Source organism: Halomonas sp. CnH100-B, from assembly GCF_024124605.1.
Taxonomy (GTDB): domain Bacteria; phylum Pseudomonadota; class Gammaproteobacteria; order Pseudomonadales; family Halomonadaceae; genus Vreelandella.
On sequence record NZ_JAMXRX010000006.1, the window covers coordinates 1 to 57671 of the forward strand.

Sequence of the window (57671 nt, forward strand, 5' to 3'; positions counted from 1 at the left end):
TTCAAAAACCCCGCCTACGCCCAACTGCATGAACACCTGGGCCGCGAGGTAGAAAGCCACGGCCAGCGCGACGATTACGAACACTACGACTACCCCGGCCGCTACAAGCAGGACGCCTCCGGCAAGCCCTTTACCCGCATCCGCCTGGAACAGCTCCGCCGGGAAGCCATCACGGCCAGCGCTGAAAGCGACCTGCCTGAACTCGCCCCCGGCGTCCGCTTCACCCTCACCGACCACGACACCGACAGCCTTAACCGCGACTGGCAGGCCATTGAAGTGAGCCACGTCGGCGAGCAACCTCAGGCCCTGGAAGAGGATGGGATGCTGATCGGTAAAGAGGCTCAGGGTGACGCAAGTGGAATGACCCGCTATCACAACCACGTCACGCTGATCCCTGGCGATACCCCCTGGCGCGCCACGCCCAATCCCAAGCCCCGCGTCGATGGGCCGCAAGTCGCCTTTGTGGTGGGCCCGGAAGGCGAAGAGATCCACTGCGACGAGCACGGCCGGGTCAAAGTCCAGTTCCCCTGGGACCGCTACGCTGAACCCAACGATACGGCCAGTTGCTGGGTGAGGGTCGCCCAAGGGTGGGCAGGCGGCGGCTACGGCAGTATCGCCATTCCCCGCATTGGCCACGAGGTGATCGTCTCGTTTTTAGAAGGCGACCCGGACCAACCGCTGGTCACCGGTCGCACCTACCACGCGGTGAACACCGCCCCGTACCCGCTGCCAGAGCACAAGACCCGCACGGTGCTGCGTACCCAAAGCCACAAAGCCGAAGGCTTCAACGAACTGCGCTTTGAAGACGAAGCGGGTGAAGAGCAAATCTGGCTCCACGCCCAGAAAGACCTCGAACTATTAACGCTGAACGACCGCACCGAAGAGATTCGCAACGACAGCCACCTCAAGGTGCATAACGACCGTATCAGCGAGATCGACAACGACGATCACCACACGGTGCACAATAACCGCCACATCCAAATTGATGGCGACGATCATTTACTCATTGATGGCACCCGCCACGAGAAGGTGGGCCAGTCGCAGCTGATGGAAGCTGGACGGGAAATTCACCAAGTGTCGGGTGGAAAAACGGTCATTGATGCGGGAGCCGAGATCACGCTCAAAGCGGGTGGCAGTTTCGTTAAGCTTGACCCAAGTGGCATTACCATTGTTGGCGCACAGGTGAAAATCAATTCCGGTGGCAGCCCTGGAGTAGGCAGTGGTCAGGCCGCCACCACAGCGCTACTACCGGGTGAAAAGAGCGGTCTAGGCGATACGTTGCTGGACATGGCCACTTCTTCGCTCTTTGCGTCACTCGGCGAACAGCTGCTGGATATGGCTGACACCTCCCTGCTTGATGGTCTGGCAGATTTTTGCAGTGCTTGCCAGCCTACCGTCGGTAACCCGGTCAACCCTGTACTAGGTGCCAAGCTATTACCGGCAGAAACGGATTTTGCCCTGCCTGCGCCTAAACCCTTCGTGTTCACACGTGGTTATCTCTCCCGTAACGCCCAGGTTGGTGTATTGGGCCAGGGGTGGTCCGTACCGGGCGCTTCACTAACGCTCAGCGTCAACGACCAGTACTGTGCTTTGAAGGATGCCCAAGGGCGTACCATTAGGTTTGGAGCTCTGGCCCCAGGCCAGGAACGCTTCTCACCCACCGAACAGCTATGGCTTCGACGTGGCGGCATAGCGGACGAAGACACATCCCACGTGTGGCAGACGCTGGACGACGCCATACGTTTCGATGACAACATCATCACGCTCTACGACGGTACCAACTATCTACTGTTTACCCCAGACGACAAAGGCACTTGGCAGTTTACGCAAGAGCAGGACCGCAACGGCTATGCGACCATCTACCACTGGGAAGGTGACCTGCTGGTTCGCGTCGAGGACAGTGCAGGCCGCCATTACCAGTGGGAGTACGAGCAGGTCACGGCGGCAACGGTGGAAGACAGCGGTTTACGCTTGGTAGGCATACGGCTGGCTCGGGATGCCGAAGGCCAACGCAGCGACCAACCGTTGGTGCAGTATGCCTATACCTCGGAAGGCGACCTGCAAGCCGTTCACCAGCAGGATGGGCATGTTGCCCGTGAGTTCGAGTGGCAGGCACACATCCTGATTGCCCACCGCGTGCCTGGTAGCCAGGAGACACGCTACACCTGGGATCATCACGCGCCCACGGGGCGCGTCATTGAGCAGCAGGAAACGGGCAGCTTGACGCGTATCTACCACTATCAAGAAGACCACACGAAGGTCACCGACAGCCTGGGCAGGGAGGAGCGCTACTACTTTACGGGCACCGGGCCTGGCTTGCGTTGGGTTGGCCACGTACGGGCCGACGGCTCGCGTATCGAGTTCCGCTATGACCGTGCTGGCCGTAAGATCGCCACCATCGACCCGTTGGGCCGCGAGACGCTGATTGAGCGTGACGACCACGGCCAAGTGATCGGCCAAACCTTGCCAGACGGCACCCACTGGGCCATCGAACGGGATGCCCTGGGCCTTCCGGTGCGCATTGCAGGGCCTGACGACCAACACTGGCAGATCAAACGCGATGCCCGCGGTAACCCCCTGACCATCACAGGGCCAGAAGGCACTACCGCCTTCGCCTATGAGAATACCGACCTGCCCGACCGCCCCACCACTCTCACCGATGCCGTGGGTGCCACCCATCATCAGGAGTGGAATGCTCTCGGGCAGGTCACCGCTCAAGTGGATTGTGCTCAACAACGCACCGAGTACACCTACGACCACCACGGACACCTGGCCAGCGTCACCAATGCCCTGGGCGAGACCACTCACACCCAGCACGACGACATGGGCCGCCGCCTTGCTACGCAGCTGCCGGACGGCACCCATTGGCACCACCATCACGACCCGCTGGGGCGGCTGGTAGAGGTCGAGGGCCCGCTGGGCTACCGTCAGCAGTTCTACTTCGATGACCACGGCCGCCCGGTGCAGCGCATCGAGACCGATGGCAGCCAACAGTTCACCGCTTACGATGACGTGGGCCGCTTGAGCGAACTCACCCTGGGCAATGGCGCGGTCTACCGTTTTGCCTATGACGCGATGGACCGCCTAGCCAGCGAGACCGGCCCCGATGGCCGTGAACAGCACTACCGTTACGATGAAGCGGGCCAGCTCATCGAGCGGGTGGAAGCCCATCGTAACGGCCCGGACGGCCAGCCGCTGGTGACCCGTTACGACTACGATGCCTTAGGCCGCCTCACCGCCCGGCACCTGCCCGCCACCGAACACGCCCCGGCCAGCACGGAACAGTATCAGTGGGGCCAGAACGGTCAGCTCCTCAGCGTCACCAGCGAGCATGGCGAGGTGAGCTTCCACTACGACCACGCGCAGCGCCTTATCGGGGAGCAGCAACAGCACCGCGCCCATGCCGACGGTGAGGGTTGGGCATGGCAACACCAGCACCAACTGACCGCCAACGGCGCGCCTCAGGTTAGCCAGTTTGGCGACCTTCCCGCGTTTAACTGGCACACCTACGGCAGTGGCCACCTGCACGGCCTCAGCGCCCCCGGGCTAGGGCTGGAGATCGCCTTGGAGCCCGATGCCCTGCACCGTGAGACACAGCGTCGTCTGCACCTGGGAAGCGCTACCTCCAGCGCGCCGCTGGTGTTGGAACGGGGCTACTCGGCCCTGGGGCAACTAGACCACCTCTCCCTGAGCGGGGCTGGCAGTGCGAGCGTTTCGCAGCAGTACCAGTACGATGCCTTAGGGCGCATGAACTTCCGCACGCAACAGCAAGGCCGTGCCACCGACATCGTCGCCTACACCTACGACGCGGCTGGCCGCCTGATCGGCAGCCAGCACGGCGAACAAGCCCACCGCTACTCGGTGGATGCCGCCGGTAACCGGTTGGCGTCTCAAGCGCAGCAGGCGCTGCCTGACAACCGCCTCACCCAGCTTGACGATGCTCGCTACCGCTACGACGGCGCTGGCAACCTGATCGAATGCCAGCAGCCCGACGGCGAGCGCTTGACGATGGGCTATGACGGCGCCAACCGACTGGTGCATCTCACCCACGCCAGCGCGTCGGGTGATACCCGCGACGCCACCTACCGCTACGACGGTCTGGGCCGACGCATCAGCAAGACCGTGCGCCACCCCGACGGCACCACCGCCACCACCCACTACGGCTGGGACGGCGACCGCATCGTCCGGGAAGAGACCGAAAACCAGCGCATGACCGTGGTGTATGAGCCGGGCAGTTTTGTGCCTATGTTGCGTATTGATGATACCCAGCAAGGCCAAATCCTCAGCGCCTATGTCACCGATGCCTTGGGCACCCCCATGCAGTTGGTCAACGCCGACGGCAACACCGCCTGGCAAGCCCAGCCCGACGACTGGGCCGCCACCCAACACGAGCGCGGCAACACCACCCAACCCATCCGGTTCCAGGGCCAGTGGCACGACGAAGAGAGCGGCCTCTACTACAACCGCCACCGCTACTACGACCCGCAGCAAGGTAGGTATATTAGTCAGGATCCAATTGGATTGAGAGGCGGTATGAATCATTATAATTACGCAGGGAATGACCCTATTAATTTCATTGATCCCAAAGGATTAAAAACAGAGGTTATAATATTTGAAGGAGTGGGTTGGGGTAGTTCATCATTTGGCCATGTTGCTACCAATATTGACGATACCATCTATTCATGGGGGCCAAACGGCATGTCTATTATGCCTTACCAAGACTATATGGAACGTAACACATTCAGAAACGCTAAAGGATATACACTCAACCTATCCCCTGGAGAGCAAGCTCAGCTTGAACAAAAACTAATGTGGCAGAAAGGAAGAGGAAGCTATGGCGCCCTAGGATTCAACTGCACTGATCCTCTTGAGAGAGGGTTGGAAGACCTAGGCTATGATTTAGGAATAAACATAACGCCCGGTTCGTTGCATGACTCTATCTCAGCAAGTGGCTTAATAACCAATGAGATATCTTATGGCAGAGATCCTAATCTGCCAGCCCCAGGTACTTACCAAAGCGCACCATGGGCGGGATGGTAATATGAAATGGATTATCTGTGGATTATGTTTTTTCTTTGGCTTGTATATTTTAGTAAATTTAGGATTGGGAGTTATGAAAGGATATTCATGGAATGATATGGACTGGAATGAGAATGGAACAGTAGGGCTACATGAGATTATGCGAGCGAAGGATATAGGATTGAGGAAATCAGAACGTGGTTGTAAAGAATACTTCTCTTACAAAGATGGACAACCAATTAGAACTGTTTGTCTTTCAGAAAAATAACGCCATTACTGACAAATAATCTACCCAGCAATTTGCCCTCTATATCCATCAACACCGTGCTACAGAGATCATCGCCGATGCCAGGCTTATTATTCGCAGTGCTCATCGCTACTCGATGCATGTGGTGATACCTGCGAAGAAAGAGCGCTCCGCTGCTTGCTCCAAAGCAATAAATCTCCCTAAGCTGACTATGCTAAAGGGGTGGCTGCCATCAGCAGCCCTAAAACAATCACAATAATCCCTCAAAAAAGGAAAGCGCATGCGACGCAAGCAACCATTCGCGCTAGTGACGGTCGCCTCGTTCACCAGCCTTGGCCTGCTGTTGGCCACGCCCTTATGGGCTTGGGATGGCGTGGTCGAGAAGCAGACGTTCGAGATGGAGAGCTTCACCACTCAGGGCGGCGAGACGATTCCCAACGTGACGGTGGGCTGGGAAGCCTACGGCGAGCTTAACGAAGCCCGCGACAACGCGATTCTGATTACCCACTTCTTCTCCGGCACCAGCCATGCGGCAGGCCGCTACAGCGCCGATGGCGAGCGCACCGGCTACTGGAATGCCATCATCGGCCCCGGCAAACCGCTGGATACCGATGAGTACTACATCATTTCCTCCGATACGCTGGTCAACCTGGGGGCGAATGACCCTAACGTCACTACTACCGGCCCCGCTACCATCAACCCTGATACCAGTGAGCCCTGGGGCATGGATTTCCCCGTCGTGACCATTCGTGACTTTGTCGAGGTGCAGCGCGCCCTGCTGGAAAGCCAGGGCATTGAATCGCTGCATGCGGTGATGGGTGCTTCCATGGGTGCCCTGCAGGCCATTGAGTGGGCCAGTGCCTACCCTGAGCGCGTTGAGCGGTTGATCCCTGTGATTGGTGGCGGCGTGGCCGACCCATGGCTGCTGGCCACGCTAAGCGCCTGGGCCGCGCCGATTCGCCTGGATGCCAACTGGAACGAAGGCGACTACTACGACGGCGAGCCGCCCACCGAGGGGCTAAAAGAGGCGCTGAAGCTGGTCACGCTCAATGCCAATCACTGGCAGTGGGCCAACGAAGCGTTCAACCGTGATTGGGCGGATGACGCTCGCGACCCCGCTCAGGATCTCAACGCCCGCTACGCCATCGAGCAAACCCTAGATGATATCGCCGGCGCACGGGCGAAGCTCTCCGATGCCAACCACCTGCTCTACCTAGTGCGCGCCAACCAAACCTTTATGGCAGGCCACGGCGACTCCTTAGAAGCAGGCCTAGCCGCCATCGAAGCGCCCACGCTGATGCTGTATAGCGAGAACGATCTGGTCTTCGCCCCCGAAGGCGTGCGCCGCACCGCCGAGCTGATTGAAGCAGACGGCACCGAGGTAACCTTGGAAACGCTGGAAGGCAACCGGGGCCACCTGGATGGCGTCGTTTCCATTGAGCAAGCCAGCGAAACGTTGCGGGAGTTTTTGCAGTAAGGGAGAAAGCGCTGGCTGCTTTGGGAGCCAGCGCTGAGAAATTGCATTACAGACTAATCTGATTAACCTCGCTCCAAAGCCCGCTGAACCGTCTGCTCCGCGTGGATCTCAGTGGTATCGAACAGCGGCACGCTCGTATCGGCTTGCTGAATCAGCAGGCCGATCTCGGTACAGCCTAAAATCACGCCCTGCGCGCCGCGCACAGCCAGCGAAGCGACGATCTCTAAATAGTCAGCTTTGGCATCTGCTTTTACCACGCCCAGGCACAGTTCCTGGTAAACACCGAGTGCACGCGCTCGCGCTGTGGCTCGGTGGGTACCACCACCTCGATGCCTTGACGCTGCAGGCGCTCGATATAAAACGCCTGCTCCATGGTGAACCGCGTGCCGAGCAGCCCCACGCAGGTAATGCCCTGCTGTTGTAGCACCTGGGCCGTGGCGTCGGCGATATGCAGCAGCGGAATGGAGACCGCCGCTTCCAGCGGCTCGGCCACCTTGTGCATGGTGTTGGTACACAGCACCAGAAAATCGGCCCCTGCCGCCTCGACCGCTTTGCCCGCTGCTGCCAGTATCTCAGCGGTGGCCTGCCAGTTGCCTTGATGCTGTAGCGCCTCTATCTCGGCAAAATCGACGCTGTACAGCACCACCTTAGCCGAATGCAGCCCGCCCAGCGCCGTGCGCACATGCTGGTTGATGAGGCGATAGTAGGTCTGCGTGGATTCCCAGCTCATACCGCCGATTAAGCCGATGGTTTTCATAGAGTCGCGTTCACAAGTTGGTGCTTGGAAAAGGATATGCTGAGAGTGCTACCCCGCCTTCAGGCAGGGCTTCTCACACATTAGCTGTTAGCGTTCTCTTCGGCCACCTGACGCAGCGCATCAACCAACACGTCGGCGGGCTGGGCACCCGAGATCAGGTAGCGGCCATCGAGGATAAAGCCCGGCACCGCGCTCACCCCTGCGTCCATAAAGCGCTGTTCTGCCTCACGTACTTCATCCGTGTATTGGTCAGAACGGGCAATGGCTTCGGCGGTGTCGCCGTCAAGCCCAACCTCAATGGCCTTTTCACGCAGCACCGCTGGGTCGGCGGGGTTTTTCGCTTCACCGAAATAGGCCTCGAACAGCGCTAACTGAAGTGCCGTTTCTTGGTGCTGTGTTCCTGCCCACGCCAGCACGCGGTGGGCGGCGAAGGTATTGTTCGCCCGGCGCTCCAGGGCACCCCGGAAATTCAGGCCAAGCTCTTCGGCGGCGGCCATGATCTCGCGCTGAGACTGCTCCATGGTAGCCACGTCTTTGCCGTACTTGCGGCACAAGTGCTCCAGAATCGGCTCGCCTTCTGGCGGCATATCGCGGTTCAGCTCAAAAGGCTGCCAGACCAGCTCAACGTCGATCTCGCCCTTGAGTGTCTCTAGAGCTTGCTCCAAGCGCCGGTAGCCAATGGCGCACCACGGGCAGGCCACGTCGGATACCAGGTCGATTCTTACCTTTTGCATTTATATATCCCTTCGACATATCTCAAAATTCGATCAAACTAAAGAAAGCATAGTACGTGTATATTGTGAGTAACGGCAGTACAGATATGGGGACCTCCATGGAAAAGGCAACGGTATTTAAAAGCAACCGCAGTCAAACGGTGCGCATGCCGAAATCCCTTGCGCTGCCTGAAAACGTTAAACGCGTTGAAGTTATTGCCTTGGGTCGCGCGCGCTTGATCGCCCCCGTAGGTGAAGCGTGGGACAGCTGGTTTCATGGCGAAAGTGTCAGTGCAGGCTTTATGAGTGAACGCGAGCAGCCAAACGAACAGGAACGTGAGGCATTTTGATGCTTAAGTACATGCTTATAATAAATATTTGCATGTTTACCATTAAAGGTGATCAGAGCTTAGAGTAGGAATTGGATTTAGACGGCCATTCACCCCCAGCAGGTATCACTACTCATGATCAAAACCGCGTTAGCTCTAAGCACCCTATTACTTATCAGCGGGTGTGCTCAAAACAGCAATACCGCCACATCAGGCGCACCGGACTCAGGTACATCAACCGAGCAAAACCAGCCCCACCACCAGATGACCGACCAATGGGTCGGCCGATGGATTGGAGTAGAAGGGTTATTCCTGGAAATCAGCAAGGACGAGCCTGAAGGCCCGGGCCACTATCTCCTTCACATGCGCTACGGCCTGGATGACGACCAAATCGGCACCTTCGAAGGGCAGGCCACCGCCGAGGGCATTCGCTTTAATCGCGAGGGCGGGCCGCAGTTGCTTCGTGCGGGCGACGGCGAAGCCACCGGCATGAAGTGGCTATTGGAAAAGGAAGACTGCCTAGTAGTCGCAACAGGTGAAGGCTATTGCCGCGACTGACCTGCGCGGCAAGCACTCAATGGGCGGCGGGATGAAAGCAGTTATTCGCCCGCCAGTTCAGAAAAGTGGCCCGCTTTATCCAGGGTGTATTCGCCAAAAACCCGCGCCAAATAAAGCGACCCCGAATAGACGCTCCGGGCTTCTTGTCGGATGTCCTCAATAGACGGCGACGCATGGGGGTTGAGCTGGTAACGGGGGCTAAAGTGCGTCAGCACCAAGTTGGGCAGCTGTACCGATTCGGCAAACGCGGCGACAAGCTTAGCGTAGCTATGCCCCACCTCACCGGCCTTTATGGCTTACCTTGCTATATAAAAAAGACATTAATTGCAATTAATAATGTATTCCAGTTGTTCTTCTGTTTGGCGTTTAATGCGTCTATTTTGAACGTACCGCGTGCCATGGCCCTCAAGCTCAATTGTCACCATGTAGTAACGATTACAGCCAGAGCGGTGCTCCACTACGGGGCCAATATCCAGCACCTTGTAATGTAAGTCTTTCTCATATGCAGACGTGCAACCTCCATCCTCTAAAGCAATATTGAAGGCGTCCAACTCTTCCTGAGTTGCATCCATGAGTCTCTTTATTTGAGTCTCATAAAGCCCAACGGTGTTACACATGCGCCCAGCGTTGGACACCACTCCTTCATCGCCTATTTCCAGCGACATATCAGGCTGAGGCGGCCCTGGATCAATACATCCAGACAGTAGCAAAGCCGTGGCTATGCCCATCATTTGCCTCATTGCCACCCCCTAAGAATATTTTACCTAACGTATCATAAGGGTCAGGAATGGAACACGCAATGTGAATAGTTCTGAGCAGGCTGGAAGCAGCTATGTTCATCTATCTGGGTTTGGATCATCACATACGTTCTCGAGCTTCGATAGCTCAACTTTTCGACCGTTGGGCAGGTACAAATTAGTTATACTGGATCAAAATGAAACGTGCTGGCTGGCGTCGTCTCTCGCTAGCCTTTTATCCGGCAGGGTCTGGTGGCGCTTGCCGTATTTGTCTTTCTGGCCGGTGCGACGTCACCCCTTTTTCAGTAGCCTTATTTTCGCAAGGATGGTCGAAAAACAGCCCACCTATTCGCACGCCACCTCAGAAAAGTGACCCGATTTATCCAGGGTGTATTCGTCAAAATCCCGCGCCAGGTAAAGCGAGCCCGAATAGACGCGCTGGGCCTCCTTTCGGATGTCTTCAATGGAAGGCGACGCATGAGGGTTAAGCTGGTAACGGGGGCTGAAGTGCGTCAGCACCAAATTTGGCAGCTGTATCGATTCGGCAAACGCGGCGACAAGCTTGGCGTAGCTATGCCCTACATCACCGGCCTTTTGGGCCATTTCTTCGTTGTAGGTGGCTTCATGCACCAGTACCTGTGCGCCCGCGCAGGCATCCATCAACAAGTCAGGCTGGTCATTGTCCCCAGCGATCACGACTTTCCTCGGCTTGTGCTTGAAGATCAGGTAGTCATGGCTTTTTAACCGCTCGCCCTCAAACTCAACATCAAACCCTTGCTTCAACTGCCCCCACAACGGCCCTCTCGGAATGCCCTTCTGCGCCAGCTTATCAACGTCCAAGGCAGCGTCGATTTTTGTCTCCGTAAACCCATAAGCGTAGGACGGCGCCCGGTGTGAAAGCCTGTGAATAGTAATCGTCATGCTTTCAAACTCAACGCTTGCCAACTCATCCGAGTCGATAAACTCTAGGGCGAAGGGTAAACATAGCTGCGTGGTCTCACAGGTGGCCTCCAACCAAGCTTTGATACCGGTGGGCGCCACAATGGTCAGCGGCGCTGACCGGCCACCCATTCCCGCACTCGCCAGTATGCCCGGCAGCCCATAGCAGTGGTCGCCGTGCACGTGGGTAACCAAGATGGCTTTCAATGAATGGAACGACAGCTTCGTGTGCAACACCTGATGCTGGGTGCCCTCACCACAATCGATTAGGTACCAGCCCTTACCTTTGCTCTCTCGCAAAGCGATGCCGGAGACGTTTCTGCTTTTGGTGGGTACACCGGCGGAGGTGCCAAGGAAGAGTAGGTTCATATCGCGTCCGTGCTCTCACTTAATTAAGACAAAGGCAATGGATTTACAGCTAGCTAAGCTTAACCAACAGTGCTTCTACGATCATGGTTCGGCGCTCCTTAATACAGGTAAGGCCTACCTAAGTTCGTCGAGCATGGCTGACGGAACTTTCGAAAGCACCAAGCAACTAACCCTTGACGCGAGGGGTGAGCCGCGGCTGCGAAGCAGCCGTCGCGCTCCACACCTTTGTTAGGCTTGCCTTTATCCGCACCGTCACCTCTTCTCATCCAGCTTGTCGACCATGCAGTACAACTTGAATGAAATATTCTAGCTGGTTCGGCATCTCATACTCGAACCACATGAAGAATTGACCGCTGACCAAGTAATTCGCTGCTACCATGAACCCGAGCAAGAATAGGCTGTTCCGCCACGGCCTCCCATAGGCCGAGGCTATCTGACCTCCGAGTTCCGTATGCGCTGCCCCTTTGCTCAGCCGGGTTCCTAGCACTGCATAGTTCAGCATTGACAGGCACGCGCGCCAGCTAGCTGCGAAAAATAAGATAATTCCCAGCAGGTGGAATCCAAGCCACCGGAAGTCGAGCACCGTAAAATATCGTGGGAGAGACAAGATCCCCCATTGGTTAACAATGTCCTGGACGTAAATGAAGTTACTAGGGGCGAACATCGGGGTCTTCGCAAGACCTACGACGCGAACCGCGGCCAGAGCGAAGAGGAGCATAACTAGCAAGTAGACAACCCATCTCCAACCGTCGTAGAACCCACTGTAGAGGGAGTTTGCGACAGAGCCAGCCCAAGCGCCAAAGATAAAGAGGACTAAGAGCAGGCCAACGACAAGAACTTCTTGGCGGAAAAAGAGGTAGGCAACCCCGACTATAAGAAGGAATACGCCAACAAAGAAAAGCATAAGCTGATCATCAGCGCTGCTTTTTGAGCCAACGGAAACCCGCACTACCTGCTGCATAGAGACGCTAACTGCATGAGTCCCGCCGCCTTCCGGCGCTGCTCTTCCCTTGCCCTTGGTAGATCTGTCCAGAACGATCCCAAAGACCGCACCGATCAAACTTATTACAAGCGAAATGTAGATATCCACCTGCTTGCTAGCCAAAATTTCTAACAATGTCCCTCCTGGATTCTTTCTTCGCCTAACACTGGCTTAACCCGACAGCTTTGGAGCGCCCGAAGGGCGCGGAAAAGTTGGTCTGGTTGAAGCCCTCGTTAGGCTAATATGAATTTTGAGCTTCTTTGAGCATTTCATACAGCCTGGCAATATTGCTAACACCCTTAAACTTTTCAGCATTCAAGATTTCAGATATGGCCGCACGCATTAGGAAATTTACCAGTAGATTCTCATCAGTTAACTCTTTGTCGCCCCCGTGAACAATGGCTGATCTCATGCCGTAAACTTTTTTCACTACCTTGCCTGTTTTTAGCCTTGTTTCCTTATCCCTTGCCACAATAAACGTAAATAGATCCGATAGTTTTTCCCCGATGCTTCTCTGGAATAACCCACCTTGATCATAAGAAAACAATATTTCTAGAGACATACAAGTATAAATAATGGAGTTTTTCTTGTCAGCTGTAAGGGCCGACTCCCCCAACGCTAAAGCTGAATTTATCACCCTAGAATCAATGTCATTCAATTTCGGGCCATTAATTCTTTTGTCATTCAATTCCCATAGCTTATTGAGGGTCTCATTGCTACTGAAAAAATTATTATTGATAGGTATTTTTTCTAGGTTATTGTTTGAGATAGAGGCTGATTCCAAATTTCCTTGATCATCTGTTATTTGGTATGAACTGGTTCTTACATACATGAATTCATGAGTATAACTAGGCATTAACGGCAACCCAGTTGAAATCAAGATGCTGCGATCAAGTTTTCCTGATATAAACACTACTAAGCGTGCAAAATCCAAGAATGCGCCCTCGGCTTTCGAAATGGCGATGTTTTTGTCATAGACATTCCTTATGACAACACTTATGAACATCCCATTTTCATTTGCGATTGGGAACTTCAGATCACTTAAATATCCAAACTTATAAGGCGGCAGAGAAAAGTCTCTGATGCCACCATCTAAACGAACCCCCGATATAGGGGCCGTAATAATGAAATCTTTAGGGTTTGTTGAAAAGAACGTTTCAAAAAATTTGTGCGGCTCAACCTCGAAATCCCCGGACAACTTAAGCCTTGGAATCTTCTTGTTTACATATTCAAAAATTGTTTTTCTGCTAAATCTAGACGAGATTTTCTTGTCGTATTCATATATTTTCTCTAGGCATTCGTTATACATTTCAGCATCTGATACATACAGCACTTGCGCCTGACTGTGCCAAGCTCTAACTGAGTTATATGCATCTTCTCTAGAACCATACTGAGTACTAGAAATTAGATTAGAAATATGCTCTGAAAACGTCACATGTACACTCCACTCGATTTCTGACTGCGCCTAACGCCCGCATTTGCGTCTGGTTTGGAGCGCAGCGTAAAACCAGACCGCCAACATGCGCTTGTTAAGCCCTGTACTTGACAGAACCACTGACTTTGAACGCATGCATACACCGCCTTCCGGTGGTTTCGCTCCCCTGGCAAGTAATGCTTTTTTCTATTTCTTCTTCTTTGCTGTTTACCGCTTCACGTAAAACATTACCCATTGAAAAACCACCACCGTCACACGATGGATTGGTGCAATCAATGTATTCAGCGCCAGGGTACTCTGCGGTGAGGTAATGTGTTGTCTGCTCTTTCATCCAGATTAGGCTTTCCAACTCTGTAACATGAATGGACATTTCCTGAATTTCAGGAAAAGCGTCTTTGAAATCACCTTTTGAGCCGAAAACGTAGTTTGTTTCGTTAAAGATATCTGAAGCCTTCTTCGGCATGCACCTTCTCCTTTACGGCTTAACGCCGCATTCAGCGGCTCGTCCGCTGCAATGCTTGGTTAGGTCTTCTGATGATAAGATTTAACCATCTCATCCCATTCTTCCGCTGAGAGGCTTTTAAAAAAATTGTCCGCCTCTGCCATGATCTTTTCGGTTTCTCCAGCTGACTGCTCAAGAACCTCAAGAAAGTCTTCTCTAATTGAGGGGCCGTCAAACGCTTCATCAGTATCAGGAAGTAATGCTGCGAGCTCTCTTACCTTCGCCACAACCTGCTCAATTTCCTCTCTTTTATAGATATTCCCCGCAATTGACTCATCTAGTTTCATGTCCGCATGGTAGAGAAAATCATCAACATGGCGTGAAAGAGACTTAAGCCTTCTTTTGTACTTATTGTGTACTGAGAGCCGCGGATTCTTTGGTTCGTCATTAAAACTCATACTTGCTCCCCTGCTGACCTAACAATGATTATACGGTCGGCTGCATAACCTCAATAAACGTGTCTGCTCATTCATTGAGGTTATGTAGCAATCTTATTTGACTCTATCCCACTGATTCGCCTGAAGGCAAAGAAAAAATAGGCGGCATATCCCAAGGTCGCGTGCTGGCTGGTTTTGCTCTGCCTAGTCATACAGCCTAGAAAAGCACTACTACGCTTTGGGAATCAAGTCTACGACGCTGATGTATCCTACCAAGATAAAGTGTGAAAAGCGGGCTTGAGGGGCAGCCTTTCGATCCGGTTCTTAGCCAAGTCCCACACAAACCACATCCCCACCAAACCACTGCTGCCTGAGCCCCCGCTGCTTTTCCAACATTAACGTCAGATACTCACGCAATGGATGAGCAGATGGCAGCGCAGCAAGATGCTTACGAAGCCTACGCTGGTAAGGAAACTGTTCAGCAGGTACATGCAACGGTGTGGCGTTTTGGGTGAGCCATTCGATATTGGGCAGGAGTAAGTGGGTGGCGTTGCTATCTAGCGCTAGCGTGACGCCTTTTACATCGAAGTCACCGGCGTAGATGTGTGTTCGGCGGGTTTTGTGCCAAGCATCCGCCAGTAAGACAAAGCCGCCGCCGTAGTGGCTGTCGCCGCGGTAGACGACTAGCGGGTTTGCGTAGCCGCTTAGCGCTGGGAGTTCCGGCGAAAACTCATAGAAGCTGTCCAGGTTTTCAACCTGAATCAAGGCGCTAAACGCGCTCAGCTTTAATCCCAGTACATCCACATCGCGAATAGTGCGTGGCTCGTTGACAAGCCCGGTTGTTGGCTGCGGCGGAAAGCTGACGAGTACCCGCCGCGCACGAGGGCTTTCGCGGGTGGATTTGTCTTCCTCTACACCCTCCTGTGCCTGGGCGCTGCTGCTCAGGCCGCTGAGCGAGCGGCCTAGCGGTGCCAGGCGGGCGCTTTCTAGTACGTCATTGATCTGGGCCAGCAAGGCGGCGTCAAAGCGCAGCGTTTTGCTGTTGATTCGCGTGGCCAGGTCAATGTCGTGCTGGTGGCACCAGGCCACTACGTCGTCTACCCACTGGCGGCGGGGCTTTTCCACCGTGGGCTGGCGAAGAAGTTCACGGGCCACACCGTTAAGGCCATTGCGTGCGCGGCTGGGTAGGTTCATACGGCCAGCTGCAGTTCTACATCGTGGATCAGGCGCAGGTGATTGAATTGGCTGGCTTGGCTCTCCTGCTGTTTGAGCCGAAACGCCTTCTGATCGCTACGCGGCAGGCCCTGGTATTCGGAAATCACCTGGAAAAGCCAGATCTCATCCGGCCATTCCAGCGGGCTCTCGTGCAGGTACTCAAGGGCGCTGACCGGCTCCGCCTGGGGCTGGTCGATCACGCTTAAATAGAAGTGCTCCACATCCTGCTTGAGCGCTTGCTGACGGGCGGCGGCTAGGCTGCTCTCTTGCGCTTGGGCCGGGGCTGCGGCTTCAACCGTTTGCGTGGTGTGGCGCGGCTGGGGTAGCTGGTGCAACAGCTCGGCAAGCAACCGGCACTCCAGGTTGCGATCAAGCGCCGGGGCGGCCGCCGCGCTGAGCGGTGCGGCCTGATTGACTAGCCCAGGCACCTCGCTGCGCCTTGCGTAGTTGCCTGGCACAAAGCCGGGGTGTTCGCGCATAAAGGCGGCCATGCCGCTAATCAGGCGGCTGCGCGCCTGCTGCTTGCGAAAGCGCGCCATCAGTTCGATCAAGCGCCGCTGCACTTCGCGCAGGCTGGTGTAGTGGTGGCTTAGCTGCTGCTGTAGCTGGCTGATCAATAGTTTGCGCAGGCCGCCGTCGCTGCCCACCAGTTCGATCAGCTCGTCGAAGTCGATCAGCGCCAGGCCATCCAGCAGCCTGGCGATCTGCTTCTGGGCGCGGTCGTTTTCGCGGATCTTGTCGTTGAGCTGGCTGACAAAACCAAAATCGCTATTCAGCCGCTGCCATAAGCTATCGATGGCATCGGCGAAGCGCCCGTTCAGGTCGTCGACTTCCTGGCGCAAGCGCATCAACTGCTGCTCCAGCCGCCAGTGTTCGCCACGGCTACGCGCCTCCCGATAGCTATGTACCAGCGCACGAATCAGCTCCAGGGTTTCCGCTACGTCGGCATTCACATGGCGGCGGGTCTCGTCGGCGAGCATCTCGGCGATCAGTTCGCGCACCTTGGGCGCCAGCTTCACGCCGCTCTGCTCGTCCGGCCGCCATAGAATGCGCGCCGCCAGCAGCTTGCGTAACGCGCTATCGCTGAGCGATTCCAGCGGCACTTCATCGCGGGTGTAGGCCTGCATCAGTACATCGGCGTGTTTGCCGAGCAGCGCCAGCCGTTCGCTGCCGGTTTTGAGCAGGCGGCTTTCCAGGGCATGTTCTCCGCTAGAACTCACAACAGGGCCTCCTGGGAACCGGAGCCCTCCTCGCTACCCTCTTCAATGGGAAGGTTCTCTTCATCGCGAATAAAGCGCACCAGATCCACTAGGTAGTCGATCTTGCCGGTGACCACGAATACCTGCCGCTCTGAATGGGGCTGGAGCAGGTAGCCGTGCTCTTTCAGGCGCTTGAAGACCTGCTTTACCTGGGCGTCGAGCTGGTCACTTTGTGAACCAAAGAAGCTGTCGGTGGCTAGGCGCTCCAAGCGTTCGCGCAGGCTCTGGTTGTCTTCACACTTGGCGCTGAATTCGGCGGGCTTGAGCACATCGCCGGGGGCGGCCAGGGTGTCCCGGCCCAGCGCCTCTTGAACGAGCTGCAACCACTCCAACAGCGGCAACAGGCTATTGAGCGTATCGCCGAGCTGGCGGGAGAGCTGATCGCGGGCGTTGTCATTGAGCTGACGCCAGGCCAGAAAGTAGACGCTGCCATCCTCATTGCTAGCCAGGCGGCGGTTAAGCGGCCGCAGGTAGGTATCGATCTCTTCCCGGGTCTCTTCATTGGTGAGATGACGATAGCCGCTCTCATCGCTGATCGGGCAGACAAACTCCCCGGCCAGCAGGCGCTCTAGCAGTGGGCCATGTTCGATCATACCGTCACCTCCTGCTGACGTTCATGGAGCCGTTCGGCCAGGCGGCTTAGCCGTGGTTCGATGCGTTTTAACACTCGCTTGTTGGGGTTGGCCTCATCGCGGTCGATCAGGTAGCGGTTGGCGAACAGCAGCAGCACGTCGGATTCTGGGTTGGGAAACGCACCGACGATATGAATGCGGTTGCTGTCGCAGGCGTCGAACAGTTTTTCGACGTTGTGGTAGGCCAAAGTGCCGATCTCATCGATGGGCCAGTGAATGGCGATTTGCGCCTCGCCGCGCAGCAGGCGGGTAAAGGCAAGCAGGAACTTACATAGAATCAAATACGCCATGCCGTGGCTGGAGGACTCGAGCAGTTGGCGGTCGTTTTTGATGACTAGATCGGTGCCGCCTTCGTTCAGGTGCAACTCCAGGCGCAGCAGGCTTTCGAAGCTGTACTGCTGGTCGCTGCGCAGCAGATCGACCACATCCGCCAGGGCGTTGAGGTAGTCGTCGCTAGGCAGCGTCTGGCCAGACTCCCGCCACGCCTTGTAGCGCTGGGCGAACAGTTTGAGCGGCTCCCAGAAGCCCAACTCGTCGATGGTGGATTGAATGCGCACTTCCGCCTTGGTGATGCCTTCCAAGCGCAGGTCGTCGGCGACCTCTTCCGAAAGCCGGCGGCTTTGAGCGCTGATGCGCCGGTTCAGGTCACGGAAAACGATAAAGAACTTGTCCAGATCGTCGCTGAGGTTACGCCCTTCCTGAATCAGCTGCTGCTGTTGGTCCTCCAGCAATTTGAGCATACCGCGCAGCAGCGGCAGCAGTAGCCGTGGGCTGTCGCTGGGCAGCTTGTCGCGCTCGCTTTGCAAGGCATCGGCAAAGCCGCTGCTGGCGTCTTTGATCAGTTGGCTTTCGACCTCCAGACAGCCTCGGCGTAACTGTTCTAGCTGCTGGTGGCGGCTGGTCAACGCTTGGCGGGTTCGCTCGATGCGCTCGTCCACATCCCCGACGCTGGCTTCCGCTGGCGCGCCTTCGGCCACCAGCTCCAGGCTGTCCAGCTGGTTGAGCAGCGGCGTGAGAGTGTCCAGGGTACCTCGGGCGCTGTCGCGCTGGGCTTTGAGGTCGTTCACCGCCTGCTGGTGGGCGTCGCGGGCGGCATGGAAGGCGTTCTTCAGATGCGCTTTATCGCGCTTGAGCTGCTGGTCGCGCTGGGCCAGCTCGGCCTCTTCCGCCACTAGCTGTGGTTTGTGCTGGCCCCATTCGATGCGCATGAAGCGCTGGTACTCGGCCAGCTCCTCCTGGCGAGCGGCGGTGTTGCGAATGCGCTCGTTCTGCGCTTCTAGGCGGATTTTGGTGGCCTTGAGCTGGGCGGGGTCGACGCCTTGGTCGGCCAGTTCCTGGCTGAAGGCGGCTTCCAGCTCTTCGCGCTGGCGCTGGTGTTCGGCGTTGGCATCGCTAAGCTGCTGTTTATAGGTGCGTAGCTGGGCCTCCAGGCTGTCGAGCTGGCTCTGGGCGTCGGCCTTGAGTTCCAGTAGCTGGCCTTGGTGAGTCTCGGCCAGCTCGGCCAGGGCTTCGCGCTTTTCTTCGCGCAGCTCGGCTTGCGCTTGCTCCTGGCGGGCCAAGGCGGCTTCGATATGAGCGCGGCGAGCTTTCTGGCTCTCCGCGTGGCGGGCCTGCTGCTGGCGGCGCGCTTCCAGGGCATACGCCACTTCTTGCTCGGCGCGCTGGTGGGCCAGCCGGGCGGTATCCTGGGCATCATCCGCCTGCTGCACCCGCTCGTTGTGCTGCTTGAGCGCTTTTTCAGCGGCGACGCAGGCGCTTTGGGCGCGGGCTTTGGCACCTTCTGCTTCTTCGATAGCGGCCAGCAGGCTGGCTTCGTCCTGGGCATACTCCGGCAGCGCAATAGCGGAAAGGTCCAGCGCCAGGCCGAACAGGTCGTCGCTGGCGTTTTCCGCTAGCTGCGGGGCGAGGTCGCGGCGCTCCAGCAGCTCGGGGGCAATCACCTTGCCGAGCTGCTGCTCCCAGCCGGGGCGGTGGTAGCGCAAGAAGTAGCGCAGGCTGCCCTGCTCGGGGGTTTGCTGCTGGTAGAGCGTGTAACAGTGCTGCTCGGCGCGCTCGCGCTGTTGGCGGCACTGCACGAGATGCTGTTCGGCGGTGTCGCGCTCGCGCTTGTGGGCATCCAGCTCGCGGCGCAGCGCTTCCAGAGTCGCCCCCGCCGCGCTGCGGGCTTGCTGGGCGTCGTCCAGCCGCGCCTGGGCCAGTTCGGCTTCCTGAGCTTCTTCGCGGGTTTGTGTGGGCATGGCGAGCTGGGCCTTTAGCTCGGCCAACTGCTCGACGCCTAATTCTAGCTGGGCTTGGTACTCGCTCTCTAGCCGCTGGCGGGCCTGCTGGTAGCGCTCGTTATGCTGCTGTTCGGTTTGCCACTGCTGTTCGCGGCGCTCGGCCTTCTCTTCGACCAGCGCGTCGATCAGCGCCTGGCTCTCTTGGGTCTGACGGGCGAGGGTGTCGGAGAGTTCGCGCAGTCGGCCATCTAGGCGCGCCTGGCTTTCCTTCACTGCGTCCTGCATCACTTGCAGGTGTTGCTGCAGCTGGTCGCGCTGTTCGCGCCACTGGGGCAGCGCGTTGATATCCCGCTCCAGGCCGGGCATATCGGCATCAGCATAGCGCTCGAACTGGGTTTGCAGGTCGTTGAGGCGGCGCTGGGTGTGCTGCAGTTGGCTTGCCACTTCGCTGTGCTGGTCGTTGAGTGCATCCCGCCGTTCGGTGTAGGCCTGCTCTTCGGTCTGGAATGCCTGCTGGTGGCGATTGAGTTCGCTGTCTACATCGGCCACCCGCCGCTGGGCCTGTTCGCGGTCGTCGGCCAATTGGGGTTTGAGTTGCCACAGGGTGGTGTCGAGTTCGGCCAGCTCGCGGTCGATACCGGCGAGCCGGGCGAGGGAGGCCTGCAGCGGTTCCAGGCGCATGGATTGGCGCATCTGGGCAATCCACTCCCGCGCCTTGGTGTTGCGAATCCGGGTCACCGGCAGCTCAACGCCATCCTCTTCAAAAATCGCCGCCAGCATGGTTTTGAGGGTGTCCATCTTGCCCTCTTTGGCATGCACCGCAGAAACTAGCTTTTCGATATGACGGATGCGCCGCTCGGGTTTGACCAGACTGAACTGCGACGCGATCTGACGCAGCTTGAGGCCGTCGCGGCTGTTGCCGTGCAACTGGGTAAAGTCGTTTTGGATCACCGAGCGGAATTCAGAGGTCGCGCCCAGCTTAGGAGAAACGGGCGTGCCGCTGCGCCGCAGGCCGCTAGCCCACTGGGTGTAGTCCAGCGCCGCTACGCCCGCCTCGCTCTCTACCAGATAGTCTTCCGGCTGGTAGGGCGCGCCAACGAATCGGTACTCCACTCCGCCCTCGGCCTTGCGGGTCAGCACCGCCTGGCAGATATTGCCCGCTTCGCGGCGGTATTCGTACACCAGATAGCTGTTGCGGTTGGGCAAGTAGAACGCGTCGAACTTCATACGCGTTTTGGGCACTACCTTATTGGGTAGCTCGCCGTAAAACACCGGCACCAGCCGCTGTAGCGTGGTTTTACCGGAGGCGTTGGTGCCGCAAATATTGGTGTGGCCGTCCACACTGAGTTCGACCACGCCATTTAAGTGACCGTGAATCATCACGATTCGCAATAAGTGAGCCATGCCGTATCCTTGGACGGGTATTGTCATTGCCGTTCATGCTTTCATTACTGTGCTAGCCGACAGTTTACGCTATCTGATTTGGAGACGTTATGCCCCGCTACCCCGAGCATCTCACTGGCGAAGGCCCGGCCAACCCGTTCCCCGGCATTAAAGTATTGGAGCGTCGGCTTGGCCGAGAGATCCCGCACCGGCTGGGCTCTAACGAGGGGCTAGACATGCCCCATCGCGCCTTGCGGGAGCACTTTGGCGATGCGGTGGTGCAGCACGTTTACTGTTATGGCGATGCCGAGGCGTTCGGAGTGCGCCAACGCTTGAGCGCACAGCAGAACATTCCCCTGGAGCACCTGCTGGTGGATGCCGGTGCCGATAGCTTGATCGCTCTGGCGCTGCGCACCACCTGCACGGCGGGCGATGCGGTCGTGAGTACGGCGGGCACCTACCCTACCTTCGCTTACTTCGCCAAAGGCCAGGGCTGCCGCTTGATCGAGCCAAGTTACCATGAAGCGCCCGGCGTACTCGCCCCGGATTTAGAAGCGCTGGCGGCGGCGGCTCATCAAGAAGATGCGCGGCTGGTGTATTTGGCGAACCCCGATAACCCCAGCGGCCACCTGCACAGCGATAGCGCGATTCTCAAGCTACGCGAGGCGCTGCCGGAGGCGTGCTGGCTGCTGCTGGATGAGGCCTATGGCGATTTTCGTGACGACGCGGGCAGCGAGTTCCTCGGCCAGGCGCTTCCGGGCGTGATTCGCCTACGCACGCTCTCCAAGGCCCACGGCCTTGCCGGGATGCGGATTGGCTACGCGATTGCCGAGCCTGACGTGTTGGCGATGATGATGAAGGTGCGTATTCACTACGCGGTGTCCTCGTTCGCCCAGGCAGCGGCCGAAGTCGTGCTCGATCACCCCGAGGAAGCACAGCAGCACATTGAAGCGGTGAAAGCCCGCCGCGAACAGTTGGCGCTGCACTTTATCAGCCTGGGTGCCGACGTGCTGCCCAGCGCGACGAACTTCATCGGCATTCGGCTCTCCAGCGCGGAATTGGCAGCGGCGGTTCACCAGGAACTGCTAGCCGAAGGTGTATTGGTGGCCCGCCTCGCCCACCCTGAACTGGCCAACGTGATTCGTATTACGGCGGTGGAAGGAGCGCTGGAACCCGGTAGGTTGGCCGCTCTGGAGAAGGCAGTGGCAGAGGGAGTGTGCTGATTCGGGGAGAGCGTTAATCAAGGCTAGCGTTGATACAACCGCCCGCAGCGACGCATTAGTCGCTGCGGGCGTGATCATCTAGCGAACGCGGCGGTAACGCCTGGCTCAAGCGTCAGGCAGTGCTGCGATCACCATAATTTCTACTTTCCACTCGGGCTTGGCCAGCTTGGCTTCCAGCGCCGCGCGTACCGGCGGACGCCCCGGCACCACCCAGGCTTCCCACACGTCGTTCATTTCCGCAAACTCCGCCATATCGGTCACCCACACTTGAGCAGAGATCAGGTGCTCTTTAGAGGTGCCCGCCTGCGCCAGCAGCTCATCAATGCGCGCCAACACCTGCTCGGTTTGGCCACGCATGCCCACCGTGGCGTCCGCAGGTACTTGGCCCGCAAGGTAAACCGTTCCGTTATGAACAGCCACTTGGCTCATACGTGCATTGCTTTCGTGATAGGTCACGCCCATGGGGGTATCTCCAGCGAAGATGTGTATGTTATTGAGTTGATGTGCACTTAAGCACCGCATTTATACGATGCTTGGCGGGATTCAACAATAGACATGGTACGGCTGGCTGTTGTTAACGTGGAGGGAACAGCAAAAACCCCCAGCAGCCTTGCGGCTGCTGGGGGTTTGTTTAGTCATGCATTAGGTAATGGAGTAGTTGGTGTTCCAGTTGTCATCGAGGAAGTTATTGAGATCTAGGTTTTCGAAGTTGGCTAGCGCCTGCGTATCGAACTCAGTGCCTATGTCCTCAACGCGGAATAACTGGGCATTTTCTCCGCTCGCGTCTTCATTAGCCAAGAGATAAACGACCTCGTCATCCTCTAAGCCAAGTTGATCAAGCCACGTAAGATCCGCAAAGCTCTCGGTTGTGAAAACGGCGAAGGCTTCCTCCGCGCCAAGAGCTCCGCTTATGGGGTCTTTTACAAACCCTGGAGAGGTTCCACGAAGTGATGCGAATTCATCTGCTGTCAGGTCAATAAATACCTGATCAAAGCCAGGAGCATCCCCCACCCGGAAATCAGTAATGAGATCAACCTCACCGTCCGGCTGTCCATTAATGGCAAACGTTTTGGAGAGTTGAGAAATACTACCGCCTGGCGCAAGTTCTGGACGTTCTTCAAAACCACCTAGACCTAATGACAGCTCTAGATCTTCGATATCACCAGGGGTGAGAGCATCGTCAACAACATAAATAGTCGCTGCATCACTCACCAAAAATTCGGCTGGCTCACCACCATTACCAACAATATTCTGCGTATAGATGTTCTCGAACGTATCTTGAACAATCCAAGAGGTTAGAGAAGGTAGCGACACGTCACTATTGACCGCACCATCAATCAGCGTTGTCGCCGTATCGTAGAGGCGCTCTGCGGCATGAACATCTAATGCGCCTGCCTCAAAGAGCGGCGCCTCAGTATCAATTGCATAGGCAGCAGGGATATCTTCACCGCTGAGAAAGCGCTCAACCAGCTCACCCAACGGATAAGAGACCGTCAGGCCATCTTGGTTGAAGTTATCTAAAACACTTAGTGCTTCAAAGTCCTCATAACCAATTTCTGGCACATCGACACGTACACTATCAGCATCTGTCACTGCAGTTTCGACGATAGAAGCAATAAGATTCTCGGCACTATCTTGTACTGACCAGCTAAAGAGCGCACTGCGATCCAAATCAGCAGTATTGTCAGCATCCGCCAACACAGCATCAACCGCTTCTAACAAGGCAATGACTTGGCTAACTGTTTGAGCGTTGGCTGGGCTAAATACTGTCGAAGATTCAACTTGGTAACTACCTGGACGTTCTACTGCTTGCCCAGGTAGCACGCCGCCACCATCTACGAATTCAATCGCTTGCTGCAGCGTATACTCGACACTTGCCGTATCAAGGTTCACATTCTCCAATACTAAGAATGCTTCGTACTGCTCAGGAGTGAGCGTTGCACCCGCCGGTAAGTCGAGGGTAATGCTATCAGCACCAGTCACCCATGCCTCTGCCCGTGCATTGAATAGCTCTACAGGGCCAGCATCAGCAACCGTCCACGTTTGAAGCTGCTCAACCGACACGTCATTTCTGTTAAGCGCGCCATCCACGATTTCTTGTGTTTCTGTATAGCGTGCCTCGGCTCCTGAAACGCCTGATAAGTCAAAATTTGGAATATCTCCCTCATTAGGAAGAATCTGATAGTTTTCAGTAATCCCTTCGATCTGAGCAAGCTTACGAGTTTCAGTAAACGTGAAACTGACCGGCGTTTCACCTAAGACAAAATTATTAAAATTGTCTCTAAGTTCCTGAGCAGTTGATGACGTTATCACATCATCATTGACCGACACTTCAGCGGCTTCTGAAAGGCGCCCATTTGTGTCTGCAGCACCTAGTATTGCAACTGCACTGTCGAGGACGGTCCAGCTATAAAGCTCATCTAAAGCTGCGCTATCTAATCGCGCATTCCTTGCAGACTGCCCGCTTTCATCCACGATTAAACTAACAGCATTTCTGTACTCTAAAGCCTCCTCAACGGATAGTGCTTCAGCCAAGTATGCTGCTGCATCGTCAATAATATAATTCGCCGCCAACTCACTATTAGCTTCTAGATAAATACCCACCGCTTCTTCAAGCGTATATGTCTGAATTTCAAACCCAGGAATCTGCTCTAGAATGCCGTATTGATCAAACGTAATAACCGTCGTGTCGTTTATTTCGACCAGCGTCGCATCCTCTATGTGCGGAGGATGTTGATCACCGTTATTAGCGTAAGCCGCCACAATATTAGACGCGCTATCTAACACGCTCCACTCGTAGATATCCGTCACGGCCAAGTCGTCACTGCTGCTATTCACGAGCTCCTGTACAGCGCTGTAATACCCTGCTGCCTCGGCCACATTGATATTGCCTTCGCCAACGGCTTCGTCAATGTCGAACACGTCGCGAGTAAAGAAGAAGCGGTCGGCTAGATCGTCTGGAGCGGCAAAGGTGTTGTCAGTTTCGTCAAACACGTAGGCCAGCGTGTATTCGACCTCGTTATAATCAAAGCCATTGGCACCTAGCTCTACCACCAAGGCGTCGTACTCAGCGGCTAGAATGTTGCCATCTGCACCGCCATTGGCCGCAAGGATGCTGCCTGCGCCTTCAAGTACTTCCGGAATACCGCTTGTACTGCTCTCAATGACATCAAGAATATTGCTGGCAGAGTCGGTGATGCTCCACTCGTAAACGGTCTCGAAATTTAACGTATTACGTGAGCCTTCAAGAATACCTTTGACGGTTTCAATTTCCGTTAAAGCATTCGCAACACTCAACGCCCCGTTGGTATTTGTGTAAGTAGTATTGGCAGTAATGGAGTAAAAATCACTGGGTGCCAGCACACCGTTGGCTTGAGCTGAGACCGCTGCTGCTAAGTCGGCATAAGTGACAGTGGTGCGCGCGGCATTTTCTCCCGCTTCCAAGCTCAGCGCGTCACCCACAGCAGCCAGCAGCTCTTCGTACTGAGCTTGCGTGATGGTGGTACCTGTCACACGCACCGTTTCAGCATTCACAATGGCATCGTCGCCAAACGCATCATCACCGGCGTTGACGTTACTGATACCGTTGAGCAAGTTGCTAATGGAGTCTTCGATTTGCCACACCACTGCATCGCTTGCCAGCAAGGCCGCCTGGTTCTCTGCGCCCGCAATGATGGCGAAATAGCTCTCACCCTGGTCGACTGTCCATACGGCGTCGAATGCTGTATCCAGATCGATCACGTAGCTGTCGACGAGTGGGCCATCGCCAGCATCGATGACGGAGATGGCGTTAGCCAGCGTGTACTCCACCAGCTCACCAAGCCGAACGTAGTTAAATTCAGCGGCACTCAGCGCTTCGAACTGCGCAATCGTAATGATGTCGTCATTTACGTTCACTGCATCCGCACGGACAAGGTGGGGAACGTTACCCGCTTCTAAAATCGTGGAAGCGCTATCGACGACCGTCCAGTTGAACAACTCATCGGCATCGGGCGTTTGAGTGTTGAGCGCCCCATCGAGAATACGCTCAACCGCTGCCAGCGTTGTGGCAGCAGCGTCGACGCTGACCTCACCGGCTTCAAAGGGCACGGTGGTATCGATGTCATAATTGGCGGCCAATTCATCGGCATTGACGGCATTTTCCAGCGTGTAGCGAACGATGGTCGTGCCCAGCTCGAAGTTGTCCAACGTGTTGATCTGGTCAAACTGAGCAGACGTGATCACGCGATTGCTCGCCGACACTTGATTCGCCTCGATCACATGCCCTTGTTCCAGGTCGGCAATAATCGCATCAACGTCATCGCGAATGACCCACTCAAATAGCGTGAGCGGCGGCTGGTTGTTAGCGCCTTCCAATACCCGGCTAACGTCGGCGAATGCGGCTTCTGCCTCGGCCACGGTGACCGTGCCTGCGTTCAGCACTGTCTGAAGGTCGATGATGTAATTGCTAGCGAGCGGATCGGCATCCAGCGCTTCGGCCAGGGTGTAATCCACCTCGGTCTCACCAAGCACGAAATTCGCCAAGCCATTGAGCTGTACGAATTGAGCAGGCGTAATGATCGCTTCCGTCACGCTGATACTGTTGGCTTCGGCGATTTGCGGGCGCGCGGCGGGCGTTCCTAAAATCGTGTCGAGGCTATCGACGATGTTCCACTCTAACAACAGGTCACGGGTGAGGTTGTCGCTGTCGGTGTTTTGGGCAAGATCCAGCAGTATGCGGGTGCTGTCGATCAGCTCGGCGGCTTCCCTCACGGTCAGGTTACCGGAGGAGAAGGGGGTGCTCGGGTTCAGGGTGTAGTTGGCAGGCATCACGTCGGTCGCTAACGCTTCTTCCAACGTATAAGGCACGACCGTATTGCCCAGATCAAAATTGTCGAGGGTATTAAGGTCAGCGAACTGATCCGGACGGATGGTGGCATTGGTCAGCGTCACGCTCTGCGCACCCACCACCTCCGGGCGACCTAAACCACCGCTCACCAACACGTCCTCGGCATCCGCACGCACCGACCATGTGTAGAGGTCAGCTAGCGCAATAGGCGCAGTGGCGACATCAAAATCTCCCGCTAGCACCGTTTCGACCAGCGCTAATTGGTTGCCTGCCGCCGTGAGCCCCAGCGTGCCAGCGGCAAAGGGCTGGTCGGGGTTGATCAAGTACTGAGCGGGCAGTTCATCGTTGGCCGCCAACGCTACCGCCTGCTGTAGCGTGAAATAGGGCACTTCGGCGCGGGAGTCGATCGTTTCGGACAGTTCGCTGTTAGGGTCTTGGGCATCCTGCTGCGCATCACGCAGTGGGTTGTTGTTACCGTCGCGGTAGGCGTCGACATTGAGGCCGTCACTGGCATTATCGATGGCGTCCAGGGCCTGCTTGACCTGTCCTGCAATGGACGGAAGCGCCAGCGCATCGGCCATCTCTTGGTTGGTCAGCTCGCGGTCGGCGTCGCTGGCTTGATTAAAGGCGCTCGCCAGGCGCGATAAGGCATCGGCGCTGCTGATGCCTGCCGTGGCCGCCATCGCTAACACGCTCGCCACTTTTACGCCCGCCACCAGCAGATCGACATTCGGCGAGGACTCTGCCAGCGGATCGGTCGTCGTTAGATCGATCCGCTGGTCGAGCCCTAACGACGTTTTGATGGCCGTTTGGGCGTCAGCGTCGTTCAGGCCAAATTGCTCGGAGAGCTGCACCATCAGCGTGGTCAGCGGTGTGATGACCGTCGCGTCTTCAGGGGCCCGTAGTACGCCGGTAAATGGTAGACCCGTAGCAATATCGACACCGCCAGTCGCGGTCAAGATACCGCTGCCCTGCAGACCGCTAAAGAAGCCATCGTCATTGGTGGTGACTTGGTTCGAATTTACGGCCCGGGTGACGGTCGCGCCAGAGATATAGCCATCGACCACATAGCCGCTAAGAGTGGCCGGACCAGCATCGCCACCGCCACCGCCGCCCCCACCGCCTGCAGCGGCAGCCCCCACGGCAATAGCACCACCCCCTATATAGAGCCAAGGCGGAATGTCACCAAACGAGCTGACCGGCTCGCTGCTACTACTGCTTGCGGTGCTAGGGAAGCTGCTGGTGCTTGAGGTATCGGTGGCGAAAGAGGCGCTGGGCACAAACAACAAACTGCCGAAATCCTCGCCACTGGCGATGCCTTGCTGCAGAGCATTGCTCGGGCTGATCAGGAATAAATCGCCTTGCTGCACCAGCGCGCCGCGCTCGATGACCATTTGCGTGCCGTCGGCACGGGTGACCATCACGTTGCCGTCGGGCAGTCGCTCCCAGGTTTGCACGTCGGGAAGCTGGCTCAGCGGTACCAACAGGCCACTGTCGTTGCCCAATAGCTCCATGAGGGAGTCGACATCGACGACGACACGGCCGTTTTCCAAGGCCACATCGGCGGCTGCAATATCAATGCGCTGGCCGCTGTTCATGATGAGGGTCAGGCTGCCGTTGGGCTGGCGAATCACTTCTGCCACGCCTTGCAGATCATTGACGGCGACCATTTGATCCGCCAGGGCCTGTTGCGCCATCAGTGGCAGCACGAGGGTGGCGGCCATACCGCCCTGTTTCAGGGCTTTTTGATGTTTCGCCATCCAGCGGCGGACGAACGCCATGCGCTCTTGGGGATCAGCCGGTACGTCGATACGCACTACGTCGTCGCGCGTGTTGGCCAAGAAGTCCCAATCACGGTGAGACTCTTGGGCGCTGACCCTGACACCGTTGAGCAGGTGGCCACTCATAACGCCGGGTTGCGTTGACTTAAGCATATCGGCTGATGACTTCGCCATTGAGCACATCTCCACTGAAGGTTCGCAAGCGCGTTGCGCCAAACGTTTTTATGAAAGACAGGCGTTGGCCGCCTTAGCGCCCTCATCAATCGTGGATGACAAGAGGCGATTAGATAAATAGGCTCAAGTATTTCACAAAGAGGCAGGAAATAAACCCGTAAAAAGGCGGGGTAATGCAAGGCTTCACAGGATTAAAGGCATCATCACGGGCAAAAACGTCCACTGACGTCAATGTTAGGCACAAAAAAAGGGCCTAGCGATAAACGCTAGGCCCTTGAATTTGGTGCCGGTGGCCAGACTCGAACTGGCACACCCGTAAAGGCGGCGGATTTTGAATCCGCTGCGTCTACCAATTCCGCCACACCGGCAATGGATGCGCATTATACGTAGATAACCCACTAGGTCAATCACATCGACTGACTTTATCCACCTAAAGCGCTATCCTAGGCGGCTTGTTTGACCACTGAAAAGAGCTTCTTCACATGCAGCGTGCGGATTTCCATTTCGAGCTACCCGATGAGCTAATTGCCCGCTATCCGTCCGAACAGCGCAGCGATTGCCGTTTACTGTGTGTGGATGGACAAAGCGGTGCGCTGGACCATCGCCGCTTTCCCGACCTGTTAGACCTGCTAGAACCGGGCGACCTGTTGGTGTTCAACGACACGCGAGTGATTCCCGCTCGCCTGCACGGCCACAAGGCCAGCGGCGGCAAGGTGGAAATGCTGCTGGAGCGTCCGCTGGATAGCCACCGAGGGCTGGCGCACATTCGTTCTAGCAAGTCGCCCAAGCCGGGCACCGAGCTGATTTTCGAAGGCGGCATTCATGCCGTGGTGGAAGGCCGCCGCGATGCACTGTTCGAACTGCGCTTTTTAGGCGAGACGCCGATGATTGCGCTGCTGGAAAAGCACGGCCACATGCCGCTGCCCCCTTATATCACTCGGGAAGACGAGCTAAGTGACCGCGAGCGCTACCAAACCGTCTACGCTCGCCGGGACGGGGCCGTCGCAGCACCGACCGCGGGGCTGCACTTCGATCAGCCGCTGCTGGATGCTTTGGCCGAGAAAGGCATCAACAGTGCTTTCGTGACACTGCACGTCGGCGCAGGCACCTTCCAGCCGGTGCGGGTGGATAACATCCTCGAACACCACATGCACAGCGAGTGGATCGAGGTCACCGAGGCCACCTGCCAGCAAATTCGCGAGACGCAAGCCGCTGGCAAGCGCGTGATTGCCGTGGGGACGACGAGCGTTCGCTGCCTGGAGAGCGCCTGTATGAAGAGCAGCGATGGCCAGATTGCGCCCTTCAGCGGCGACACCGATATCTTCATTTATCCCGGTTACGAGTGGCGCTGCGTGGATGCACTGATCACCAACTTCCACTTGCCCGAATCCACCCTATTGATGCTGGTGTCGGCGTTCGCGGGCTATGAGCACATCATGCAGGCTTACCGTACGGCGGTCGAAGAGCGGTACGCCTTTTTTAGCTATGGCGACGCTATGCTGCTGACCCGCTAACCGCCGCGCCTACCGATCGATCAACGAGTGACTGTCATGCGAAACGAATGTTTTATGCGCTTCGAGCGCCTCGCCGAAGATGGCCGCGCGCGCCGTGGCCGCCTGCACTTCCCACGCGGCACGGTGGAAACCCCCGCGTTCATGCCGGTCGGCACCTACGGTACGGTCAAGGGCATGACGCCCGAGTCGGTCAAAGAGATCGGCGCAGAGATCATTTTGGGCAATACCTTCCACCTTTGGCTGCGCCCCGGCACCGATGTGATCGAAGCCCACGGCGACCTGCACGACTTTGCCCAGTGGGATAAGCCAATCCTCACCGACTCCGGCGGCTTCCAGGTGTTCTCGCTTGGAGAGATGCGCAAGATCACCGAGCAGGGCGTGCATTTCCGCTCGCCGGTGGATGGCAGCAAAGTGTTCATGGGGCCGGAAGAGTCCATGGCGGTGCAGCGCTCGCTGGGCTCTGACGTGGTGATGATCTTTGACGAATGCACGCCCTACCCGGCCACGTTCGAAGAGGCCGAAAAATCCATGGAGCTGTCGCTGCGCTGGGCCAAGCGCTCCCGCGACGCCCATGGCGATTCGCCCTCGGCGCTGTTCGGTATCATTCAAGGGGGCATGCACCCTGAGCTGCGTGAGCGCTCGCTCAAGGGGCTTTTGGAGATCGGCTTCGATGGCTTGGCCATCGGGGGCCTCTCCGTGGGCGAACCCAAAGAAGAGATGATCAAGGTACTCGATTACCTGCCCACCTGGATGCCGGACGACACCCCGCGCTATCTCATGGGCGTGGGCAAGCCGGAAGATCTCGTCGAAGGCGTGCGTCGCGGTGTGGATATGTTCGACTGCGTGATGCCCACGCGTAACGCGCGTAACGGCCACCTGTTCACCTCCGAAGGCACCGTCAAGATTCGCAACGCCAAGCACCGCTTCGACACCCGCCCGCTGGATGAAGAGTGCGATTGCCATACCTGCCAGAACTTCTCCCGTGGCTACTTGCATCACTTGGATCGTTGCAACGAAATGCTGGGCTCCATGCTCAATACGATCCATAACTTACGCTACTACCAGCGGGTGATGGCTGATTTGCGCGCGGCAATCGAAGCGGGTACATTGACGACCTTTGTGGAAAGCTTCTATGCAAGGCGCGGCCTCCCGGTGCCACCCCTTGCGGGCGCTACTACCTAATCCCTTTATGGCCGCCCGCCGCTGCGGGTGGCGTAACTCGCTCACCCATTGAGTGTTCTAACCCAGGAGTTCCCTGCAATGCTGGATTTCTTCATCTCACCAGCCCATGCCCAAGAAGCCGCTGCTGGCGGTGGCATCGCGCAAATCGTCATGCTGGTCGGCTTCGTGCTGATCTTCTACTTCCTGCTGTGGCGTCCGCAAGCCAAACGCGCCAAGCAGCACAAGCAGCTGGTCTCTAGCCTTGCCAAGGGCGATGAAGTCGTCATCGGCGGCGGTCTGGTTGGCCGCGTGACCAAAGTCAGCGACGAGTTCCTGACCCTGGAAGTCTCTGAAGGTACCGAAGTCAACGTGCAGAAAAACGCCGTTGCCGCCGTACTGCCTAAAGGCACCATTAAGTCCATCTAACGCTTGCACTCCCCCCTGCCGACCCAGTGCCAGCCACCCCGGCAGGGGTGACATGGTAGCGTCGATGGTGAACGTTGCTGTGCCCAGCCTGTCTGTGCACAGCGATTCCGTTTGTAATTGAAGGCAGGGCTTGCATGCTCAACCGTTACCCCCTGTGGAAGTATCTGCTGATACTGGTCGTCCTGGTGGTTGGCCTTATCTACTCGCTTCCCAATCTATTCCCCGCAGATCCCGCCATTCAGGTGAGCGATGCCCAAGGCGACGCGCTGGATGAACGGCAAATCACCCGCGTTGAAGAAGCGCTCAGCGAGCGCGACATCGCCGTCAAGGCCGTCGAAGAGACCAACGGCCAGTGGCTGATTCGCTTGCAAAGCGACGATGATCAGCTCGACGCGCGGGATATCGCCGCAGACGTGCTGGGTCCCAACGCGACCGTTGCACTCAACCTTGCCGATGCCACCCCTGGCTGGCTACAAGCTTTTTCTGCTTCCCCGATGACGCTGGGCCTCGATTTACGCGGCGGCGTTCACTTCCTGCTGGAAGTGGATATGGACGCCGCGCTGACCCAGCGCCTCGAAGTGAACGCCAGCGCCATGCGCGAACTGCTGCGTAGTGAGCGTATTCGCTACCGCAACACCACCATTGAAGAGCGCTCGCTCTCTATCGACTTCGCCAGTACTGAAGACCGCGATACCGCCCGCCGCTTGATCAGCCGCGACTTCCCGAACTTCGAGTACACCAGCGAAGGGGATGGCCGTGCTTCAAGCCTTGTCATGACGCTGAGCGATGTCACGGTCAACGAAATCCAGGACTACGCCATCAACCAGAACTTGACCACGCTGCGCAACCGCGTGAACGAGCTGGGCGTGGCCGAGCCCATGGTACAGCGCCAAGGGCCGAGCCAAATCGTGGTCGAGCTACCCGGCGTACAGGACACCGTGGCCGCCAAGCGGATCGTGGGCGCGACGGCCAACCTCGAGTTTCGTCTAGAAGCGCGCAACGATACGCCGGATGCCGAAACCGAACGCTTCGAGTTTCGTAACGACCCGGCCCGCTCAGCGGAGCTGATGCGGGATGTGATCATTACTGGTGACAGCGTCTCCAGCGCCAGCAACAGCTTCGACGAAAACGGTCGCCCCCAGGTCAACATCAACCTGGATGGCACCGGCGGTACGCTGATGAACCGCGCTACGCGCACCAACATTGGCCGCAACATGGCGGTGCTGTTCATCGAGCACAAGAGCGAAGATCGCATCGAGGTCGACCCTGAAACCGGCGAAGAGACCATCGTTCGGGATCCCTACACCGAACGCGGCTTGATTAGCCTAGCGACCATTCAGAGCGCACTGGGTAACAGCTTCCGGATTACTGGCCTCGACTCCCCTACCGAAGCCGCCGAGCTGGCGCTGCTGCTGCGTTCAGGCTCGCTCGCTGCGCCGATCTACTTCGTTCAGGAGCGTACCATCGGGCCCAGCCTGGGCGCTGAAAACATCGAACGCGGCCTGCTATCGGTTCAGATCGGCTTGCTGCTGGTCGTGCTGTTCATGCTGGTGCGTTACAAGGTGTTCGGCGTGTTTGCCAACATCGCGCTGGCGCTCAACTTGACACTGCTGGTGGCCGTGATGTCGATGCTGGGGGCGACGCTCACCCTGCCCGGCATTGCCGGTATCGTCCTGACGCTAGGCATGGCGGTGGACGCCAACGTACTGATCTTCGAGCGGATACGTGAAGAGCTGCGCAACGGCATGTCGATTCAGCAGGCCATTTACGCGGGCTACGAGCGGGCGTTCACATCGATCGTGGATGCCAACATCACCACCCTGCTGGTGGCGGTGATTCTATTCTCGATTGGCACCGGGCCCGTGAAAGGCTTTGCCGTCACGCTATCGATCGGCATCCTGACGTCGATGTTCACTGCGCTGATGGTGACGCGTGCCATGGTCAATTTGGCCTATGGTGGCAAGCCCGTCAAAAAGCTGTGGATCTGATATCGATGAGATCACAACACGCGCTCAGCACAGAATTTAAGAGGTGGTCATGAAACCCCTATCCCAACTGCGCATCGACTTCATGGGGCGGCGCAACCTAGCGTTCATCGTCTCCGCCGTGATGTTGATCGTCTCGATTGGTGCCATCGTGTTCCAGCAGCTCAACCTGGGCTTGGACTTTACCGGCGGCACCCTAGTGGAAGTCCGCTACGGCGCCGCACCGTCTCTGGACGCCATTCGTCAACTGTTGGAAGACAGCGGCTTCCAAGATGTGTCGGTGCAAACCTTTGGCGCGTCGACCGAAGTCTTGATTCGCCTACAGCAAGCCTTCGACGGCGATGTGGGTAACGAAGTCGTCAATCTGCTGCGGGGCAACGGCGATAGCGTCAATCTGGTTCGCGCCGAGTTCGTGGGCGCCCAGGTAGGCGACCAGCTACGCGATCAGAGCGGCCTGGGGCTGCTCGTGGCACTGGGCGTGGTCATGCTCTACGTGGCCTTCCGCTTTCAGTACAAGTTCGCCCTCGGCGCCCTGCTGGCTCTGCTGCACGATGTCATCATCGTGGTAGGCGTCTTCGCCGTGTTCCAGCTCGACTTCGACCTCACGGTACTGGCCGCGATCCTGGCAGTCATCGGCTACTCGCTGAACGACACCATCGTCGTGTATGACCGCATCCGCGAGACGATTCGCACGTCGCGTATCGACGATATGTCGCAAATCTTCAACGAAGCGATCAACGCCACGCTGTCGCGTACGCTGGCTACGTCAGGCACCACCGTGCTGGTGCTGCTGGCGCTGCTGCTGCTGGGCGGTGACATGATCGAAAACTTCGCCATCGCTCTGCTGGTAGGCATCGTGGTGGGCACGTTCTCGTCTATCTATATCTCCGGTGCCCTGCTGATTCCGCTGAAGCTCTCTCGGGAAGATCTCATTCCCGCTAAGAAAGAGGTGGATGAAGAGGAAGAAGAGCTGCCGTAAGCACTCAAAAGCAGCCAACGAAAAGGCCCTGCCGGGATTACCCGGCAGGGCCTTTTTACTACCGTTTTATTGACTACTCACTACTCACCACGCAGCGCGACCGCGCCGCCAGTGATTAAAAGTGCGGCGCCAGCTGCTTGATCAATGCTTTGTAGAGACGCGGGCCAGCGGCCATCAATTGGCCTTCGGCATTCACGCTCGGCTTGCCGTCCGGGGTACCCATCAGCGCGCCGGCTTCTTTCAACAGTAGCGTCCCGACCTGCATGTCCTGCTCTTCGAGCCCCAGGACGAAGACGCTGTCGACACGGCCAGCGGCCAGTTCGCACATATCCAGCAAACCACTGCCCGTCGCCAGCAGCGACTCTACCTGCGGGGCGAGCTGTTGGGTAATGGTCAGGTACGCGGGGAGATGGCTCGGACGCAGCCAGGTTTCCGGCAGGCTCATCGCCATGCGGGTCGCAGGAATCGCGGTGGGCTTGCTCACGCGCATGCGCTTGTCGTTGTGCTGAGCACCGCGGCCACGGCTGGCGATATATTCGTCATCACCAAAGGGAGAGATCACCACCGCATGCTCGGGGCGACCTTTAACGAGACACACCACTGAGAGTGCAAAGCCCTTACCGGCTACCGCCAGGTTGGAGTAGCCGTGCAGCGGTTCGATTTTCCACACGATCTCTTCCCCTTCGCCTTCGCCCGCTTTATGGGGCGTGTAGCGGCCGGTGAAGCCGTGCTGCGGATAGCCGCGCTGCAGCTGCTGAACGATGGTCGCCTCGGCTTTGCGTGCCGTGTCTTCTAGCAAGCGGTCGAGGTTGAATTCTTCATGGGCGTTTTCGATGCGTTCGCGAACGCGTAAAAAGTGCTCAACGGCGCCGCGCGCAGCGCGCAGCGTAAATTGGACCATCGGATTCATGATCGGGCCTTGTCACAGTGATGTTAAAGAACGGGTCAGACGCCATACGCCTTTTGGCGGGCAATTCTAACAGAGCCCCCTCGGGCATGCCATCGACTCATGCTAAACTGCGCGTTTTACGCATTTGAAGCGGGCTTACTATGCTTGAGCGCATCCGAATCGTTCTAATTGGCACCAGCCACCCTGGCAACATTGGCGGCGTGGCACGCGCCATGCACAACATGGGCTTGGCGGATCTCGCCTTGGTCGCGCCTCGCTGCGACGTGATCACCCAAGACAGCATTTCCCGCGCCTCCGGTGCCGACCACCTACTGCACCAAGCCACGGTGCACGCCACACTGGAAGATGCCGTGGCCGACTGCACCCTGGCAGTGGGCGCCAGCGCTCGCTCGCGCACGCTGCCCTGGCCGATGATCTCGCCTCGGGAGCTGGCCGAGCGCCTGCCGGGCGAGTGCCAAGCCGACAACGCCTGCGTGGCGCTGGTATTTGGCCGTGAAGATAGTGGACTGACCAACGCCGAACTGCAGCGCTGCCACGCCCACGTGCATATTCCCACCAACGCGGAATTTAGCTCGCTGAACCTTGCCGCCGCGGTGCAAGTGGTGGCGTATGAGTGCCGTATGGCATGGCTTAGCCAGGCCGATGCCCCCCAGGTGGCGGATGACAACGACGAGCGGGCGACCCACGAAGAGCTCGAGCGCTACTTCGAGCACCTAGAGCGCACGCTTATCGCCATCGAGTTTCACGATCCTGCCCAGCCGCGCCAGCTCATGGCACGCTTGCGCCGCCTCTACCTGCGGTCACGGCCCGAAAAGATGGAAATGAACATTCTACGCGGCATTCTTTCGGCGACTGAAAAGGCCGCCCAACAGAGCGAGACGCAGCGTATGAATAAAGAGAGTCGCGACAAACTCGACTAACCCGTCACGGCGCCCTCGTCGCAAAAGGCGCCAGCAAAGCGGCCATGGCCTAAACTTGAAGTTACATCGACGCGCCCCAACATCGCCTTATCGATTGCCGCTTTGCACTCAACCAATTCCAATACCGTATTGCTGCCGCCTCCCCTATCGCCCAAGGATCACCCATGTTTCAACGCCTGCGTGAAGACATCAATAGCGTTTTTGACCGCGACCCTGCGGCACGTAACTTTCTTGAGGTACTAACCAACTATCCTGGCCTGCACGCCTTACTGCTGCACCGTTGCAGCCATTGGCTATGGAACAAGAACTTCAAATGGTTGGCACGGACGCTATCGACCTTCTCCCGCTGGCTGACCGGCATCGAAATTCACCCGGGCGCGACCATCGGGCGACGCTTTTTCATCGACCACGGCATGGGCGTGGTGATTGGCGAAACCGCCCGAGTGGGCGATAACGTCACGCTCTATCAAGGCGTGACGCTAGGCGGCACTAGCTGGAACAAAGGCAAGCGCCACCCTACGCTGGAAGATGGCGTCATCGTCGGTGCTGGGGCCAAAATATTGGGGCCATTTACCGTGGGCGCCGGGGCCAAGATCGGTTCTAACGCAGTGGTTACCAAAGAAGTGCCAACGGGCGCCACCGTTGTGGGCATTCCCGGCAAAATCGTCAAACGCGCCGACCCGGATGTGGAAGAAGCGCTGGACGTCGACCCGGCCCGCCGTGAAGCCATTTGCCAGAAATTTGGCTTCGATGCTTATGGCGTTAGCCAAGACATGCCCGACCCCGTGGCGCGCTCGATGCAGGCCATGCTCGATCACATGCACGCCGTGGACGAGCGTATCGAACGCATGTGCTCGACGCTGCGCAAACTGGACGCCAACTACCGCGACGGCCAGCTCCCCGCCCTGCGGGATGAAGACTTTGCCGATATTCTGGAGGAAAACGACACCGGTTGCCCCGGGCTTGGTCGCGCCGCCCAGGAGCGTAGCGATACAGCGGCGGAGGACAGCGCTTCCCGCAATAGTTGACCAAAGCACTCAGGATTTCCATAATGGCGCAACATTTGCTGCCAGTGCGCTGAACGCTCAGCGACGAGGTACCTGTCATGCGCTTGACCACAAAAGGCCGTTACGCCGTTACCGCCATGCTGGATTTGGCGATCAACGCCCCCAGCGGCCCCACCAGTCTGGGGGACATCTCCCAGCGCCAGGAGATTTCACTCTCCTACCTGGAGCAACTGTTTGCCAGACTGCGCCGGGCGGGATTGGTCAGCAGCGTGCGCGGGCCAGGTGGCGGCTACCTGTTGGCCAAAGCGCCCGAGGCGATCAGCGTGTCCCAAGTGATCGATGCGGTCAATGAAACCGTCGACGCGACTCGCTGCCAGGGGCTATCCGATTGCCAGCAGGGCGATACCTGTTTGACTCACCATTTATGGTGCGAGCTATCCGGGCAAATCCGCAGTTTTCTCGACGATATTACGCTGGCGCAACTGATACAGCGCCCGGATGTCATCCGCATCGCTACCCGTCAAAAACAGCGGGTCGAGGCGGGCATCCTCGCCTCATCTCCTTGACGGCCTTTACTGCACGCTGGAACCCATGACGATGACTGCTACTCCCTCGCTGCCCATTTATCTCGATTATGCCGCCACGACGCCGGTCGATGATCGCGTGGCCGAGGTCATGCAGCGTTACCTCACGGTCGACCAACTCTTCGCCAATCCCGCCTCCCGTAGCCATATGCTGGGCTGGCAAGCCGAACAGGTGGTCGAGCAGGCGCGCCGCCAAGTGGCCGACATGATTGGCGCCGACCCGCGTGAAATCGTGTGGACCAGCGGTGCCACCGAAGCCAACAACCTCGCGCTGATTGGCTTCATGCGCGCCAACCGCGAACGTGGCATGCACCTTGTTACCTCCACCATCGAGCATAAAGCCGTGGTGGATACCGCTAAGGCACTGGAGAGTGAAGGCTTCGAGGTCACTTGGCTGCCCCCCGGCCGCGACGGGCGCGTGACGCCCGAACAGCTGCGCGCCGCCATGCGCGACGATACGGCGCTGGTATCGCTCATGACGGTGAATAACGAACTGGGCAGCATCAATGACATTGCCGCTTTGGCAGACGTCGCCCATGACTTTGGCGCGGCCTTTCATACCGATGCCGCGCAAGCGGTAGGACGAGTGCCGCTCGACGTCATCGCCCAGCATATCGATTTGATGTCGCTCTCGGGCCATAAAGCCTACGGCCCCAAGGGTGTTGGCGCGCTGTACGTGAAGCGCCACCCAGACATTCGCATCGAAGCGCTGATTCATGGCGGCGGGCATGAGCGCGGCATGCGTTCCGGCACGCTGCCCACCCATCAGATCGCCGGGATGGGGGAAGCCTTTGCCGTCATGCAGCAGCAGCAGGACGATGACCAAGCGCGCATCACCGCGCTACGCGAGCGCTTGTTAAGTGGCTTGGCCGATCTGGAGGGCGTCGTTCCCAACTCGCCATCCGAGAACGTCGTTCCCAACATCGTCAATCTGGCCTTCGAAGGTGTCGATGGCGAGGCGCTGTTGATGGCACTGCGGGACGTCGCGGTATCCACCGGCTCGGCCTGCAACTCGGCCAGCGTCGACCCCTCTTATGTTCTATTGGGCATTGGCACGCCCCGTCGGCTGGCGCTCTCATCGCTACGTATCAGCGTTGGGCGCTTTACCCAAGCGGCCGAGATCGACCACGCACTAACCTTACTGCGCCACGCGGTGAGCGGCTTACGTGCCAACGCACGTTAGGCGGCTGACGCTCTCCTGACGCACGGCTAACGACTTCTCAAAGGAGAACGCTCCATGGCAACACTGAACATTACCCCCGCTGCGGCTGAACAGATCCATCGCGTACTCGACGAGCGCGGCCAAGGCCTGGGCCTTCGGGTATCGGTCAAACCCAGCGGCTGCTCGGGTTACAGCTACGTACTGGACTTCGCCGACGAAGCCCAAGCGGACGACGTGCGCTTCGAAGCCCACGGTGCCAGCGTGTACGTCGCGCCAGACGCGGTAGAGATGCTGGACGGCAGCGAAGTGGATTACGTCAACGAAGGCTTGAACCGCTTTTTCCGCTTCAACAACCCCAATGTCAAAGATCAGTGCGGCTGCGGTGAAAGCTTCACGGTCTGAACCACCCGCCAGGACGGTTGCGCACATCACCGGTATTCATCCCCACCGGGAGGCGCTATAATCGCGGCCACTCGGCAGCCGCTGCCACCGACGGCCCTAGCCGACCACTTTTTTCCTGCGCCGCCCCGGCTTTCCGGGGCGGCAATTTCTGCTTTATCCCTTTTAAGGAGATTTCTGCATGGCGACTGAACGTACTCTTTCCATCATCAAGCCCGATGCCGTTGCAAAAAATGCCATTGGCGACATCATCGCTCGCTTTGAAAAAGCCGGCCTGCAAGTCGTAGCCGCCAAAATGCTGCACCTCTCTGAAGAGAAGGCAGGCGGTTTCTACGCCGAGCACAAAGAGCGTCCCTTCTTCAAAGACCTGGTTGGCTTCATGACCTCTGGTCCGGTCGTCGTACAGGTACTGGAAGGCGAAGGCGCCATCGCGAAAAACCGTGAGCTGATGGGTGCCACCAACCCGAAAGAAGCCGCTCCGGGCACCATCCGCGCCGACTTTGCGGAAACAATCGACGCCAACGCTGTCCATGGCTCTGATTCTCCGGAAAGCGCCGAGCGCGAAATTAGCTACTTCTTCGGTAACGACGAAATCTGCCCGCGCTAAACCAAGCGCCGCCGTTTCAACCTTCGTTGCCGGCCATTTTCGCGGGGGCTCTGCCCCCGCCTCTTTCTGAACGCTGACCGCCATGACCACCACCGTAGCTCAACATACGCCTGCCACTCACACAACGCCCGATAGCGCGACGACCGAACACGCGTCTCCCGCTCGACAGAACCTGCTGGGTCTCTCCCGCGAGCAGATGGAAGCGTTCTTTTTGTCGATCGGCGAAAAGAAGTTTCGCGCCACGCAGGTCATGAAGTGGATTCACCAGGAGGGTATCGACGACTTTACGGCGATGACCAACCTGTCGAAGCCGCTGCGCGACAAGCTCGCCCAAGTCGCTGAAATTCGCGGCCCAGGGGTTGTCTACGAAGGCACGTCCAGCGACGGTACCCGTAAATGGGTGTTAGAGGTGGAAGATGGCAGCTACGTCGAGACGGTCCTGATTCCGGCCGAGAACGGAAAGCGGCGCACGCTATGCGTCTCTTCCCAGGTGGGCTGCTCGCTGGACTGCAGCTTCTGTTCGACTGGCAAGCAGGGGTTCCAGCGTAACTTGACCGCCGCCGAGATCATCGGCCAGGTGTGGGTCGCCCAACGCAGCGTGGGCCCGCGCCGTGATACCGCCAACCGCCCGGTGACCAACGTGGTCATGATGGGGATGGGCGAACCGCTGCTCAATTTCGATAACGTCGTGCCTGCCATGAAGCTGATGCTCGACGATAACGGCTACGGGCTCTCCAAACGTCGCGTCACGCTCTCCACCTCTGGCGTCGTGCCGATGATGGACAAACTAGGCGACGAACTGGATGTGAGCCTTGCCATTTCGCTGCACGCCTCCACCGATGAGCTGCGCAACGAACTGGTGCCGATCAACCGTAAGTACAACATCCGTGCGCTGCTGGATGCCTGCCACCGCTATCTGGCCAAGTGTCCCGATAACCGTCAGGTCACCATCGAATACACGCTGATCAAAGACGTCAACGATCAGCAGGAGCACGCTGAGCAGCTCGCCGCGCTGCTTAAAGAACTGCCGTGCAAAATCAACCTGATTCCGTTTAACCCGTTCCCGAATTCAGGTTATGAGAAGCCTTCACGTAACCAAGTGATGCGCTTTCAACAGTGGCTGTACGATCTAGAGTACAACGCCACCGTGCGGACCACCCGCGGTGACGACATCGATGCCGCCTGTGGTCAGCTGGTAGGCCGTGTGAAAGACCGTACCAAGCGCAGCGCACGCTACATTCAGTCCGTGCAGCTCGACGCTGACTAACCGCTGCTGTCTTGACTTCCAACCGACACAGCGCTTTGATGGACACGTTTTTTGCCGGGCGCTCGCCAAGCGTCCGCAGTACGGCACTGGCTCAACCGTTTCGACTCAAGAGGGCGTAGATGATCGGTCACCGCAGGCGCATTACCTCCATCAGGATGCCCATGCTGTCCGTGCTTGCTGGCAGCCTGCTGCTGGCGGGCTGTGCCACCTCTGGCCAGGGGGTCCGTACTGATGCCAATCCCGATGCGGTAGATGCCTATACCCAGCTTGGCGTCGCCTACCTAGAGCGTGATAACCTGCCACGCGCACTGAACGCCCTCGACCGCGCCCTGGAGTTGAACCCGCGTCATGCGGAGGCACTTCAAGCGCTTGCGCTGGTCTACCAACAGCAAGGGGAGAGCGAGCTGGCCAACCGTTACTTCCAGCAGGCGCTGGATGCCGAGCCATCGTTCACCCGCGCGCGTAACAACTACGCGGCGTTTTTGTATCAGCAGGCCGAGTTTTCCAAAGCCTGCGAACAGTTAGAAATGGCATCCCAAGATGCCCAATATGCCAATCGCGCCCAGCTCTTTACCAACCTGGGCCAGTGTTATTTGGCCATCGACGAATTGGAAAAAGCGCGCGAACGTTTGCAACGCGCGCAAAGCATCGACCCGCGCAACCCACGCGGGTATTTAATGTTAGCCGAACTGGAAGTTTCGCAGGGCAATTATGATCAGGCCTGGGCACCGCTGCAGAACTATTTGCAGCTAGCGGGCCCAGACCCAGCGGCACTGGAAATGGCGATCGATGTCGCCCTCGCCCGCGGTGACGACGCCGCGGCTGCCGACTACCAGCGCTTGCTAAACAACTGATTGCCGCCCTGATCACCACATTATTGAAGGATGCTCAGCTATGAGCGACACACAGTTACACGATAGCGTTACTACGGCCCACAGCACGGCAACCCCTGGTGAGTTGCTCTCTCGTCAACGCGAATCGCTCGGCGTCCCGCTGGCGGATGCCGCCCGCGCCCTCAATCTGCGCCCGGCCGTGGTGGATGGCCTGGAGCGTGATAATTACGAAGAGATTCCCGTTGCCGCGTATCGTCGCGGCTATTTGCGTGCCTATGCCAAATACCTGGGCATGGATGACCGCGTGGTGCTCGACGCTTATCAAGCCCGCCACGGCACCAGCGACGCGGAACGCAAAGTCACGCCGGTCGCCGTCACCAAGCCCCCCTCCAAGGTCGGCGCGTGGCTGTTCAAACTGGTCACGCTGCTGGTGATCGTCGGGTTGATTGCCGTGACGGTGGCTTGGTGGCAGAGCCGCGGCGGCAGCGAGCCGCCGAGCATCGGCGCCTCCCCCGCCATGGAAGAGAACGACGCCCCCATGAGCGAACCGTCCCCTGAGCCAGCGCCCGAGCCTACCCCGGTGGTCACGCCTGAACCTGCCGTCACCGAAGAGCTGACGAGCGATGCAGCCAGCGACGCGTCTACCGACAGCGCCTCCAGCGACGACAGCACCGCGCCCGTGGCTGACACTGACGAGCGCGTACAGGCCACCGAAGAAACGCCTGACGCCCAGGTGACAGAAGCCGAAACCGACGCTCCGACCGCCGACGCAGACGCGCCCGAAGACACCGTCGCCGAGGCCGCCCCGGCGACCAATCCCAACCTGCTCGAGCTGACGTTCAACGAGCAGTCCTGGACCGAAATTTTCGATGCCAACAACCAACGCGTGTTTGTCGGTCTGCAAACCCCCGGCACCACCGCGAGCGTTGAGGGCGAGCCGCCTTTTCGTTTAACCGTCGGCAACGCCACCGGTGTAGAACTGCGCTACCAAGGTGAGCTCGTCAACCTTGCCGAGCGCGCCGGTGCCAATAACGTTGCCCGCTTTACCCTGGGAGAGTGACCCGTCTTATGCACGCCCCTTCTCCGATTAAACGCCGTCTGTCACGCCAAATTCATGTTGGCAATGTGGCCGTGGGCGGCGATGCGCCGATTTCCGTACAGAGCATGACCAACACCAACACGCTGGATGTGGACGCCACCGTCGGCCAGATCCAACAGTTGGAAAAAGCGGGCGCGGATATCGTCCGCGTCTCCGTGCCGGATATGGACGCCGCTGAAGCCTTCGGCAAAATCAAACAGCGCGTAGCCGTCCCACTCGTTGCCGACATTCATTTCGATTACAAAATCGCCCTGCGCGTCGCTGAGCTAGGCGTTGACTGTCTGCGCATCAATCCCGGCAATATTGGCCGGGAAGATCGCGTACGCGCTGTGGTAAGCGCCGCCCGCGACCACGGCATTCCAATCCGTATCGGGGTGAACGCCGGATCGCTGGAAAAAGATCTGCAGAAGAAGTACGGCGAGCCCACGCCTGCGGCACTGGTCGAGTCCGCCATGCGCCATATTGACCACCTGGACCGCCTCGATTTCCAGGAGTTTAAAGTCAGCGTCAAGGCCTCCGATGTCTTCATGGCCGTCGCCGCATACCGCGACTTGGCTACCCGCATCGAGCAGCCGCTGCACCTGGGTATCACCGAAGCAGGCGGCCTGCGTTCGGGTACGGTGAAGTCCTCTATTGGCCTTGGCATGCTGCTGATGGACGGTATCGGCGATACCATTCGCGTCTCGTTGGCCGCCGACCCGGTTGAAGAGGTCAAGGTCGGGTTCGATATGCTCAAGAGCCTGAAGCTGCGCGCCAAGGGCATTAACTTTATCGCCTGCCCCAGCTGCTCGCGGCAGAACTTTGACGTCATCAGCACCATGAACCAGCTCGAAGAGCGCCTGGAAGACGTGATGACACCGCTGGACGTTTCGGTGATTGGCTGTGTGGTCAACGGCCCCGGCGAAGCCAAAGAGACCGATATCGGCCTCACCGGCGGCTCGCCTGCCAACCTGGTCTATATCGATGGCAAACCGGCGAGCAAGCTGCGCAATGACCACCTCGTCGACGATCTGGAAAAGCTGATTCGCGACAAAGTGCGTCAAAAAGAGCAGCAGCAAGAGAACATGATTGCGCGCAGCGTTTAACGTCCCAGTGGCTGAAAGAGGCGGTGTGAGCGTCCCGCCTCGTGTGCTGCCGCCCCAAAAGGAGTTTTCATTGAGCAAGTCCGCCGCTAAAAAGATTCAAGCCATCCGTGGTATGAACGACCTATTGCCCAGCGACAGCCCTCGCTGGCAATTTTTTGAGGGCAAAGTACGCCAACTCATGCACCGTTACGGCTTCGATGAAATTCGTACGCCGATTGTGGAGCAGACGGCGCTGTTTGCCCGTTCGATTGGTGAAGTCACCGACATCGTCGAAAAAGAGATGTACACCTTCGACGACCGCAACGGTGACAGCCTGACGCTGCGCCCCGAAGGCACCGCCAGCTGCGTGCGGGCGGCCATGGAACACGGTTTGCTGCATAACCAAACCCAGCGGCTTTGGTACCAGGGGCCGATGTTCCGTCACGAGCGCCCCCAGAAAGGACGCTATCGCCAGTTCCACCAAGTGGGTGTCGAGACGTACGGCTTCGAAGGCCCGGATATCGACGCCGAAGTCATTTTGCTTTCGGCACGTCTGTGGCAAGAGCTGGGCTTGATGGAGCACGTCACCCTGGAGTTGAACTCGCTAGGCTCGGCTGACGCCCGTGCGGCCTACCGCGATAAGCTAGTGGCTTACTTCGAGCAGCACCACGATATTCTCGATGACGATTCCAAGCGGCGCCTGACCAGCAACCCGCTGCGCATTCTGGACTCGAAAAACCCAGAGATGGCCGAGATGCTCGACGCGGCTCCGCAGCTGATGGACCACCTGGACGACGAGTCCCGCGCGCATTTCGAGCAGCTCAAAGCGATGCTGGATGCCGCCGGGATTCCGTACGTGGTCAACCCACGTTTGGTGCGCGGCCTGGACTACTACTGCCGCACGGTGTTCGAGTGGACCACCACTGCACTGGGCAGCCAAGGCACCGTGTGCGCTGGCGGCCGCTACGACGGTCTGGTCGAGCAGCTGGGCGGCAAACCCACGCCTGCAGTGGGTTTTGCCATGGGCATCGAACGCCTGATCCTGCTGCTGGACACCCTCGACCTAGTGCCCAACGAAGCGCTGGGCGGCTGCGACGTTTACTTGATGCCGATGGATGACAGCGCCACCGTGGCCGCGCTGACGCTCGCCGAACAGCTGCGCAGTGCGCTGCCTTCGTTACGCCTGCAGCTGCACTGCGGCGGCGGCAGCTTCAAAAGCCGGATGAAGAAAGCCGATAAAAGCGCCGCGCCGGTGGCGATTTTGCTAGGCGAGGACGAGCTAGCCCACCAAACCGCCACGTTGAAGTTTTTGCGTGATGATCGCGAGCAGCAGCAAGTGTCCCAGACCGAGCTGGCCGACGCGCTTCGCGAGTTACTGTCGAACGTACCGTCTCACTAACATCGCTGCCCAGCACCGACTGGGCAGATGAACACTCGTTAGCCGCATTGGCGGCTGACCTATGGAACAGGAGGCCGCCCGTGGCGGAGCTGAGAAGCGAAGAAGAGCAGCTAGAAGTCGTCAAACGCTGGTGGAAAGAGAACGGAACCTCGCTGATTGCCGGTGCCGTTCTCGCTGCGGCGGGCGTCTTTGGTTGGAATGCGTGGCAGAACTATCAAGAAGGCAAGGCGGAAGCCGCCTCTGCCCGTTACCAACAGCTCATCAATATGACGGCTGGCACGACCTTGGAAGGCGATCAGCTAAGCGCAGCACAGACGCTGATCGATGAGCTCACCGACGACTACGGCAACACGCTGTATGCCGAACTGGCACAGCTCTTGGAGGCTCGTCTTGCCGTTGAGCAAGACGACCTGTCCACCGCCAAGCAGGCGCTGCAGGACGTCGCCAGCAACTCCTCGCGCCGCTATGTACAAAGCGTAGCTTGGCTGCGTTTGGCACGCATCGAAGTGGCACAGGGCAACCCCGATGCTGCGCTGGCGCTGCTCGATCAGCCCATCTCTGACGCGCTGGCGGCCCAACAAGCCAACGTACGCGGCGATGCCTTCCTCGCGCAAAATCAGCCCGAGCAGGCGCGCGAGGCATGGCAAACCGCCCAGTCACTCGCCCAAACGAAGAACCAGCCGCTTTACGGCGTGCAGTTCAAGCTTGACGATCTCGGCGCCGAGGAGGCGACACAGTGATGACGACTAGCCTGTCAAAACCGCTCTTTTCCAAACATCTAATGCGCACCACCCTGGGTGCCGTGGCGTTGGCACTGTTGGCTGGCTGTGCCAGCAAAGGTGAGCCTGCCTTCACGCCCAAAGAGCTGCGCAACTTCGATGAAACGTCATCGCTGGACAGCGTTTGGGATCGTCACGTTGGCGATGGCTTCGGCCGCGCCCGCTACCCCATCGCCCCATCGCGTGAGGGCGATACGGTCTTCGCCGCCGACGCCAACGGCCTGGTCGCCGCGTTCGATGCCAATAGCGGCGAGCGTGAGTGGGAAATCGAGCTGGATAGCCCGGTTTCCAGCGCGCTGAATGCCATTGCCGGTCAAGTGTATCTCGGCACCCGCAACGGTGAAGTGATTGCCCTCGACCAGCGAGACGGTAGCGTTGCTTGGCGCTCGCGGGTCTCCAGCGAAGTGTTGGCGGCCCCGCAGGCCAACCAGCAATTGTTGTTGGTTCAGAGCGTGGATGGCCAAATCACGGCCCTGGATCGCGCCAGCGGTGAAGAGCGCTGGGTCTACACCAGCTCGCAGCCTGCCTTGACGCTACGCGGCACCGGAACGCCGATGGTCATCGATCCTGTCACCTTCGTGGGCTTGGCTAACGGACGCTTGGCCACGCTGGATAACCGCAGCGGCCAAGCTCTGTGGGATATGCAGATTGCTACCCCACGCGGACGCAGCGACGTCGAGCGGCTGGTGGACCTGTCCGGTCAGCCGGTTCTCAGCCCCGATGGACGCCTATTCGTGACTAGCTACAATGGACGTGTGGTCGCCCTGGAAGCCACCCGTGGCGGTGTCTTGTGGGAAACCAACCTTTCTAGCCGCCACACGCCAATTCTGGTGGGCAACTTCTTGTTCGTGGTCAGCGACGACAGCCACGTCGTGGCCCTCGATGCCAACAGCGGTCAGGAAGTTTGGCGTAACGACGATCTCGAAGATCGCTGGCTCACCGCTCCCGCCTTTGCCGATGGCCGTATCGTCGTGGGCGATTTCGAAGGCTATGTCCATCTGATCGACGCCCGCGATGGCAACCTGGTCGGCCGCACCCGAATCGATGATTCAGGTATTAGCGTGCGCCCGGTCACGGAAGGCAGCACCATTCATGTCCAGGCCAACAATGGTCGCCTGGAAACCCTGGAAGTCACTCCATGACACCCGTCATTGCATTAGTCGGTCGCCCCAATGTGGGCAAATCGACGCTGTTTAACCGTCTGACCCGCTCGCGCGATGCGCTGGTGGCAGACTTTCCTGGCCTGACCCGTGACCGTAAATACGGTAACGGCATGCTGGGTGGAAAGGCGTACACCGTCATCGATACCGGCGGTATCAGCGGTGACGAAGAAGGCATCGATGCCGCGATGGCCGAACAGTCCCTCGCGGCCATCGACGAAGCCGATATCGTGCTGTTCTTGGTCGATGCCCGCGCCGGGCTGAACGTTGCCGATGAAGCGATCGCCAATCACCTGCGCGTCAATCAGAAGAAAACCTGGCTGGTGGTCAACAAGACCGACGGCTTGGAAGAGCACTCGGCCATGGCCGACTTCTGGAAGCTAGGCTTGGGCGACCCCTGGCCGATTGCGGCCGCTCATGGCCGCAACGTATCGCTGTTGATCGATACGGTCCTCGAACCTTTCCCTGAGCGGGATGCCAGCATCCCCGCCGACACGGGCACCAAAGGCATTCGCATTGGCGTCATCGGCCGCCCCAACGTAGGTAAGTCCACGCTGGTCAACCGCCTGCTCGGTGAAGAGCGCGTGGTCGTGTTCGATGAAGCGGGCACTACCCGTGATGCCATCGAAATTCCCTTCGAGCGCAACGGCAAGCCGTACGTACTGATCGACACCGCCGGCATTCGGCGGCGCAAGAACGTGCGCGAAATCGCCGAAAAATTCTCGATCATCAAGACGCTGGATGCGATCAAAGAGAGCCACGTGGCGGTCATGGTACTGGATGCCCGCAGCGGCTTGGTCGAGCAGGATCTGCACCTGCTGGATTATGTGCTCACCACCGGCCGTGCGCTGGTGCTGGCCGTGAACAAGTGGGACGGGCTGGAGAGCGAAGCCAAAGAGAAGATGCGCGCCGATATCAAGCGACGTCTGGGCTTTGCCGACTACGCCGAGCTGCACTTCATTTCCGCCCTGCACGGTACGGCGGTGGGCGATCTGTACCCCTCCATCGAGCGGGCGTTCAACGCCGCCAACGCGCACTGGTCGACCAACCGTCTCACCACGCTGCTGCAGGATGCGGTCAGCCAGCATCCACCTCCCATGGTGAATGGACGCCGCATCAAGCTGCGTATGGCTCACCAGGGTGGCAGCAATCCGCCGATTATCGTGGTACACGGCAACCAGACGGCCTCGCTGCCCGAGGCATACCGCCGCTACCTGACCAACACGTTCCGCAAAGTGTTGAAGGTGCGCGGCACGCCGATGCGCTTCGAGTTCCGCTCGGGCGATAACCCGTTCGATCACATGGCGGGCGCCAGCGATAAAGAGAAAGCCAAAAAACGCGAGCTCAACCGCACCAAAGAGGCGCGCAAGAGCCGCCGTTAAGCGTTATCTCTCACCTCAACGCCCACTGACGATTCAGTGGGCGTTTTTAATGCTCTTCCTCCCGCAAATCTGCTTGACAGACACCACTGCCCGCTCTCAAATAGCGGCGCTTTTCGACACCTGCCCTGTAGATACCTGCTCTATCACTCTTGCCCTTCTTAGGAGGGACTGACATGCACGACGCTGTTCGTCGCGGACGCGGCTTGGTTTTACTGCTGCTGGCGACTCTCTTGACCGGCTGCTTGGCACTGCCCCAAACGGGACTGTTTGCTTTTCGCTTAGCGGTCACCTCACTCGGCATCGAGGACGTACGCATTGGCCCTTATAGCGTCAATGCCGGATTGGACACCAGCGATCTATCGAGTTTGCTGGCCTCTAGCCTGGGTGCTGGAAGCTTGCCGGTGCAAGCGACCCTGGCGATGGGGCTTGGCCTGCCCGCTGGCATGCCTCCGGTGGAGATGTCGGGCTTTCGCTGGACGCTGGACATGCCCGGCGTCGACCCCGTACAGGGCAACTATGCCCAGAACGTGACGCTCACCTCAGGGGAAGATTCCAATCTCCGCCTGCCGGTGGCTTTCGATGTGCTGGCTGCCGACCAGCAGCACATGACGCCGATGCTAGAGCTGGCGAGCCAACTTGCCAGCCAAGGGGAGCTGCCTGCGGGCAGTGAGCTGGCCATCACCCCAGGGGATTTGCGCGGCCTGGGCATGACACTGCCCGCTGGTCTGCTCACCCCAACCATTCGCTTGAACGTGGGCGCCGACGGGCAGCTCATCCCCCAACGCTAAGGCTTGCCCAGCGCGTCACTCACCCCGCTCATGCAGCCGTTTGCGGCCCACGTACTGGGCCGCAAACTGCCACGCCGTCCGGCCGCTTCGCCCGCCGCGCAGTGTGGCAAAGCGAATCGCTTCCGCCCGCGCAGCCTCATTCCAGTCCTGTTTTCCGCCGATACGCCCTACCCAGTGTTCGCATACCTCCAGGTACGCCGCTTGGCTAAACGGATGAAAGCCTAACCACAGGCCGAAACGATCCGAGAGGGAGATTTTCTCTTCCACCGCATCGCCGTGATGTAATTCGTCACCCACCAGCCGTGAGCCGCTGTTGTCCTCCATCGACTCCGGCAGCAGATGGCGACGGTTCGAAGTGGCATAGAGCAACACGTTATCCGGCGGCCCGGTCAGCGCACCATCCAGCACGCTCTTGAGCGCTTTGTAGGCATCGTCGTTGCCTTCAAACGACAGATCGTCGCAATACACCACGAAGCGGTGCGGCTGATGACGCAACTGTTCTACCAACAGCGGCAGGCTTGCCAGGTCGTGACGGTCGACCTGGATCAGTCTCAAGCCTTCATCGGCGAGTGAATTGAGCAACGCCCGTATCACCGACGACTTACCGCTCCCCCGGGAGCCCCATAGCAGCGCGTGGTTGGCGGGCAGACCCTGCAAAAAGGCGCGGGTGTTATCGACCAGCGCCTGCTTCTGACGCTCGATGCCCAGCAGATCCTCCAGCGTCATGGTGTCTCTTGGGGGCACCGGCACTAGCCGCCCGCCCAGTGGGTGGCGTTGCCAGATGGCGGCCACGTGATGCTCCCACGCAACCGGCGTGGGCGCTGGCGGCAGCCAGTGGTCGACATGATCGAGTAACCGCGCTAGGCGCTGGCTTAATTCGGCATCCATCGTCATCCTCAGAGTGCGTTATGATAGGGTTGATTTACCACTGCCAGTGGTTATCTTGTGTGCAAGGATCCCTACTCGTCTATAAGGAAACTGTCTATGCGTTGGCTTCGCCCATTAGCGGTTACGGCGCTCTGCGCCTCGATCGCCGCTTGCTCGACGTCACCCACCGGTCGTTCACAGCTGCTGCTGCTCTCCGATGATCAGCTCAATCAAATGGGCCAACAGGCCTTCGCCGAATATCAGCAAAACATTCCGACTGCGGGTCAGGCGAGCCACCGTTACGTGCAGTGCATCACCAATGCCATTGTCGACGTGCTTCCCAACGAGCAGCGCGACCTGGATTGGCAAATTCGTGTGTTTGAGTCCGAGCAGCCGAACGCTTTTGCTCTGCCTGGCGGCTACATGGGTGTGAACACCGGTATGCTGGACATCGCCACCAGCCAGGACCAGCTCGCCTCGGTGGTCGGCCATGAAATCGGCCACGTGCTGGCGCGCCACGCCAACGAGCGTGCTTCGACACAAAGCGCCACGTCGCTGGGCCTTTCGGTCATCTCCAGCACGTCGGGCATGCAGACACCGGCAGGCCAGCAGTTGATGGGTGTGCTCGGCTTGGGGGCCGAGTACGGCATTGCGCTACCTTTCTCCCGCCGTCATGAAAGCGAGGCCGATGTGATAGGCCTACAGCTCATGGCGCAAGCGGGCTTCGACCCGCGTGAAAGCGTCACGCTATGGGAAAACATGCAGGCCGCGTCGGGCGGCGGTGCGCCTCCTGCCTGGATGTCGACGCACCCCAGCCAAGGCCAGCGGATTCAAGGCCTGCAAGCCAATATGGAGCAAGCGCTGGCCACCTACGAGCAGGCTCGCAACAGCGGCCGTACTCCTAACTGTCCGCGACCGTAGCGGCCATTCGAGGCTTTCATGATCCGATTGGGTTTACTGCTGTTAGTGCTGCCGATTCTGGTGCTGCTAGGCGTTTACTTTTGGGAGTTGGGGGACGTTCGCGCCTGCCAGCTCGATGGCGGCTACTGGAACTACCTGGAGGGGGCTTGCTACGACACGCCACAGCCCTTCGTGTCGTGGCTCGAGCGTTCACCGCTGCTGGTGAACGGCGGCATGCTGCTATCCGTGGTGGGGTTGGTGATGTGCATGGTGGGCTTTTATACCAAACCGCGTTAGACCGACCCTTTCTCTCGCTCTCGTGAGCTCACGACGACAGGATGGGGGCACTCGCCCCCATCGTCCTGCTCACTCATTGAGAGACTGGCGGAGCAGCGAGCGCACGCTGGCCGTTTCCGGTCGAACGTTGCGCCATAGAAAGAACGATTCGGCCGCCTGCTCGACCAGCATGCCCAAGCCATCCAGCCGTTTCGCCCCGCGCGGTTCCGCCCACTGAAGAAACACCGTCGGCTCAGCGCCGTACATCATGTCATAGGCCCAGGCGCCTTCGGCAAACAGCGTCTCCGGCAGCGGCGGCAGCTCGCCTGAAAGGCTGGCACTGGTGCCGTTGATCACCAAGTCGAATTGCCCGTCGATGGATGCAAAACCGCCGCCCTGGAGAGTGCCCAGGTCGGCAAACGCGTGGGCCAGCTGCTCGGCTTTCTCCGCCGTGCGGTTGACGATGACGACCTCACTGGGCTTCTCCGCCAGCAGCGGTTCCAATACGCCGCGCACCGCGCCTCCTGCGCCGATGACCAGCACACGCTTACCCGCCAGAGGGACGCGGTGATAGGCCAAATCCCGCACTAACCCGATACCGTCGGTGGTATCGCCATAGGTACGCCCGTTACCGCCCACAATCAGCGTATTCACCGCCTGGGCGCGCTTGGCGCGGTGACTCAGCGTATCGCAGAGTGCAAAGGCATCGCCTTTGAAGGGCACGGTGACGTTCGCACCACGGCCGCCGTCGGCGACGAATGCTCGCCAAGCATCAGCAAATCCCTCCACAGGGGCGAGCTCAGCGGTATAACGCATGGCTTGCTGGGTTTGACTGGCAAATTCCCCATGGATCAGCGGGGATTTCGAGTGCTTAATAGGGTTGCCAAACACGCAGTAACGATCAGTCATCGACGCTCCTTAGGCGTTGCTCTGCTGGGCGGCTTCGGCCAGCCAATCGCGGGGCACCAAGTAGTCGTGCAGCGCGGCCTCACGACTGCCTGCGTCAGGGGTAAAGGCGTACTCCCAGCGGGCCAGCGGCGGCATGGACATCAAAATTGATTCCGTACGCCCGCCGCTCTGCAGGCCAAACAGCGTGCCACGGTCCCATACCAGGTTGAACTCGACATAGCGACCGCGGCGGTAGAGCTGGAAGTCGCGCTCGCGCTCGCCCCAGGCGTCCTGCTTACGGCGCTCGACGATGGGCAGGTAAGCGTCCAGAAAGCTATCGCCTACCGCGCGCTGAAACGCAAAACACTCTTCAAAGCTGCCTTCGTTCAAGTCATCAAAAAAGAGTCCGCCGACGCCGCGGGTCTCCTCGCGGTGCTTCAGATAGAAGTAGTCGTCGCACCACGCTTTGTAGCGCTCGTAAACGCCCTCACCAAAGGGCGCGCAGGCGTCACGCGCGACCTGATGCCAGTGCACCACGTCCTCGAACACCGGATAGTAAGGGGTTAGGTCGAAGCCGCCGCCAAACCACCACACCGGCGGCTCGCCCTCTTTTTCGGCAATGAAAAAGCGCACGTTGCCGTGGCTGGTGGGTACGTTGGGATTTTCTGGGTGCATGACCCAAGAGACGCCCACCGCATGAAAGCTGCGCCCGGCCAGCTCGGGCCGGGCTGCGGTCGCAGACGGCGGCAGCTGCGCACCGTGGACATGGGAAAAATTGACGCCGCCTTTTTCAAAAATAGCGCCCGACTCCATCACCCGCGAGCGGCCTCCGCCGCCCTCTTCGCGCTGCCAGCTATCCTCTTTGAACGCGGCCCGCCCATCGGCGGCGGCAAGCCCTTCACAGAGGCGCTCCTGAAGATCGAGAAGGTACGCTTTAACGTCGTCTAGGTGCTCGTGGGCCACGGTAACTCCTGGTGAGGTGAATCGTGAATCGTGAATCGTGAATCGTGAATCGATGGCAGTGTGACGAAGTCGGACGGCTAGTCACGCATCACTTTGCCGGTCACCAAATCGCGGATGGTGCTGGGTTTGGCATTGCCGCCCAGTTCGCCAGCCACGATGGCGGCGACCTCCTCCCCAAAAATGGTAGAGACCTCGCCTGCGCTCATGGCAGGAGGGTCGCCGGCTCGGTTGGCGGAGGTAGAGACGAGTGGGCCACCAAACGCTTCGCACAGCGCTTTCATCAGCGGGTGGTCGGTCACGCGTAACGCGACACTTTGGTGAGCACCACGCACTAAGCCGTGGCTTCTGCCGTTATCGGGCACTAGCCAAGTGTTAGGGCCAGGCCAACTGGCGGCCAGCGGGGCATGCAGCGCAAGGGGTAGATGGGTCAGCCAGGGCTGAAATTGCTGAATGCTCGCCGCCACCAAGATCACGCCCTTGGCCGGGTCGCGCTCTTTCATGCGCATCAAATGCGCCAGCGCTTCGTCGTTATCGGGATCACAGCTCAGCCCCCATACCGCCTCGGTAGGGCATGCGATCACACCACCTGCGCGCAGCGCATCTACCGCCGCTTTCACGTCAACCGCCGGTTTCATAGACGCTCCTGATAAGCTCTCAGCCAATCCAACAAAGGAGGCTGCATCTTACCACGGGGCCGTCATTCTCACCCAGCCGCCCGCCTGCTGCGTCGCCTGCCCTTCCAGCTCCAGCATTAACAGCCGCTGTTGGCAGGCGCTCACCGAGAGACCGGTGGTCTGCACCAGCAGATCGATCGGCGTTGGCGAGTCTCCCAGCGCATCGAGCAACGGATCACCGCTGGCCGTCGAAGGGCTGTCGGGTCCGTGAGACGTCGTCTCACCGTGCGTCGTCGTCTCTACGGGCAGGTAGTGGGGCGCCCATTGCTGCAACTCTTCGAGCATATCGTCCACATGGCGCACCAGCGTGGCCCCGCTACGCAGGAGCTGTAGGCAGCCACGGGCTTGTACATTGTGCAGCGAGCCTGGCAGCGCGAATAGCTCACGCCCTTGCTCTACCGCTAGGCGAGCGCTCACTAGTGAGCCGCTTTTCTCGGTGGCTTCGACCACCAGCGTGCCGAGTGATAGCCCGGTGACGATACGGTTACGGCGAGGAAAAAAGGCGGGACGGGCAGTCGTGCCCGGCGGGTGCTCGGACAGCACCAAACCGCCGGGCTGGGTACTGAGCTGTTCGTAGAGATCGCGATGGCGCGCGGGATAAATGACATCGATGCCGCTTCCCAGCACGGCAATGGAGGTGCCACCCGCCTCCAGCGCTGCACGCTGGGCAACCCCGTCGACACCCAAGGCCATACCGCTCACCACACACCAGCCGCGCCCAGCCAATTCACGGGCAAACGCTTGAGCGTTACGGCTACCCTCCGACGTGGGCCGCCGCGTACCGACCATAGCGATGCCCGGAGCGCTCAGGGCGCGTAAATCCCCCTGCGCCCACAGCACCACCGGTGGGTCAGGAAGCTGATTGAGTAACTCAGGCCAATCGGGGTGATCGCGGTGCAGCAGATGACGATCGGGCGCGCCTTGCAGCCAGGTCAAGGTGTCGTCCACCGCGTGTTGCAGAGGGCTGCGCGTCGGGTGAGCGAGCCACAGGCGTAACGCATTGGCGGCACTGCTGGGCAATGCCGCTAACCAGCCTTGCGGCCACGACGGCTGACGCGCCACCAGTTGTGCAATGCGCGTTGCCCCCATTCCAGGCAGTGCATGCACTGCCAGCCACTCCTTGGCATCCATCGCTGTTCCCTCTTGTAACGGATGATTCGTTCGTTAGCGCGCGGGCGAGCGCACGCTGTCCCCGACGGCCAATACCCGTGACGCCTGCATGACGAGGGCATAACTCATCTGATTGTAAAGCCGGAAAACCATCACCAGCCCCGCTTCGGTATCGGGTAGGCGCAGCAGCTCTTGGGTGCGAGGATCGGTGACGAGCTCGCCCTGCTGATCGACACGCAGTACGTGCCCAGGCTGCAAGCCATCCTGGGTGCCTAGGTCCAGCGCAACGATCTGTAGGCGTCCAATAAAACGTACCCCACCCGGTACCGCAACGATCTGGCCCGACACGTCATTCAACGGTGCGCGGGGAACGAACGCGTCGCTCAGCTCACGATCCTCAAGCGGCAGCAGAATGTCGTCGTTACGCACTTCCTGATAGGCGCTGAGCACCTCGACCCGGGCGATATCGCCCTCGCTGCTGACGTAGCGCGCTTCGCCAATATTGATCAACTCATCGCCCAATCGCGTGCCATCGGCCGCGACATAGGGCTCGCCCGGACGATAGATCCCCAAGCGCGTGCGCTCCGGCAGCTCTCCACGCACGTACAGCGTATCGCCTGCCCCGCTAATCAGGCGCTGGTTGTCGCCACCCACCACGTAGGCCAGCGCCTGTAGGTTCTCATCTGGCTCGACCACGCGATGCTCACGCAAAAAGGCGCGCACCAGGTCCATCGGAATCGGCGTAATGGCTTCGCGCTCCGGCACGGTGCGCATTTGCGGCGAGAGTTTGACGACGCCCTGGCCACGCTCCAACGTGACGCAGGGCTGGCCTTCGCAGGTGCCCAGTAGCAGCACGTCCCCAGGATAAATGAGGTGAGGATTGCGCACCTGAGGGTTTGCCCGCCACAGCGACGGCCACTGCCAAGGAGAGTGAAGGTATCGGGCCGAGATGTCCCATAGGGTGTCGCCAGGAACCACTTCGTAGCGCTGCGGAGCATCGCGGCGTAAGCCTTCCAGGGCCCAGACAAGTTGGCTGGTCAGCAGCCCCCACGTTAAGAGCACGCCAAAGACGCTATAATAAAGAGGCTTTCGGGCCACCATCCGGTTCTCTCCAGGCAGTCGTTGGTGAAGCAGTGGAAGAGGGCCACACGGTGTCGCGCGTGCCCTGTCACGCTATCAGCATGTTATAGTGGCCCATAGTAAAGCAGTTAGGCGCGCTGACACAGGTTCGCCGCTAACTCATCTTAAAGACTCAGCATAACGGTGATTGTAACGCCATGGCCAAACTTCCTATTCTCGAATTCCCCGACGAGCGCCTGCGCACCAAGGCGGTACCGGTGGAAACCGTTGACGACGAGGTCCGCCAGCTCGTCGACGATATGTTGGAGACCATGTACGACGCGCGCGGCATCG

The 57671-nt window shown here is 58.7% G+C and carries 49 protein-coding genes, 1 tRNA gene and 3 pseudogenes (1 of these 53 running past the window's edge); 30 read left to right on the forward strand and 23 right to left on the reverse strand.

Features of this window, described 5'->3' with window-relative positions:
• The 4 genes and pseudogenes from tssI to NH398_RS13815 all read left to right on the forward strand — a co-directional run.
• Nucleotides 1-1254 (forward strand): annotated as a pseudogene (gene tssI / locus NH398_RS13800) (type VI secretion system tip protein TssI/VgrG); the annotation flags it as partial.
• 81 nt (nt 1255-1335) lie between these two features.
• Entirely contained in the window at nt 1336-5040 is a 3705-nt protein-coding gene (locus NH398_RS13805) for an RHS repeat-associated core domain-containing protein (RefSeq protein WP_253019152.1), read from the forward strand.
• Nucleotide 5041: 1 nt separating this feature from the next.
• Nucleotides 5042-5287 (forward strand): hypothetical protein, encoded by a 246-nt coding sequence (locus NH398_RS13810; RefSeq protein WP_253019002.1) that lies wholly within the window; start codon nt 5042-5044, stop codon nt 5285-5287.
• Nucleotides 5288-5546: 259 nt separating this feature from the next.
• On the forward strand, nt 5547-6743 hold the full coding sequence (locus NH398_RS13815; protein WP_253019003.1) for a homoserine O-acetyltransferase: 1197 nt from the start codon (nt 5547-5549) through the stop codon (nt 6741-6743).
• A gap of 62 nt (nt 6744-6805) precedes the next feature.
• Here the strand turns inward: NH398_RS13815 and NH398_RS13820 are convergent.
• Both NH398_RS13820 and NH398_RS13825 read right to left on the reverse strand, forming a co-directional pair.
• Nucleotides 6806-7500, reverse strand: a pseudogene (locus NH398_RS13820) (aspartate/glutamate racemase family protein).
• Nucleotides 7501-7580: 80 nt separating this feature from the next.
• The gene (locus tag NH398_RS13825) at nt 7581-8234 is read right to left on the reverse strand and encodes a DsbA family oxidoreductase (RefSeq protein WP_253019004.1); all 654 of its coding nucleotides are present in this window, start codon (nt 8232-8234) and stop codon (nt 7581-7583) included.
• A gap of 98 nt (nt 8235-8332) precedes the next feature.
• Here NH398_RS13825 and vapB point away from each other — a divergent pair, with 98 nt between their 5' ends.
• The gene (gene vapB / locus NH398_RS13830) at nt 8333-8563 is read left to right on the forward strand and encodes a type II toxin-antitoxin system VapB family antitoxin (protein WP_253019005.1); all 231 of its coding nucleotides are present in this window, start codon (nt 8333-8335) and stop codon (nt 8561-8563) included.
• A gap of 243 nt (nt 8564-8806) precedes the next feature.
• On the forward strand, nt 8807-9100 hold the full coding sequence (locus NH398_RS13835) for a hypothetical protein (protein WP_253019006.1): 294 nt from the start codon (nt 8807-8809) through the stop codon (nt 9098-9100).
• Between the two features lie 41 nt (nt 9101-9141).
• On the opposite strand, the pseudogene NH398_RS13840 reads toward NH398_RS13835, so the two are convergent.
• From NH398_RS13840 to NH398_RS13890, 11 genes and pseudogenes are all read right to left on the reverse strand, one after another.
• Nucleotides 9142-9390, reverse strand: a pseudogene (locus tag NH398_RS13840) (MBL fold metallo-hydrolase); the annotation flags it as partial.
• Nucleotides 9391-9420: 30 nt separating this feature from the next.
• On the reverse strand, nt 9421-9831 hold the full coding sequence (locus tag NH398_RS13845) for a hypothetical protein (RefSeq protein ID WP_253019007.1): 411 nt from the start codon (nt 9829-9831) through the stop codon (nt 9421-9423).
• 351 nt (nt 9832-10182) lie between these two features.
• A complete protein-coding gene (locus NH398_RS13850; RefSeq protein ID WP_253019008.1) occupies nt 10183-11145 on the reverse strand; it encodes a ribonuclease Z in 963 nt (320 codons plus the stop codon).
• A gap of 262 nt (nt 11146-11407) precedes the next feature.
• On the reverse strand, nt 11408-12262 hold the full coding sequence (locus tag NH398_RS13855; protein WP_253019009.1) for a hypothetical protein: 855 nt from the start codon (nt 12260-12262) through the stop codon (nt 11408-11410).
• A gap of 103 nt (nt 12263-12365) precedes the next feature.
• The gene (locus NH398_RS16825; RefSeq protein WP_253019010.1) at nt 12366-13562 is read right to left on the reverse strand and encodes a HEPN domain-containing protein; all 1197 of its coding nucleotides are present in this window, start codon (nt 13560-13562) and stop codon (nt 12366-12368) included.
• Nucleotides 13563-13656: 94 nt separating this feature from the next.
• Nucleotides 13657-14025, reverse strand: a complete 369-nt coding sequence (locus NH398_RS13865) for a hypothetical protein (protein ID WP_253019011.1) — start codon at nt 14023-14025, stop codon at nt 13657-13659.
• Between the two features lie 59 nt (nt 14026-14084).
• On the reverse strand, nt 14085-14462 hold the full coding sequence (locus NH398_RS13870; RefSeq protein ID WP_253019012.1) for a hypothetical protein: 378 nt from the start codon (nt 14460-14462) through the stop codon (nt 14085-14087).
• A gap of 303 nt (nt 14463-14765) precedes the next feature.
• On the reverse strand, nt 14766-15635 hold the full coding sequence (locus NH398_RS13875) for a hypothetical protein (protein ID WP_253019013.1): 870 nt from the start codon (nt 15633-15635) through the stop codon (nt 14766-14768).
• Nucleotides 15632-16876: a hypothetical protein gene (locus NH398_RS13880; RefSeq protein ID WP_253019014.1), complete on the reverse strand. Its 1245-nt coding sequence runs from the start codon at nt 16874-16876 to the stop codon at nt 15632-15634. Before NH398_RS13880 ends, NH398_RS13875 begins: the two co-directional genes overlap by 4 nt.
• A complete protein-coding gene (locus NH398_RS13885) occupies nt 16873-17508 on the reverse strand; it encodes a hypothetical protein (protein WP_022520046.1) in 636 nt (211 codons plus the stop codon). The genes NH398_RS13880 and NH398_RS13885 overlap by 4 nt, the downstream gene beginning before the upstream one ends.
• Entirely contained in the window at nt 17505-21170 is a 3666-nt protein-coding gene (locus tag NH398_RS13890; RefSeq protein WP_253019015.1) for an ATP-binding protein, read from the reverse strand. Before NH398_RS13890 ends, NH398_RS13885 begins: the two co-directional genes overlap by 4 nt.
• 89 nt (nt 21171-21259) lie before the next feature.
• On the opposite strand from NH398_RS13890, the gene NH398_RS13895 reads away from it, so the two are divergent.
• Entirely contained in the window at nt 21260-22372 is a 1113-nt protein-coding gene (locus NH398_RS13895) for an aminotransferase class I/II-fold pyridoxal phosphate-dependent enzyme (RefSeq protein ID WP_253019016.1), read from the forward strand.
• 105 nt (nt 22373-22477) lie between these two features.
• Here the strand turns inward: NH398_RS13895 and NH398_RS13900 are convergent, their stop codons facing one another.
• The 3 genes from NH398_RS13900 to NH398_RS13910 all read right to left on the reverse strand — a co-directional run bounded on the left by NH398_RS13900 (nt 22478) and on the right by NH398_RS13910 (nt 29523).
• Complete coding sequence (locus tag NH398_RS13900) at nt 22478-22834, reverse strand: RidA family protein (RefSeq protein ID WP_253019017.1); 357 nt, start codon at nt 22832-22834, stop codon at nt 22478-22480.
• 180 nt (nt 22835-23014) lie between these two features.
• Nucleotides 23015-29155 carry a calcium-binding protein gene (locus NH398_RS13905; RefSeq protein WP_253019018.1) on the reverse strand — a complete coding sequence of 2047 codons (6141 nt, stop codon included), beginning with the start codon at nt 29153-29155 and terminating at the stop codon, nt 23015-23017.
• Nucleotides 29156-29436: 281 nt separating this feature from the next.
• Nucleotides 29437-29523: transfer RNA gene (locus tag NH398_RS13910), tRNA-Leu, on the reverse strand.
• A 114-nt stretch (nt 29524-29637) separates the two neighbouring features.
• On the opposite strand from NH398_RS13910, the gene queA reads away from it, so the two are divergent.
• The 5 genes from queA (at nt 29638) to secF (ending at nt 35220) form a co-directional block, all read left to right on the forward strand.
• Nucleotides 29638-30669: a tRNA preQ1(34) S-adenosylmethionine ribosyltransferase-isomerase QueA gene (queA, locus tag NH398_RS13915; RefSeq protein ID WP_253019019.1), complete on the forward strand. Its 1032-nt coding sequence runs from the start codon at nt 29638-29640 to the stop codon at nt 30667-30669.
• 36 nt (nt 30670-30705) lie between these two features.
• Nucleotides 30706-31851, forward strand: coding sequence for a tRNA guanosine(34) transglycosylase Tgt (tgt, locus tag NH398_RS13920; protein WP_253019020.1), 1146 nt, complete (start codon nt 30706-30708; stop codon nt 31849-31851).
• A 78-nt stretch (nt 31852-31929) separates the two neighbouring features.
• The gene (yajC, locus tag NH398_RS13925) at nt 31930-32256 is read left to right on the forward strand and encodes a preprotein translocase subunit YajC (RefSeq protein WP_159341199.1); all 327 of its coding nucleotides are present in this window, start codon (nt 31930-31932) and stop codon (nt 32254-32256) included.
• A 134-nt stretch (nt 32257-32390) separates the two neighbouring features.
• Nucleotides 32391-34244, forward strand: a complete 1854-nt coding sequence (secD, locus tag NH398_RS13930; RefSeq protein ID WP_253019021.1) for a protein translocase subunit SecD — start codon at nt 32391-32393, stop codon at nt 34242-34244.
• A 49-nt stretch (nt 34245-34293) separates the two neighbouring features.
• Entirely contained in the window at nt 34294-35220 is a 927-nt protein-coding gene (gene secF / locus NH398_RS13935; RefSeq protein WP_159341197.1) for a protein translocase subunit SecF, read from the forward strand.
• A 115-nt stretch (nt 35221-35335) separates the two neighbouring features.
• On the opposite strand, the gene NH398_RS13940 is transcribed toward secF, so the two are convergent.
• Entirely contained in the window at nt 35336-36130 is a 795-nt protein-coding gene (locus NH398_RS13940) for an inositol monophosphatase family protein (protein WP_253019022.1), read from the reverse strand.
• Nucleotides 36131-36270: 140 nt separating this feature from the next.
• Here NH398_RS13940 and trmJ point away from each other — a divergent pair, with 140 nt between their 5' ends.
• The 15 genes from trmJ to NH398_RS14015 all read left to right on the forward strand — a co-directional run bounded on the left by trmJ (nt 36271) and on the right by NH398_RS14015 (nt 50580).
• Nucleotides 36271-37050, forward strand: coding sequence for a tRNA (cytosine(32)/uridine(32)-2'-O)-methyltransferase TrmJ (gene trmJ, locus NH398_RS13945; protein ID WP_253019023.1), 780 nt, complete (start codon nt 36271-36273; stop codon nt 37048-37050).
• Between the two features lie 146 nt (nt 37051-37196).
• Nucleotides 37197-38078 (forward strand): serine O-acetyltransferase, encoded by an 882-nt coding sequence (gene cysE / locus NH398_RS16830; protein WP_366070684.1) that lies wholly within the window; start codon nt 37197-37199, stop codon nt 38076-38078.
• 77 nt (nt 38079-38155) lie between these two features.
• Nucleotides 38156-38623, forward strand: a complete 468-nt coding sequence (gene iscR / locus NH398_RS13955) for a Fe-S cluster assembly transcriptional regulator IscR (RefSeq protein WP_159341193.1) — start codon at nt 38156-38158, stop codon at nt 38621-38623.
• A gap of 31 nt (nt 38624-38654) precedes the next feature.
• Nucleotides 38655-39824 carry an aminotransferase class V-fold PLP-dependent enzyme gene (locus NH398_RS13960; RefSeq protein WP_159341192.1) on the forward strand — a complete coding sequence of 390 codons (1170 nt, stop codon included), beginning with the start codon at nt 38655-38657 and terminating at the stop codon, nt 39822-39824.
• Nucleotides 39825-39878: 54 nt separating this feature from the next.
• Nucleotides 39879-40205 (forward strand): iron-sulfur cluster assembly accessory protein, encoded by a 327-nt coding sequence (locus NH398_RS13965; protein ID WP_159341191.1) that lies wholly within the window; start codon nt 39879-39881, stop codon nt 40203-40205.
• Between the two features lie 178 nt (nt 40206-40383).
• The gene (ndk, locus tag NH398_RS13970; RefSeq protein ID WP_159341190.1) at nt 40384-40809 is read left to right on the forward strand and encodes a nucleoside-diphosphate kinase; all 426 of its coding nucleotides are present in this window, start codon (nt 40384-40386) and stop codon (nt 40807-40809) included.
• Between the two features lie 82 nt (nt 40810-40891).
• Entirely contained in the window at nt 40892-42076 is a 1185-nt protein-coding gene (gene rlmN, locus NH398_RS13975) for a 23S rRNA (adenine(2503)-C(2))-methyltransferase RlmN (protein WP_253019025.1), read from the forward strand.
• 119 nt (nt 42077-42195) lie between these two features.
• A complete protein-coding gene (gene pilW / locus NH398_RS13980) occupies nt 42196-42930 on the forward strand; it encodes a type IV pilus biogenesis/stability protein PilW (protein ID WP_253019026.1) in 735 nt (244 codons plus the stop codon).
• A gap of 40 nt (nt 42931-42970) precedes the next feature.
• Nucleotides 42971-43969, forward strand: coding sequence for a RodZ domain-containing protein (locus tag NH398_RS13985; protein WP_253019027.1), 999 nt, complete (start codon nt 42971-42973; stop codon nt 43967-43969).
• Nucleotides 43970-43977: 8 nt separating this feature from the next.
• Complete coding sequence (gene ispG / locus NH398_RS13990) at nt 43978-45093, forward strand: flavodoxin-dependent (E)-4-hydroxy-3-methylbut-2-enyl-diphosphate synthase (protein WP_253019028.1); 1116 nt, start codon at nt 43978-43980, stop codon at nt 45091-45093.
• Between the two features lie 70 nt (nt 45094-45163).
• The gene (gene hisS / locus NH398_RS13995; RefSeq protein WP_253019029.1) at nt 45164-46471 is read left to right on the forward strand and encodes a histidine--tRNA ligase; all 1308 of its coding nucleotides are present in this window, start codon (nt 45164-45166) and stop codon (nt 46469-46471) included.
• An 80-nt stretch (nt 46472-46551) separates the two neighbouring features.
• Nucleotides 46552-47211 carry a tetratricopeptide repeat protein gene (locus NH398_RS14000; RefSeq protein ID WP_159341184.1) on the forward strand — a complete coding sequence of 220 codons (660 nt, stop codon included), beginning with the start codon at nt 46552-46554 and terminating at the stop codon, nt 47209-47211.
• The gene (gene bamB, locus NH398_RS14005; protein ID WP_253019030.1) at nt 47211-48392 is read left to right on the forward strand and encodes an outer membrane protein assembly factor BamB; all 1182 of its coding nucleotides are present in this window, start codon (nt 47211-47213) and stop codon (nt 48390-48392) included. Before NH398_RS14000 ends, bamB begins: the two co-directional genes overlap by 1 nt.
• Nucleotides 48389-49792, forward strand: a complete 1404-nt coding sequence (gene der, locus NH398_RS14010; RefSeq protein WP_159341182.1) for a ribosome biogenesis GTPase Der — start codon at nt 48389-48391, stop codon at nt 49790-49792. Before bamB ends, der begins: the two co-directional genes overlap by 4 nt.
• A 173-nt stretch (nt 49793-49965) precedes the next feature.
• Nucleotides 49966-50580, forward strand: a complete 615-nt coding sequence (locus NH398_RS14015) for a hypothetical protein (protein WP_253019031.1) — start codon at nt 49966-49968, stop codon at nt 50578-50580.
• Nucleotides 50581-50595: 15 nt separating this feature from the next.
• Here the strand turns inward: NH398_RS14015 and NH398_RS14020 are convergent, their stop codons facing one another.
• Entirely contained in the window at nt 50596-51468 is an 873-nt protein-coding gene (locus NH398_RS14020; RefSeq protein WP_159341180.1) for an ATP-binding protein, read from the reverse strand.
• A 96-nt stretch (nt 51469-51564) separates the two neighbouring features.
• Here NH398_RS14020 and NH398_RS14025 point away from each other — a divergent pair, with 96 nt between their 5' ends.
• The gene (locus NH398_RS14025) at nt 51565-52368 is read left to right on the forward strand and encodes a M48 family metallopeptidase (protein WP_159341179.1); all 804 of its coding nucleotides are present in this window, start codon (nt 51565-51567) and stop codon (nt 52366-52368) included.
• Nucleotides 52369-52386: 18 nt separating this feature from the next.
• The gene (locus NH398_RS14030; RefSeq protein ID WP_159341178.1) at nt 52387-52644 is read left to right on the forward strand and encodes a hypothetical protein; all 258 of its coding nucleotides are present in this window, start codon (nt 52387-52389) and stop codon (nt 52642-52644) included.
• Nucleotides 52645-52713: 69 nt separating this feature from the next.
• Here the strand turns inward: NH398_RS14030 and aroE are convergent, their stop codons facing one another.
• The 5 genes from aroE to NH398_RS14055 all read right to left on the reverse strand — a co-directional run bounded on the left by aroE (nt 52714) and on the right by NH398_RS14055 (nt 57359).
• Nucleotides 52714-53532 (reverse strand): shikimate dehydrogenase, encoded by an 819-nt coding sequence (gene aroE / locus NH398_RS14035; RefSeq protein ID WP_253019032.1) that lies wholly within the window; start codon nt 53530-53532, stop codon nt 52714-52716.
• 9 nt (nt 53533-53541) lie between these two features.
• Nucleotides 53542-54474: an oxygen-dependent coproporphyrinogen oxidase gene (gene hemF / locus NH398_RS14040; protein ID WP_159341176.1), complete on the reverse strand. Its 933-nt coding sequence runs from the start codon at nt 54472-54474 to the stop codon at nt 53542-53544.
• A 77-nt stretch (nt 54475-54551) separates the two neighbouring features.
• Nucleotides 54552-55109 carry a Sua5/YciO/YrdC/YwlC family protein gene (locus tag NH398_RS14045; RefSeq protein ID WP_253019033.1) on the reverse strand — a complete coding sequence of 186 codons (558 nt, stop codon included), beginning with the start codon at nt 55107-55109 and terminating at the stop codon, nt 54552-54554.
• A 48-nt stretch (nt 55110-55157) separates the two neighbouring features.
• Nucleotides 55158-56279 (reverse strand): DNA-processing protein DprA, encoded by a 1122-nt coding sequence (gene dprA, locus NH398_RS14050; protein WP_253019034.1) that lies wholly within the window; start codon nt 56277-56279, stop codon nt 55158-55160.
• A 33-nt stretch (nt 56280-56312) separates the two neighbouring features.
• On the reverse strand, nt 56313-57359 hold the full coding sequence (locus NH398_RS14055) for a LysM domain-containing protein (protein WP_253019035.1): 1047 nt from the start codon (nt 57357-57359) through the stop codon (nt 56313-56315).
• Nucleotides 57360-57535: 176 nt separating this feature from the next.
• Here NH398_RS14055 and def point away from each other — a divergent pair, with 176 nt between their 5' ends.
• Nucleotides 57536-57671, forward strand: partial view of a peptide deformylase gene (gene def / locus NH398_RS14060; RefSeq protein WP_159341172.1) — the 5' portion only. The gene runs 377 nt beyond the window's last position; the window shows 136 of its 513 coding nt (coding positions 1-136); it begins with the start codon at nt 57536-57538; its stop codon lies off the right edge, out of view.

Bases quoted from the DNA above. Each gene is read 5' to 3' on its own strand.
- yajC (WP_159341199.1), top strand. From the start codon at position 31,930: ATGCTGGATTTCTTCATCTCACCAGCCCATGCCCAAGAAGCCGCTGCT.
- iscR (WP_159341193.1), top strand. From the start codon at position 38,156: ATGCGCTTGACCACAAAAGGCCGTTACGCCGTTACCGCCATGCTGGAT.
- NH398_RS13905 (WP_253019018.1), bottom strand. From the start codon at position 29,155: ATGGCGAAGTCATCAGCCGATATGCTTAAGTCAACGCAACCCGGCGTT.
- dprA (WP_253019034.1), bottom strand. From the start codon at position 56,279: ATGGATGCCAAGGAGTGGCTGGCAGTGCATGCACTGCCTGGAATGGGG.
- NH398_RS13985 (WP_253019027.1), top strand. From the start codon at position 42,971: ATGAGCGACACACAGTTACACGATAGCGTTACTACGGCCCACAGCACG.
- NH398_RS13890 (WP_253019015.1), bottom strand. From the start codon at position 21,170: ATGGCTCACTTATTGCGAATCGTGATGATTCACGGTCACTTAAATGGC.
- NH398_RS13940 (WP_253019022.1), bottom strand. From the start codon at position 36,130: ATGAATCCGATGGTCCAATTTACGCTGCGCGCTGCGCGCGGCGCCGTT.
- NH398_RS13805 (WP_253019152.1), top strand. From the start codon at position 1,336: ATGGCTGACACCTCCCTGCTTGATGGTCTGGCAGATTTTTGCAGTGCT.
- der (WP_159341182.1), top strand. From the start codon at position 48,389: ATGACACCCGTCATTGCATTAGTCGGTCGCCCCAATGTGGGCAAATCG.
- NH398_RS13810 (WP_253019002.1), top strand. From the start codon at position 5,042: ATGAAATGGATTATCTGTGGATTATGTTTTTTCTTTGGCTTGTATATT.
- NH398_RS13900 (WP_253019017.1), bottom strand. From the start codon at position 22,834: ATGGGCGTGACCTATCACGAAAGCAATGCACGTATGAGCCAAGTGGCT.
- pilW (WP_253019026.1), top strand. From the start codon at position 42,196: ATGATCGGTCACCGCAGGCGCATTACCTCCATCAGGATGCCCATGCTG.
- NH398_RS13960 (WP_159341192.1), top strand. From the start codon at position 38,655: ATGACTGCTACTCCCTCGCTGCCCATTTATCTCGATTATGCCGCCACG.
- NH398_RS13845 (WP_253019007.1), bottom strand. From the start codon at position 9,831: ATGATGGGCATAGCCACGGCTTTGCTACTGTCTGGATGTATTGATCCA.
- NH398_RS13885 (WP_022520046.1), bottom strand. From the start codon at position 17,508: ATGATCGAACATGGCCCACTGCTAGAGCGCCTGCTGGCCGGGGAGTTT.
- NH398_RS13870 (WP_253019012.1), bottom strand. From the start codon at position 14,462: ATGAGTTTTAATGACGAACCAAAGAATCCGCGGCTCTCAGTACACAAT.
- NH398_RS13865 (WP_253019011.1), bottom strand. From the start codon at position 14,025: ATGCCGAAGAAGGCTTCAGATATCTTTAACGAAACAAACTACGTTTTC.
- queA (WP_253019019.1), top strand. From the start codon at position 29,638: ATGCAGCGTGCGGATTTCCATTTCGAGCTACCCGATGAGCTAATTGCC.
- NH398_RS13895 (WP_253019016.1), top strand. From the start codon at position 21,260: ATGCCCCGCTACCCCGAGCATCTCACTGGCGAAGGCCCGGCCAACCCG.
- NH398_RS14025 (WP_159341179.1), top strand. From the start codon at position 51,565: ATGCGTTGGCTTCGCCCATTAGCGGTTACGGCGCTCTGCGCCTCGATC.
- NH398_RS13965 (WP_159341191.1), top strand. From the start codon at position 39,879: ATGGCAACACTGAACATTACCCCCGCTGCGGCTGAACAGATCCATCGC.
- ispG (WP_253019028.1), top strand. From the start codon at position 43,978: ATGCACGCCCCTTCTCCGATTAAACGCCGTCTGTCACGCCAAATTCAT.
- vapB (WP_253019005.1), top strand. From the start codon at position 8,333: ATGGAAAAGGCAACGGTATTTAAAAGCAACCGCAGTCAAACGGTGCGC.
- ndk (WP_159341190.1), top strand. From the start codon at position 40,384: ATGGCGACTGAACGTACTCTTTCCATCATCAAGCCCGATGCCGTTGCA.
- trmJ (WP_253019023.1), top strand. From the start codon at position 36,271: ATGCTTGAGCGCATCCGAATCGTTCTAATTGGCACCAGCCACCCTGGC.
- aroE (WP_253019032.1), bottom strand. From the start codon at position 53,532: ATGACTGATCGTTACTGCGTGTTTGGCAACCCTATTAAGCACTCGAAA.
- NH398_RS13815 (WP_253019003.1), top strand. From the start codon at position 5,547: ATGCGACGCAAGCAACCATTCGCGCTAGTGACGGTCGCCTCGTTCACC.
- secF (WP_159341197.1), top strand. From the start codon at position 34,294: ATGAAACCCCTATCCCAACTGCGCATCGACTTCATGGGGCGGCGCAAC.
- NH398_RS14055 (WP_253019035.1), bottom strand. From the start codon at position 57,359: ATGGTGGCCCGAAAGCCTCTTTATTATAGCGTCTTTGGCGTGCTCTTA.
- NH398_RS13825 (WP_253019004.1), bottom strand. From the start codon at position 8,234: ATGCAAAAGGTAAGAATCGACCTGGTATCCGACGTGGCCTGCCCGTGG.
- NH398_RS13875 (WP_253019013.1), bottom strand. From the start codon at position 15,635: ATGAACCTACCCAGCCGCGCACGCAATGGCCTTAACGGTGTGGCCCGT.
- secD (WP_253019021.1), top strand. From the start codon at position 32,391: ATGCTCAACCGTTACCCCCTGTGGAAGTATCTGCTGATACTGGTCGTC.
- tgt (WP_253019020.1), top strand. From the start codon at position 30,706: ATGCGAAACGAATGTTTTATGCGCTTCGAGCGCCTCGCCGAAGATGGC.
- NH398_RS14030 (WP_159341178.1), top strand. From the start codon at position 52,387: ATGATCCGATTGGGTTTACTGCTGTTAGTGCTGCCGATTCTGGTGCTG.
- NH398_RS14020 (WP_159341180.1), bottom strand. From the start codon at position 51,468: ATGGATGCCGAATTAAGCCAGCGCCTAGCGCGGTTACTCGATCATGTC.
- NH398_RS14015 (WP_253019031.1), top strand. From the start codon at position 49,966: ATGCACGACGCTGTTCGTCGCGGACGCGGCTTGGTTTTACTGCTGCTG.
- bamB (WP_253019030.1), top strand. From the start codon at position 47,211: ATGACGACTAGCCTGTCAAAACCGCTCTTTTCCAAACATCTAATGCGC.
- NH398_RS14045 (WP_253019033.1), bottom strand. From the start codon at position 55,109: ATGAAACCGGCGGTTGACGTGAAAGCGGCGGTAGATGCGCTGCGCGCA.
- rlmN (WP_253019025.1), top strand. From the start codon at position 40,892: ATGACCACCACCGTAGCTCAACATACGCCTGCCACTCACACAACGCCC.
- NH398_RS13835 (WP_253019006.1), top strand. From the start codon at position 8,807: ATGACCGACCAATGGGTCGGCCGATGGATTGGAGTAGAAGGGTTATTC.
- NH398_RS13850 (WP_253019008.1), bottom strand. From the start codon at position 11,145: ATGAACCTACTCTTCCTTGGCACCTCCGCCGGTGTACCCACCAAAAGC.